This is a genomic window from Tepidicaulis sp. (assembly GCF_965222285.1).
Lineage (GTDB): Bacteria > Pseudomonadota > Alphaproteobacteria > Parvibaculales > Parvibaculaceae > Tepidicaulis.
On the sequence record NZ_OZ244942.1, the window covers coordinates 3,343,337 to 3,396,792 of the forward strand.

Annotated in this window: 58 protein-coding genes, 1 tRNA gene and 3 pseudogenes (2 of these 62 running past the window's edge); 27 read left to right on the forward strand and 35 right to left on the reverse strand. The window is 61.0% G+C overall.

Annotation, left to right across the window (positions count from 1 at the left end; translation table 11 throughout):
- The 5 genes from ACOQOT_RS16000 to ACOQOT_RS16020 all read right to left on the reverse strand — a co-directional run.
- Positions 1-578: the 5' end (the start) of a heavy metal translocating P-type ATPase gene (locus tag ACOQOT_RS16000; protein ID WP_420560158.1), read on the reverse strand. Its footprint begins 1,702 nt before the window's first position; 578 of the gene's 2,280 nt are visible here — the first part of the coding sequence; the start codon lies at positions 576-578; the stop codon falls past the left edge of the window.
- Positions 579-624: 46 nt separating this feature from the next.
- On the reverse strand, positions 625-1,320 hold the full coding sequence (locus ACOQOT_RS16005; protein ID WP_420560159.1) for a hypothetical protein: 696 nt from the start codon (positions 1,318-1,320) through the stop codon (positions 625-627).
- Between the two features lie 2 nt (positions 1,321-1,322).
- The gene (locus tag ACOQOT_RS16010) at positions 1,323-1,979 is read right to left on the reverse strand and encodes a methyltransferase family protein (protein WP_420560160.1); all 657 of its coding nucleotides are present in this window, start codon (positions 1,977-1,979) and stop codon (positions 1,323-1,325) included.
- Positions 1,969-2,217 (reverse strand): DUF2933 domain-containing protein, encoded by a 249-nt coding sequence (locus tag ACOQOT_RS16015; protein ID WP_072602068.1) that lies wholly within the window; start codon positions 2,215-2,217, stop codon positions 1,969-1,971. Before ACOQOT_RS16015 ends, ACOQOT_RS16010 begins: the two co-directional genes overlap by 11 nt.
- Before the next feature lie 197 nt (positions 2,218-2,414).
- Complete coding sequence (locus ACOQOT_RS16020; RefSeq protein WP_420560161.1) at positions 2,415-2,816, reverse strand: hypothetical protein; 402 nt, start codon at positions 2,814-2,816, stop codon at positions 2,415-2,417.
- Between the two features lie 159 nt (positions 2,817-2,975).
- Here ACOQOT_RS16020 and ACOQOT_RS16025 point away from each other — a divergent pair, with 159 nt between their 5' ends.
- The 4 genes and pseudogenes from ACOQOT_RS16025 (at position 2,976) to ACOQOT_RS16040 (ending at position 7,558) form a co-directional block, all read left to right on the forward strand.
- Positions 2,976-3,854, forward strand: coding sequence for a DMT family transporter (locus ACOQOT_RS16025; protein WP_420560162.1), 879 nt, complete (start codon positions 2,976-2,978; stop codon positions 3,852-3,854).
- Between the two features lie 185 nt (positions 3,855-4,039).
- Positions 4,040-5,095: a type II glyceraldehyde-3-phosphate dehydrogenase gene (locus ACOQOT_RS16030; RefSeq protein WP_072602070.1), complete on the forward strand. Its 1,056-nt coding sequence runs from the start codon at positions 4,040-4,042 to the stop codon at positions 5,093-5,095.
- A 73-nt stretch (positions 5,096-5,168) separates the two neighbouring features.
- Positions 5,169-6,446, forward strand: coding sequence for a hypothetical protein (locus ACOQOT_RS16035; RefSeq protein WP_420560163.1), 1,278 nt, complete (start codon positions 5,169-5,171; stop codon positions 6,444-6,446).
- Positions 6,447-6,490: 44 nt separating this feature from the next.
- Positions 6,491-7,558, forward strand: a pseudogene (locus tag ACOQOT_RS16040) (zinc-binding dehydrogenase).
- A 218-nt stretch (positions 7,559-7,776) separates the two neighbouring features.
- On the opposite strand, the gene ACOQOT_RS16045 reads toward ACOQOT_RS16040, so the two are convergent.
- On the reverse strand, positions 7,777-8,163 hold the full coding sequence (locus ACOQOT_RS16045; protein WP_420560164.1) for a DUF302 domain-containing protein: 387 nt from the start codon (positions 8,161-8,163) through the stop codon (positions 7,777-7,779).
- Positions 8,164-8,360: 197 nt separating this feature from the next.
- Between ACOQOT_RS16045 and ACOQOT_RS16050 the strand changes: the two genes are divergently transcribed.
- The 4 genes and pseudogenes from ACOQOT_RS16050 to ACOQOT_RS16065 all read left to right on the forward strand — a co-directional run bounded on the left by ACOQOT_RS16050 (position 8,361) and on the right by ACOQOT_RS16065 (position 10,945).
- The gene (locus tag ACOQOT_RS16050) at positions 8,361-8,504 is read left to right on the forward strand and encodes a hypothetical protein (protein ID WP_420560165.1); all 144 of its coding nucleotides are present in this window, start codon (positions 8,361-8,363) and stop codon (positions 8,502-8,504) included.
- A 90-nt stretch (positions 8,505-8,594) separates the two neighbouring features.
- A pseudogene (locus ACOQOT_RS16055) lies at positions 8,595-8,765 on the forward strand (sigma factor-like helix-turn-helix DNA-binding protein); the annotation flags it as partial.
- 395 nt (positions 8,766-9,160) lie between these two features.
- Entirely contained in the window at positions 9,161-9,394 is a 234-nt protein-coding gene (locus tag ACOQOT_RS16060; protein WP_420560166.1) for a hypothetical protein, read from the forward strand.
- Between the two features lie 267 nt (positions 9,395-9,661).
- A complete protein-coding gene (locus ACOQOT_RS16065) occupies positions 9,662-10,945 on the forward strand; it encodes a hypothetical protein (RefSeq protein ID WP_420560167.1) in 1,284 nt (427 codons plus the stop codon).
- A gap of 18 nt (positions 10,946-10,963) precedes the next feature.
- Here ACOQOT_RS16065 and ACOQOT_RS16070 read toward each other — a convergent pair whose 3' ends face one another.
- From ACOQOT_RS16070 to ACOQOT_RS16130, 13 genes are all read right to left on the reverse strand, one after another.
- The gene (locus ACOQOT_RS16070; protein ID WP_420560168.1) at positions 10,964-12,259 is read right to left on the reverse strand and encodes a PQQ-dependent sugar dehydrogenase; all 1,296 of its coding nucleotides are present in this window, start codon (positions 12,257-12,259) and stop codon (positions 10,964-10,966) included.
- Entirely contained in the window at positions 12,237-13,007 is a 771-nt protein-coding gene (locus tag ACOQOT_RS16075) for an SDR family oxidoreductase (protein WP_420560169.1), read from the reverse strand. The genes ACOQOT_RS16070 and ACOQOT_RS16075 overlap by 23 nt, the downstream gene beginning before the upstream one ends.
- A gap of 89 nt (positions 13,008-13,096) precedes the next feature.
- On the reverse strand, positions 13,097-13,906 hold the full coding sequence (locus ACOQOT_RS16080; protein ID WP_420560170.1) for an enoyl-CoA hydratase/isomerase family protein: 810 nt from the start codon (positions 13,904-13,906) through the stop codon (positions 13,097-13,099).
- Between the two features lie 124 nt (positions 13,907-14,030).
- Entirely contained in the window at positions 14,031-14,807 is a 777-nt protein-coding gene (locus ACOQOT_RS16085) for an SDR family NAD(P)-dependent oxidoreductase (protein WP_420560171.1), read from the reverse strand.
- Between the two features lie 32 nt (positions 14,808-14,839).
- Positions 14,840-15,472: a TetR/AcrR family transcriptional regulator gene (locus ACOQOT_RS16090; protein ID WP_420560172.1), complete on the reverse strand. Its 633-nt coding sequence runs from the start codon at positions 15,470-15,472 to the stop codon at positions 14,840-14,842.
- Positions 15,473-15,629: 157 nt separating this feature from the next.
- Complete coding sequence (locus ACOQOT_RS16095) at positions 15,630-15,884, reverse strand: hypothetical protein (RefSeq protein WP_420560173.1); 255 nt, start codon at positions 15,882-15,884, stop codon at positions 15,630-15,632.
- 97 nt (positions 15,885-15,981) lie between these two features.
- Positions 15,982-17,157: an acyl-CoA dehydrogenase family protein gene (locus tag ACOQOT_RS16100; RefSeq protein ID WP_420560174.1), complete on the reverse strand. Its 1,176-nt coding sequence runs from the start codon at positions 17,155-17,157 to the stop codon at positions 15,982-15,984.
- 28 nt (positions 17,158-17,185) lie between these two features.
- Positions 17,186-18,385: an acyl-CoA dehydrogenase family protein gene (locus ACOQOT_RS16105; RefSeq protein WP_420560175.1), complete on the reverse strand. Its 1,200-nt coding sequence runs from the start codon at positions 18,383-18,385 to the stop codon at positions 17,186-17,188.
- Between the two features lie 2 nt (positions 18,386-18,387).
- Positions 18,388-19,194, reverse strand: a complete 807-nt coding sequence (locus tag ACOQOT_RS16110) for an enoyl-CoA hydratase/isomerase family protein (RefSeq protein WP_420560176.1) — start codon at positions 19,192-19,194, stop codon at positions 18,388-18,390.
- Between the two features lie 225 nt (positions 19,195-19,419).
- Positions 19,420-20,511 carry a WD40/YVTN/BNR-like repeat-containing protein gene (locus tag ACOQOT_RS16115; RefSeq protein ID WP_420560177.1) on the reverse strand — a complete coding sequence of 364 codons (1,092 nt, stop codon included), beginning with the start codon at positions 20,509-20,511 and terminating at the stop codon, positions 19,420-19,422.
- 215 nt (positions 20,512-20,726) lie between these two features.
- Complete coding sequence (locus tag ACOQOT_RS16120) at positions 20,727-22,112, reverse strand: DUF1329 domain-containing protein (RefSeq protein WP_420560178.1); 1,386 nt, start codon at positions 22,110-22,112, stop codon at positions 20,727-20,729.
- Between the two features lie 103 nt (positions 22,113-22,215).
- On the reverse strand, positions 22,216-24,825 hold the full coding sequence (locus ACOQOT_RS16125; RefSeq protein ID WP_420560179.1) for a DUF1302 family protein: 2,610 nt from the start codon (positions 24,823-24,825) through the stop codon (positions 22,216-22,218).
- 373 nt (positions 24,826-25,198) lie between these two features.
- Positions 25,199-25,801 carry a TetR/AcrR family transcriptional regulator gene (locus ACOQOT_RS16130; RefSeq protein WP_420560180.1) on the reverse strand — a complete coding sequence of 201 codons (603 nt, stop codon included), beginning with the start codon at positions 25,799-25,801 and terminating at the stop codon, positions 25,199-25,201.
- A gap of 166 nt (positions 25,802-25,967) precedes the next feature.
- On the opposite strand from ACOQOT_RS16130, the gene ACOQOT_RS16135 reads away from it, so the two are divergent.
- A complete protein-coding gene (locus tag ACOQOT_RS16135) occupies positions 25,968-27,257 on the forward strand; it encodes a parallel beta-helix domain-containing protein (RefSeq protein WP_420560181.1) in 1,290 nt (429 codons plus the stop codon).
- A gap of 41 nt (positions 27,258-27,298) precedes the next feature.
- Positions 27,299-28,357, forward strand: coding sequence for an SO2930 family diheme c-type cytochrome (locus ACOQOT_RS16140; protein ID WP_420560182.1), 1,059 nt, complete (start codon positions 27,299-27,301; stop codon positions 28,355-28,357).
- Between the two features lie 42 nt (positions 28,358-28,399).
- On the opposite strand, the gene ACOQOT_RS16145 is transcribed toward ACOQOT_RS16140, so the two are convergent.
- From ACOQOT_RS16145 to ACOQOT_RS16160, 4 genes are all read right to left on the reverse strand, one after another.
- A complete protein-coding gene (locus ACOQOT_RS16145; protein WP_420560183.1) occupies positions 28,400-29,281 on the reverse strand; it encodes a hypothetical protein in 882 nt (293 codons plus the stop codon).
- A 154-nt stretch (positions 29,282-29,435) separates the two neighbouring features.
- The gene (locus tag ACOQOT_RS16150) at positions 29,436-29,963 is read right to left on the reverse strand and encodes a copper chaperone PCu(A)C (RefSeq protein ID WP_420560184.1); all 528 of its coding nucleotides are present in this window, start codon (positions 29,961-29,963) and stop codon (positions 29,436-29,438) included.
- Between the two features lie 9 nt (positions 29,964-29,972).
- A complete protein-coding gene (locus ACOQOT_RS16155; protein WP_420560185.1) occupies positions 29,973-31,115 on the reverse strand; it encodes a hypothetical protein in 1,143 nt (380 codons plus the stop codon).
- 107 nt (positions 31,116-31,222) lie between these two features.
- Entirely contained in the window at positions 31,223-31,660 is a 438-nt protein-coding gene (locus ACOQOT_RS16160) for a hypothetical protein (protein WP_420560186.1), read from the reverse strand.
- 166 nt (positions 31,661-31,826) lie between these two features.
- Between ACOQOT_RS16160 and ACOQOT_RS16165 the strand changes: the two genes are divergently transcribed.
- The 3 genes from ACOQOT_RS16165 to ACOQOT_RS16175 all read left to right on the forward strand — a co-directional run bounded on the left by ACOQOT_RS16165 (position 31,827) and on the right by ACOQOT_RS16175 (position 34,306).
- Complete coding sequence (locus ACOQOT_RS16165) at positions 31,827-32,576, forward strand: SDR family NAD(P)-dependent oxidoreductase (RefSeq protein ID WP_420560187.1); 750 nt, start codon at positions 31,827-31,829, stop codon at positions 32,574-32,576.
- Positions 32,577-32,595: 19 nt separating this feature from the next.
- Entirely contained in the window at positions 32,596-32,826 is a 231-nt protein-coding gene (locus ACOQOT_RS16170; protein WP_420560188.1) for a hypothetical protein, read from the forward strand.
- A gap of 91 nt (positions 32,827-32,917) precedes the next feature.
- Complete coding sequence (locus ACOQOT_RS16175) at positions 32,918-34,306, forward strand: flavin-containing monooxygenase (RefSeq protein WP_420560189.1); 1,389 nt, start codon at positions 32,918-32,920, stop codon at positions 34,304-34,306.
- Positions 34,307-34,315: 9 nt separating this feature from the next.
- On the opposite strand, the gene ACOQOT_RS16180 is transcribed toward ACOQOT_RS16175, so the two are convergent.
- Both ACOQOT_RS16180 and yghU read right to left on the reverse strand, forming a co-directional pair.
- On the reverse strand, positions 34,316-34,678 hold the full coding sequence (locus ACOQOT_RS16180) for an MmcQ/YjbR family DNA-binding protein (protein ID WP_420560190.1): 363 nt from the start codon (positions 34,676-34,678) through the stop codon (positions 34,316-34,318).
- Positions 34,675-35,541 (reverse strand): glutathione-dependent disulfide-bond oxidoreductase, encoded by an 867-nt coding sequence (yghU, locus tag ACOQOT_RS16185; RefSeq protein WP_420560191.1) that lies wholly within the window; start codon positions 35,539-35,541, stop codon positions 34,675-34,677. The genes ACOQOT_RS16180 and yghU overlap by 4 nt, the downstream gene beginning before the upstream one ends.
- Positions 35,542-35,854: 313 nt before the next feature.
- Here yghU and ACOQOT_RS16190 point away from each other — a divergent pair, with 313 nt between their 5' ends.
- The 3 genes from ACOQOT_RS16190 to ACOQOT_RS16200 are packed head-to-tail and all read left to right on the forward strand — an operon-like array spanning position 35,855 to position 37,459.
- Positions 35,855-36,487: a TetR/AcrR family transcriptional regulator gene (locus ACOQOT_RS16190; protein WP_420560192.1), complete on the forward strand. Its 633-nt coding sequence runs from the start codon at positions 35,855-35,857 to the stop codon at positions 36,485-36,487.
- Between the two features lie 44 nt (positions 36,488-36,531).
- Positions 36,532-36,819, forward strand: a complete 288-nt coding sequence (locus ACOQOT_RS16195) for a YciI family protein (RefSeq protein ID WP_420560193.1) — start codon at positions 36,532-36,534, stop codon at positions 36,817-36,819.
- Positions 36,820-36,841: 22 nt separating this feature from the next.
- A complete protein-coding gene (locus ACOQOT_RS16200; RefSeq protein ID WP_420560194.1) occupies positions 36,842-37,459 on the forward strand; it encodes a DNA-3-methyladenine glycosylase I in 618 nt (205 codons plus the stop codon).
- 8 nt (positions 37,460-37,467) lie between these two features.
- On the opposite strand, the gene ACOQOT_RS16205 is transcribed toward ACOQOT_RS16200, so the two are convergent.
- Positions 37,468-37,543 (reverse strand) — tRNA-Thr (locus ACOQOT_RS16205).
- Positions 37,544-37,819: 276 nt separating this feature from the next.
- Between ACOQOT_RS16205 and ACOQOT_RS16210 the strand changes: the two genes are divergently transcribed.
- The 3 genes from ACOQOT_RS16210 to ACOQOT_RS16220 all read left to right on the forward strand — a co-directional run bounded on the left by ACOQOT_RS16210 (position 37,820) and on the right by ACOQOT_RS16220 (position 40,314).
- Positions 37,820-38,185, forward strand: a complete 366-nt coding sequence (locus tag ACOQOT_RS16210) for a helix-turn-helix transcriptional regulator (protein WP_420560195.1) — start codon at positions 37,820-37,822, stop codon at positions 38,183-38,185.
- 81 nt (positions 38,186-38,266) lie between these two features.
- The gene (locus ACOQOT_RS16215; RefSeq protein WP_420560196.1) at positions 38,267-38,860 is read left to right on the forward strand and encodes an ATP-dependent Clp protease proteolytic subunit; all 594 of its coding nucleotides are present in this window, start codon (positions 38,267-38,269) and stop codon (positions 38,858-38,860) included.
- Between the two features lie 11 nt (positions 38,861-38,871).
- A complete protein-coding gene (locus ACOQOT_RS16220; RefSeq protein ID WP_420560197.1) occupies positions 38,872-40,314 on the forward strand; it encodes a cryptochrome/photolyase family protein in 1,443 nt (480 codons plus the stop codon).
- On the opposite strand, the pseudogene ACOQOT_RS16225 reads toward ACOQOT_RS16220, so the two are convergent.
- The 6 genes and pseudogenes from ACOQOT_RS16225 to hemC form a co-directional block, all read right to left on the reverse strand.
- A pseudogene (locus tag ACOQOT_RS16225) lies at positions 40,301-40,369 on the reverse strand (DUF2256 domain-containing protein); the annotation flags it as partial. The gene ACOQOT_RS16220 and the pseudogene ACOQOT_RS16225 overlap by 14 nt on opposite strands.
- Positions 40,370-40,430: 61 nt before the next feature.
- Positions 40,431-41,381: an alpha/beta fold hydrolase gene (locus ACOQOT_RS16230; protein WP_420560198.1), complete on the reverse strand. Its 951-nt coding sequence runs from the start codon at positions 41,379-41,381 to the stop codon at positions 40,431-40,433.
- An 8-nt stretch (positions 41,382-41,389) separates the two neighbouring features.
- Positions 41,390-42,967 carry a heme biosynthesis protein HemY gene (locus ACOQOT_RS16235; protein ID WP_420560199.1) on the reverse strand — a complete coding sequence of 526 codons (1,578 nt, stop codon included), beginning with the start codon at positions 42,965-42,967 and terminating at the stop codon, positions 41,390-41,392.
- A gap of 16 nt (positions 42,968-42,983) precedes the next feature.
- Positions 42,984-44,306 (reverse strand): mitofilin family membrane protein, encoded by a 1,323-nt coding sequence (locus ACOQOT_RS16240; protein ID WP_420560200.1) that lies wholly within the window; start codon positions 44,304-44,306, stop codon positions 42,984-42,986.
- An 88-nt stretch (positions 44,307-44,394) separates the two neighbouring features.
- Positions 44,395-45,105 (reverse strand): uroporphyrinogen-III synthase, encoded by a 711-nt coding sequence (locus tag ACOQOT_RS16245; RefSeq protein ID WP_420560201.1) that lies wholly within the window; start codon positions 45,103-45,105, stop codon positions 44,395-44,397.
- A 29-nt stretch (positions 45,106-45,134) separates the two neighbouring features.
- Entirely contained in the window at positions 45,135-46,064 is a 930-nt protein-coding gene (gene hemC / locus ACOQOT_RS16250; protein WP_420560202.1) for a hydroxymethylbilane synthase, read from the reverse strand.
- Positions 46,065-46,225: 161 nt separating this feature from the next.
- On the opposite strand from hemC, the gene tsaD reads away from it, so the two are divergent.
- From tsaD to ACOQOT_RS16265, 3 genes are all read left to right on the forward strand, one after another.
- Entirely contained in the window at positions 46,226-47,263 is a 1,038-nt protein-coding gene (tsaD, locus tag ACOQOT_RS16255) for a tRNA (adenosine(37)-N6)-threonylcarbamoyltransferase complex transferase subunit TsaD (protein ID WP_420561961.1), read from the forward strand.
- A gap of 410 nt (positions 47,264-47,673) precedes the next feature.
- Entirely contained in the window at positions 47,674-47,904 is a 231-nt protein-coding gene (locus ACOQOT_RS16260) for a hypothetical protein (RefSeq protein WP_420560203.1), read from the forward strand.
- 138 nt (positions 47,905-48,042) lie between these two features.
- Positions 48,043-48,249, forward strand: coding sequence for a cold-shock protein (locus ACOQOT_RS16265; RefSeq protein WP_420560204.1), 207 nt, complete (start codon positions 48,043-48,045; stop codon positions 48,247-48,249).
- 94 nt (positions 48,250-48,343) lie between these two features.
- On the opposite strand, the gene ACOQOT_RS16270 is transcribed toward ACOQOT_RS16265, so the two are convergent.
- On the reverse strand, positions 48,344-48,979 hold the full coding sequence (locus ACOQOT_RS16270; RefSeq protein WP_420560205.1) for a TetR/AcrR family transcriptional regulator: 636 nt from the start codon (positions 48,977-48,979) through the stop codon (positions 48,344-48,346).
- Between the two features lie 107 nt (positions 48,980-49,086).
- Here ACOQOT_RS16270 and ACOQOT_RS16275 point away from each other — a divergent pair, with 107 nt between their 5' ends.
- The 4 genes from ACOQOT_RS16275 to ACOQOT_RS16290 all read left to right on the forward strand — a co-directional run bounded on the left by ACOQOT_RS16275 (position 49,087) and on the right by ACOQOT_RS16290 (position 51,334).
- The gene (locus ACOQOT_RS16275; RefSeq protein WP_420560206.1) at positions 49,087-50,091 is read left to right on the forward strand and encodes an NAD(P)H-dependent glycerol-3-phosphate dehydrogenase; all 1,005 of its coding nucleotides are present in this window, start codon (positions 49,087-49,089) and stop codon (positions 50,089-50,091) included.
- Positions 50,092-50,105: 14 nt separating this feature from the next.
- Entirely contained in the window at positions 50,106-50,387 is a 282-nt protein-coding gene (locus ACOQOT_RS16280; protein WP_420560207.1) for a YciI family protein, read from the forward strand.
- Between the two features lie 31 nt (positions 50,388-50,418).
- The gene (locus tag ACOQOT_RS16285) at positions 50,419-50,859 is read left to right on the forward strand and encodes an EVE domain-containing protein (protein ID WP_420560208.1); all 441 of its coding nucleotides are present in this window, start codon (positions 50,419-50,421) and stop codon (positions 50,857-50,859) included.
- Between the two features lie 139 nt (positions 50,860-50,998).
- Positions 50,999-51,334, forward strand: coding sequence for a Rieske (2Fe-2S) protein (locus ACOQOT_RS16290; protein WP_420560209.1), 336 nt, complete (start codon positions 50,999-51,001; stop codon positions 51,332-51,334).
- Here ACOQOT_RS16290 and ACOQOT_RS16295 read toward each other — a convergent pair.
- Together ACOQOT_RS16295 and ACOQOT_RS16300 are read right to left on the reverse strand one after the other, a co-directional pair.
- Positions 51,331-51,870: a hypothetical protein gene (locus ACOQOT_RS16295; RefSeq protein WP_420560210.1), complete on the reverse strand. Its 540-nt coding sequence runs from the start codon at positions 51,868-51,870 to the stop codon at positions 51,331-51,333. The genes ACOQOT_RS16290 and ACOQOT_RS16295 overlap by 4 nt on opposite strands.
- 7 nt (positions 51,871-51,877) lie before the next feature.
- Positions 51,878-52,624 (reverse strand): creatininase family protein, encoded by a 747-nt coding sequence (locus ACOQOT_RS16300; protein WP_420560211.1) that lies wholly within the window; start codon positions 52,622-52,624, stop codon positions 51,878-51,880.
- A gap of 255 nt (positions 52,625-52,879) precedes the next feature.
- Between ACOQOT_RS16300 and ACOQOT_RS16305 the strand changes: the two genes are divergently transcribed.
- Positions 52,880-53,456, forward strand: the 5' end (the start) of a protein-coding gene (locus ACOQOT_RS16305) for a CaiB/BaiF CoA transferase family protein (protein WP_420560212.1). The gene runs 686 nt beyond the window's last position; 577 of the gene's 1,263 nt are visible here — the first part of the coding sequence; it begins with the start codon at positions 52,880-52,882; the stop codon falls past the right edge of the window.

Genomic DNA, 53,456 nt, shown 5'->3' on the forward strand with positions numbered 1-53,456 from the left:
GAGATCGCGAGCGAGATGAGGGTCATCATCCCCGGCAGCCGGGACCGCAGTTCCCGCCAGGCCCCCTGCAGGAACACGAGACCGCCGTAGAGGAAGACGACCGTGGAGAGCACGGGGCCGATCCACTCCGATCCCGGAAACGCGGGGGCCCGGTAGCCGAGAAGGTCCTGGATGTGGGCCGACCAGATGACCACCGGAACCGTCAGGGCAAGCGAAAGCCAGAAGCGGTCCCGAAACATCGCGGGCGAGTGGCCCGCATGCTTGTCATGGTCCTGGTGTCCTGAATGGCCCGATGCCGGTCCTGGACTCTCTGGTGATGCTCCGGCCGTCGCGTGGCTTTCGTGCCCCCTGTCGGTCGAAGCGGCAGGCGGCGCATCGACGCCGGGACCAGGCCGCCGAACCAGGGATTTGATGTCGGCGACCTTTATGCGGGTCTCGTCGTATTCGACCGTGGCGTTTTGCGACGCGTAATCCACGGAGACGCTTTCGACGCCCGGCACCTCGCCGATCCGCCGCCCCACTTCGTCCGGGCCCAAGGCTGTCAGCAAGTCGCCGACGTCGATTGCGATTGTTTTCATCGTGTTCTCCTTAGGCGGGCGCCAGTACCGGTGTCAGGTGTCCGCGTTATTCGGCTATCTGCCGGAACAGACCGGGATAGCGGTTGAAGGCGAGCTTCTGCACCAGCGAGCCGTCCACGGTGACGATCTCTGCAGTGATGCTCCCGTCAGGTGCAGTGCCGATCTCGCCGAGCCTCAGACGGGGATTGCCAAGATTGGTCAACTGCTGCTCGAGCAAGGCGCGGACGCGATCCTCCGTCATCTCCTCCGGTGTGCCGTTCGGCGTTCCGAGGAGGATGCCCTGACCACCCATCATGCCGGGCATGCCCATTCCTGCCTGGCCGTTCATCATCATTCGCATCATCGGGCACGCCATCATGCCTGCCAAGGGCATCTGACCGGCCATGCCTGGAATCGCGCCACCCTCGGCCATGCCCTGGCCTGCCATTTCGCCCATCATCATGCCGGTCATTGCACCCTGACTCATCATGCGCTGCATCATCTGCATCATCTCCGGCGTCATCATGCCCATGCCGGGCATGCTTCCGGGTGCGGCTGCTGAGGGCGCGTCACCGGGCGCCGGGCTCGCTGGCGGAGCGTCCTGGGTTTCTTCCGGGTGGTGTTCGTCCTGTGGCTGTGCGCTGGTTTGGGCTGCGACCGATGCTGCGGTCCCGATAAGTAGCAAACCCGCGAACAGGGCCGCCTGAAGTTTCGTGTTCTCACGTTTCGTACTCCTTGGTTGATGAGAAGGAAAAATCGCCACAGTCACCCCCTGCTCGAACGAAGCAGATTGGAGGGGCGCGGCAGGAAAGCAGGAACCGCACTGGCATAGCGGCGGTATTGGTCACCGAAGGCCGCTTCCACTTCGCGCTCTTCCGTCCTTGCGAGCCGCCAATACATGACCAGCAACACTGGCAGCATAAGGCCCGTCACGAGAGTGGGCCACTGCAGGAAAAAACCGATCATGATCAGCGCGAAACCGACATACTGCGGATGCCGCATGCGGGCATAAGGGCCGGTCGTCGCGAGAATTCCCACCTTCTGCGCCTCGTGCAGCACCCGCCAGGCTGCGGCGATCAACATGAAGCCGCCGCCAATGAAGACGTAGCTCAGCAGATGGAACGGGCTGAAATGCGGATTCATCGACCAGCCGAACAGGGCTGGCCAAAGGTGGCCTGCATCGTGCGAGAGCGGATCGAAAGCCGGAACGGTGCTGCCGACCCAGCCTGCCAGCAGGTAGAGTGTCAGCGGGAAACCGTACATCTCGGCGAACAGGGCAACGATGAAGGCCGAAAAGGCCCCGAGCGAGCGCCAGTCGCGCGTCGTGTTCGGCTTGAAGAAGCTGAATGCGAACAGGATGAAGATGCCCGCGTTCAAGGCGGCCAGAAACCACAGGCCATAGGCGGGAACATCACCGTTCATCGCTGCCACCGCCGTGGCCACCGTGGCCTCGATGCATGAAGAAATGCATGCCGCCGCAGACCAGCAGGAACAGAAGCGGCCAGGCTCCCAGAAGGTGAACCCTGTGCTCGAAAACAAGAAAGGCGCCGGCAACGGCGAGAAACACGCAGACCGCGAGACCGGCCGGAGTTTTCAGAAACGGCTGGCGCCGATCTTCGTCTGCCTTTGGCTCGGCGGATGAGTGATCGTGATGGGTCATGACCCTGCGCCCTCGTAACGGGGGCACTTTGAAAACAGCAGCGAAGAAGCCGCGCCGATCATGCCTGCGGCGGCAGTCGATGCCAGAAACTGGCGATATGATGGATGGTTCATGACGAAACTCTCTCGGGAACGTTGCAGGGCCGGACCGGCGGGACCGGTCGGAGCAGCCCGACACGCCGGGAGAGGCGCGCGGGCTCAGCCGTTCGCGGAGAGACTCGGAGGTCGCAAACCGGGCGACGGCGCGCGGCCGGGATGAACTTCGTCGGTAAGGCGTGCTACAACTTCAACGACCATCGCCATGCTCGTGCCTCCCGCCGAGACCGGCGGGACGAAATAGGAACAGACGCTGCCAGTGCAACAGGTTGGACCGTGGGCTTCTTGGGCATCGCCACAATCCGGTTCCGCAGTCACGGCCTGATCAATGGACGCAACATCAAGCGAAAGCGATGTTGCCGACGCGGCATGGTCGCCCATCGAAACATGGGCAAGACCTGGCGTTGAAAAGGCAAGTACCAGCAGCAGCGCCAGCCAATGCTTCAGGCCCCGTGTCAAACGATACGGATCCTTTCTGCACTGCCAAGTAATTGCCTGCGACATGGTATTTCTTGCCTCGTCCACCGGACTTTCTGCGACCCTCCATGTAGGATGGCGTCGCAACGTCCGCTCTGATCTGGATCAATTTGGCAATGATAGCAAGGATTACTCTCGAATGAAACTGCAAGCTCCATTCATCGGGCGAAACTTGGCGCATGAGCAATGACGATCGGCGCCGCCCTCCGCCTTCTGGTGGTCATGGTGCTTTGGGCCGCATGCTTTCCCCTCATCACCATTGGCCTGGACCTTGCGCCGCATCTTGCCTTTGCGGCCCTGCGCGCTGCGTTGGCAGGCGTTTGCCTGATTGCACTCGGAGCCCTCTGCCATCGTCCGGTGCCTGTCGGCGCGCGGCCCTGGTTTCTGATCGTCGTGGTCGGGCTGGGGGCGACAAGCATGGGTTTCTTCGGCATGTTCCATGCGGCCGAGTTCGTTTCGCCGGGACTCGCGACCGTCATCGCGAACGTGCAGCCGATCGTCGCCGCGGTTCTCGCGTATGTTTTCCTGGAGGAACGTCTCAAGGCGACTGGAAGGACCGGGCTGGCGGTCGGCTTGGCCGGCATCGCGGTGGTCGCGTGGCCGGGCCTCGCCGGAGACGACGCCCGAGGCTACTCCCAAGGCATCGCCTATGTCTTGCTTGCCGCCACCGGTGTTTCCATCGGCAATGTCGCCATCAAGCGCCTCACCGGCCAGGCCGACCCGATCATGGCGATGGGTTTCCAGTTGCTCATCGGTGCGGCGCCCTTGGCTCTGCTGTCCATGCTGACGGAAGACATCTCGGTGCTGACGTGGTCGAAGGAATTCGTCCTCGTCCTCGTTTCCCTTGCGGTCCTCGGATCATCGCTCGCGTTCTGGCTCTGGTTCGTGGCGCTGGAGCGAGTCGAGCTCAGTCGGGCGAATGCCTTCACGTTTCTGGTGCCAATCTTCGGGCTCATTATCGGCGCGGCCTTTTTCGGTGAGCGGCTGGAGGCAGTCCAGATTTTCGGTGTCGTCCTGGTGCTGAGCGGCATCTTCCTGGTGCAGCGGAGCGCCGCTTCATCCTGACGGCGCCAACGGAAACGAGGATGGCATTGGACAGGCCATGATAAGGTGGACACCGTTCAAAGAAATTCGCCAAGCCGGGTGGTTCGGGGGCAGTAACTGAGCCGCATTTGTGGAATACTTGGCAGTATTTCGACAGCAGCCAGCGGCACATCACGGACGTGCGCTACCAACGCGAGGAGAAGCCGATGACCCCAGCGAAAAAGATCCGCGTCGCCGTCAACGGCTACGGCGTGATCGGAAAGCGTGTCGCCGACGCCGTTGCCGTGCAGGACGATATGGAGCTGGCCGGGGTTGCGGATATCAGCGCCGACTGGCGGCCACGCATGGCGACGCAGAAGGGTTACCGCCTTTTCGCAGCCACCGGTGACCATGCAGAGGCGATGCGGAACGCCGGTCTCGATGTCGCCGGGAACCTCGATGATCTGCTTGAGGCGAGTGATCTGGTGGTCGACTGCACGCCGAAGCGGATCGCGGCGGTGAACGTCGACATCTATCGACAAAGGGGCATCAAGTTCATCGTCCAGGGTGGCGAGAAGCACGATGTGACCGGACACTCCTTCGTTGCGGAATCCACCTATGCGAGTGCGCTGAACCGGGACAGCACGCGCGTCGTCTCCTGCAACACCACCTCGATCGTGAGAACCCTTACGGCATTGAAGCAGGCAGGCCTGCTGCGTCGCGCGCGCGGGACGCTGCTGCGCCGGGCGACGGACCCTTGGGAAAGTCACCTCGGCGGGATCATGAACACGCTCGTCCCCGAGCCCGAGATTCCCAGCCATCAGGGGCCGGATGCGCAGAGCGTCGACCCCGACCTCGATGTCGTCACGATGGCGGTCAAGGTGCCGGAGACCCTGGCTCATCTGCACTACTGGTCGGTGCAGTTGACCCGGCCGGCTTCCAGGGAAGAGGTGCTCGACGCCTTTGCCGCATCGTCTCGGATTGCCCTGATCCGCATGGATGCCGGGTTGACGGCCCTCAACGCGGTCAAGGAACTCATGGCCGACCTCGGCCGGCCACATGACAACCTCTACGAAGTCGCGCTTTGGTCGGACATGCTGAAGGTCCAGGGGGACGAACTGTTCTACGCCTACATGGTGGACAACCAGGCCATCGTCATTCCAGAGACGATCGACGCGATCCGGGCACTGTGCGGAGTGATCGCGAGCGCCGAAGACTCCATCGCAAGGACGGATGCGGCACTCGGGATCGGCCTGCTGACCGAAACACTGAGGCAACGATGATTCCAAGACTTTTCGATGCCCGCATCGGGCCTGACGCGCGTCCGGCCTCGGGACAGCCAGGGCTTTGGGGGCGATGAGCGATCCAGGCCCCACGTCCACGGGCCCAGTTCAGACCCTCTCGGAGCGGCTGAACCAGAATTGCTTCTGCATCACCCTCGACCGTCGGTCGCTCTGCGAGGCGCTTGAGCGCGAGGCTGGCGACCCGGAGTTCTGCGAGACCTTCATCCTACCCAAGGCGCATTTGTTCTCGAATGTGCCAGTGTTCCTCGCGGCCAGCCAGGTGGCCGAGATGCAGGAGGTGGTCGCAGCGATCGAGGCGACCGCGCGGCTCGCCGCATACAAGGCCGCCGTCCTCTCTTGGGCGCCGGAAATCTCGCAAGAGGATCATGGCCCTGTTGGCGCGTTGATGGGTTACGATTTCCATCTAGGCGAAGACGGGCCCCGGCTCATCGAGATCAATACCAACGCCGGCGGGGCATTCCTCAACGCCCTTCTTGCAAGGGCGCAGCGCGCTTGCTGTGCCGAAATGGACATGCCCTTGAAGCCGCACGCCTTCGAGGATGTGGCATTTCGCATGTTCCAGGACGAATGGAAGCGCCAGCGGGGAAGCGGTTCCGCAGGCCGAATTGCCATCGTCGACGACAGGCCGGAGGAACAGTATCTCTATCCCGAGTTCGTCCTTGTGCGGCAGGCGATGGCCGCACGCGGCGTCGATGCCGTTATCGCGGACGCCAGCCATCTTCGCCATGAAGCCGGTCGGCTCAGCGTCGAGGGGAAGCCGATCGACCTCGTCTACAACAGGGTCACCGACTTCGCGTTCGATCAGCCGGAACACAGGGCGCTAAGAGATGCCTACCGGGAGGGCGCGGTGGTCGTGACGCCAAATCCGCACAACCACGCCCTTCTCGCCGACAAGCGCGCCCTTTCGCTGCTCTCGGATCCGGCAACGCTGCGGGCCTGGGGGTTGGCCCCAACACTTCTTGCGTGGCTCGAAGCCGTCCCGCGCACCGTCCTTGTCACTCCCGAAAATGCCGATGAATTGTGGAGATCGCGCAAGAGCCTGTTCTTCAAGCCGACAGGCGGACATGGCGGCAAGGCGGTGTACCGCGGCGACAAGGTGACGAAAGGCGTCTGGTCGGACATCGCGCATGGCGGCTACGTCGCCCAGACCCTGGTCAAGCCGAGCGAGCGCATGATCCGGATCGACGACGCAATCGAGGCGCGCAAGATGGACGTGCGGCTCTATACATATGACGCGCAGGTGCTTCTGGTGGCCGTCCGCCTCTATCAGGGCCAGACTACCAATTTCAGGACGCCGGGGGGCGGCTTTGCCCCGGTCTTTGTGATCTGATTGCCAAGGCATGACCGGCGGCCCCAAACAAGTGGAGGCTAACGATGACCCGGAAGATGAAGATGACCATTTTCGTGGAGCCCGGCCGCATCGCGCTGGATGAAAAGCCGATCCCCGATGTCGGCCCGCTCGAAACGCTCGTGCGCGTCACCACCACCACCACGATCTGTGGCACGGACGTGCACATCATGAAGGGGGAGTATCCGGTCGCGAAGGGGCTGACGATCAGTCATGAAGCGGTCGGCGTGATCGAGAAGCTCGGCTCTGCGGTCGTCGGATGCACGGAGGGGCAGCGCGTCATTGCTGGAACGATCACTCCGAGCGGCTGGAGCAGCGCCTGCCTCTGCGGCTACTGCTCGCAGGATGGTGCCGGCACGAAACACGGCTGGAAGCCGATGGGGGGTTGGAAATTCGGCAACACCATTGACGGCTGCCAAGCGGAGTACGTTCTCGTACCAGACGCGATGGCCAACCTTGCGCCCGTGCCGGACGGGCTCACCGACGAGCAGGTGCTGATGTGCCCGGACATCATGTCGACTGGCTTCAGTGGCGCGGAGCGCGGCAGGGTCCGCATCGGCGACGCGGTCGCGGTCTTTGCCCAGGGCCCGATCGGTCTTTGCGCGACAGTCGGCGCACGGGAGCGGCGCGACGACATCATCGCCGTGGACCGGGTGGCTGAGCGGCTATCTCGCGGAGGCTCGGGGCGAACCACGTCATCGACTTCTCGAAGGTCGATCCCGTGGACGAGAGCATGCGCATCACCGATGGCCGGGGCGTCGATGTGACCATTGAGGCGCTGGGCACTCAGGCGACGTTTGAAGCCGCGCTTCGTGTCCTGCGGCCAGAGGGATCTTTGTCGAGTCTTGGCGTCTATTCAAGCGACCTCGAGATACCGCTCGGTGCGTTCGCTGCCGGACTCGGTGACCACACCATCGTGACACTGCCCGGGCGGCAAGGAGCGCATGCGGCGACTGATGGAAGTCATCCGGTCCGAGCGTGTTGACCTGACACCGCTGGTGACGCACCGCTACAAGCTGGACGACATCGAGGCGGCCTGCGACCTCTTTTCTCACCAGCGTGACGGCGTCCTGAAGGTCGCAATCACGCCGTAGTCGCACATAAAGCCAGACGTCGAACGCGTTCCGCGGTGACGCGAGCAACGGATTACCGGTCGGGTGACTTGGCCGCATTCCCCGAGACGGGTAGAGTCCTGCCACACACTCAAGCATCGTGACGTACCGAACTCGTGGCTTCGACGCACAGCATGGCGTGCGCCACCAGCATCCCGAGGACCGCAAGACCCGCGTGAAACCCTGCGCGCAAATTCATCTCAGATCGCCGCGACGGCCTTCGCCAGAAGGTCGCGAACCTCACCCGCGACCGCGGTCAGTTCAGGGTTCTCGATCGCTTGCATAGACGCCACCGGGTCGATCGCGCTGACCTCGACGCCGCCCTCGACCTCGCGCAGGATGACGTTGCAGGGCAGCATCGCACCCACCCGAGGCTCGATCCCGATGGCCCGATGCGCCATTTTCGGGTTGCAGGCGCCGAGGATGCGATAGGGCGGCATCTCGACGTCAAGCTTCGTCTTCATCGTCGCCTTGACGTCGATCTCGGTCAGCACGCCGAAGCCGCGGTCTGCAAGCGCTTTTCGGGTCCGCGCGTCGAGGTCGTCGATATTCGTGTCGGAGATCATGCGATTGATCGTGTAGCTCATGTAAGCGTTCTCCTGGTTATGTGAATGGCGACACCGGGTAGGCCGCCGCAGGGCGGGCGAGCCGGATTCGGCGTTCGCGGCGAGCATCCGGGGCGACCCGCTCCAGCCACCTTCTGCAACATAGCACCTGAAAGCAGGATCGCGGGATTGATGTAGATCAGGGCGCGGAGGTTACTCACCCTCCATATGAGTACGTAATGGCAATTATCGCCAACCAAAAGGATGAGACGGATGAAAACCAGAAGCTTTGCGGTGGCCACAAGCCTCATCGCAGCAACAATCGCAACAGCGCATCCCGCGATTGCGCAGGTCGGAGACTGTTGATTGCCGCTGAGATCTGACCCGGTATTGGGGGATTTTTCCACTGAGATTTGACCCATGTTTGAACGCTATCCTGCTCGTTTTGGGCAGGAGATTGAGGAGTGTTGGACATGGCGTTTTTGAGCGTTATCCGGCGCTGGCATTTCCGGGATGGTTTTTCGATCCGGGAGATAGCACGGCGCACGGGTCTGTCCCGGAATACCATTCGCAAATATCTTCGGTCCGATACGGTTGAGCCGAAGTTCAAAGTGCCCGAGCGGCCGAGCAAGATCGATCCTTTTACGTAGAAGGCACGCAGCGTCATCGACACGCGGCCTTCTTCCCTCAGTTCTTCATAAACCCGCTTAACTGTTTGGCCAGAATCGAGACGTTTCCCGATTTCATCACGAAGCGCATTTGCCTCGACCTTGGCCTGCCCCCATTGCATAGACACCCTTGACAACTCCTACAGATTGGTAACTCTCTGTATCTGTTGTCAAAGTTCGGCCGACTCTTTTTGAACAGGGTAGTGTCGGCTCCACCATTTCCCCGTCCCGCTACGTGCCGGACGGAACCCCTGCAGAAAGTGCCGGAAATCACGTTTTCTCGAGCCGTCCGCCTTATAGAGAAATGATCATTTTTCTTTAAGATTTGCCGGGGACTCTGAAGCCCGTTTCATCAACGACGGACGGACTTCATGAAAACTGCAGCCATTATCATCAGCATTTTCCTGCCGGGCGCCGGCTCCCTGCTCATGGGGAAAATCGTTGCGGGCTTAATCCAGCTTGCCCTCGCCTTCACCGCTCTCCTTCTAAACTTGACCGGTATCGGCATTCTTATCGGCGGGCCCATAGGCTTCGTTGCCTGGGTTTGGGGTCTGGTGACGGTGGCCCGTGCCGAGCCGAAAGCCCCTGCCGGCAGCGCCGCTTAAGACATGCCGGCTACAAAATGACGCAACGTCCCCGGTTCCCCGCCACCGTAACCCTCGAAAAGAAGGAGAAAACGGCGCGGGAACCGGGGACCGTCCATCAGCGTTCGTAAAAAAAGGGAGCGAAAAAAGTAAACGGGGCCTTTTTCAATTCAGAGAATCTTTACCCCGGACCCGCATAGTAAAGCCTGCGTTAAGATTAAGGGCACCGCACTTTTCCAGCAGGAGAGGCGCGGCGCCATACCCTATGTTTCCGAGGCGTTCACACGGATGACCGACAAGCCCCTCGCGGATGCGCTGAAAGACCGTCTATCAGCCGCCGCGAAGAAAGTGACAGGCAGCAAACCCGAAGGGCCGGCGCTCAGCGCCGATAGCCGGCTTGCGCGCCTTGTCAGCCAGATCGCGCCCGGCCAAAGAGGCCCGCGCTCCTGGCAGGCCGGCAATATTCAGGTGCTCGGCCTTGAATCCCTGCGCCGCCAACTCGGCCCGACCTGGGATAAATTCGCCTCCACGATCCATCTGGCGATCGAGAACATTCTCTCCCAGCAGCTCGGCGCCAAAGACGTCTATGCCCGCCTCGGCGACGAGCGCTACATCGTGATTTTCGAATCCAACGACCCGCACCACGCCGCCAAGGTCATGGCCGAAGTGACGGACCATCTGACCACCAATCTCCTGGGGGAAGGCGGCACGGAAATGCTGCAGGTCGAGACGGTGCTCGGCCAGGTCAATGCCAGCGCCGATGGCGACATTCAGTTTTCCGAACACAAGGAAGAGAAAGACCCTGATGCCGGGCTCATTCTGCCCGATATCGGCCCGTCCAATTACGAAAGCGTCTATGCGCCGATCTGGAATGCGCGCCATCAGGTGCTCAGCGGCTATGCCTATATCCCTTATGAAAAACGGCAGAATGGGCGCGAGCGTTTCGAGCATGATGTGCTGCCTTTCGACCGCACGAGTGCCGACACGCTGGCGCTCGATCTCGAGCATCTCACCCAAGCCATCGAGACGATGAGCGAGCTTTACGCGAACAAGTTCGCGCTGCAGCTGATCACGCAGGTGCATTATGACAGCCTGGAAACGGCCGCAGCCCGTGAAAAGATCATGGCCGTCTGCCGCAAGATTCCCAGTCACTTGCGCAAATTCATGATGCTGCAGCTGGTCGGCCTGCCCGAGCACACGCCGATGACGACCTTTATGCAGCGCGTTTCGCCGCTCAAACCCTTCTTCGCGTTTCTTGTCGTTCGCGCGCCGTCTTTCTCATCGAATATCCGGTATTTCAGGGATCTCAGTGTTTCGGCGGTTTCCTACCGGGTGCCGGAAAACGCCGATCAGGAGAAGATTCTCTCGCGCGTCGAACAATTAGTGAAAGAGGCGGAAGGCGCGCGCATTCTTCTGTCGATCGAATATGTGCCGACCATCGAGTTTGCCAAAAAGCTGAAAGAGCTCGGTGTTTGGTTCATCACCGGTAAGGCGATCGGGGAAGTGCAGGATTTCCCGCGCAATATGCGCCGCTGCACACTGGACGAATTGGCCGCCGACCGGTTCATATAAGTCAGTTGTCAGGCGCGCTCAACGCGCCTCATACGTCACCCGCCAGATCGCCCCGCCCGCATCATCTGCAATAAGCAGTGCCCCGTCCTTTGTCTCGGTAAGCCCGACGGGCCGGCCGATCACTTCTGCCTGCTGCTCGCCCTGCCGCCAGAACCCCGCCGCGAATGTCAGATAATGGCCTTCCGGCTTGCCGTCCTTGAACGGCGCGAAAACCACTTTGTATCCCGTGGGCCGCTCCCGGTTCCAAGAGCCGCGCAAAGAAATGAAGGCGCCCTGACGGTAACGCTCCGGGAACTGCGCACCCTGATAAAAGAGCAATCCCGTCGGCGCGGAATGCGCGGCAATGAGAAGATCTGGCGCGCGGGTGCGTTTGACAAGATCAGGGCGGATCTGCCCGAATTCAGGATCAGGATTGGGCCCGAGATAGGCATAGGGCCAGCCGTAAAAGGCCCGCGCGCGCACTTCCGTCAGATAATCGGGCACCAGCTCGTCGCCATACCCGTCGCGCTCATTGACGGCGGCAAAGAGTTTATCCGTCTGCGGATGAAAAGCGATGGCGGAAGCATTGCGCAAACCGGCGGCAAACGTTTCCTGCCGGTTGAAAGCGCCGGGGTCGAAACGCTGGATCGTGGCGCGCGGAGCTTCTTCCTCTTCGATATTGCCTTCGCTGCCCACCGCGACATAAAGCGCCCCGTCCGGGCCGAAAGCAATATCCCGCGTCCAATGCCCGCCGCCCTGGCCGAGCGCGCCGGCACGGGTAACGGGCCGGCGGGCCTGATTTTCCTCAAGTCCCTTGGCATAACCAAGCTGCCAGACGGCTCTTAGGTCTGCGACGAAAAGCTGCCCGTCACGGAAGGCAAGCCCCGAGGGCCGCTCGAACGCATCGGCATAAACACTGCGCGTCTCCGCCTTGCCGTCCCCGTCCTTGTCCTCAAGGCGCAGCACTTCACCGAGATGCGGTTCGGTAACGAAGACCGCCCCGTCCGGCGCCAATGCCATGAAACGGGGATGATTGAGCCCCTCGGCATAAAGCGCAGCCTTGAAACCTTCGGGCACCCGCAGCATCGCGCCCGCCGGGCGGTCGATGACGACGGGACGGTTGGAGGCGGAAGGCGTTGCGTAAGGTTCGGGCAAATCCTCGAAACGGATTTCATGGCGCGTGCCCACCGGCTCCCCCGGCCCCTGCATGAGCGGCAGGCTATCATCCTGTGCCTGCACGGGCGCTGCCAGGGAAAGGAGAAGCGCGCCCGCCGCCAAACCTGCGGTCAGTACCGCACGCGCGCCTCTGCCGTCACATGGCGCTGATGCCGCCATCGATCTTGATCTCCGCGCCGGTAATGAATTTCGACTCGTCGCTTGCGAGGAAAAGAACTGCATAGGCCACATCATCCGGTTCGCCCACCACCCCAAGCGGAACTTGCTTTGCGAGTTTGCGTTTCAATTCGTCCTTGCTCATCGCCCCCGCCATGCCGTCGAGAATGGGCGTGTCGATAAAGGTAGGATGAACGGAGTTGGAGCGAATTTTGTACCCGCGCTTGGCACAGTGTAGGGCGACGGATTTGGAAAGCAACCAGACCGCTGCCTTGGCCGCATTATACGCGGCCATATTGTGCCCGGCGATCAGCCCGGCAATCGAGGAGACGTTGATGATGGAGCCCGGTGCATGGGGCACCATGTGGCGGATCGCGTATTTGCAGCCGAGAAAGACGGAATCGCTATCGACTTCCTGCACTTTTTTCCAAGTGGCGAAATCTGTGTCTTCCACCGTCGTGCCGCCGCCGATCCCGGCATTGTTAACGAGCACATTGAGCCCGCCCATGGCCGAAACCGCTTCATCGAGCGCGCTTTGCCACTGGCTCTCGCTCGTCACATCGAGCGCCGCGGCAAAGCCTTTGCCGGGATAGGCAGCGTTGATTTCCTCGGCGACTTTCTTGGCGCCCGCCTCGTTGATGTCGGCAACGGTCACCTTCGCGCCTTCTTTCGCCATCAAAAGCGCGCTCGCCCGGCCGAGACCCTGCGCGCCGCCCGTCACGAACGCCATTTTGCCTTCAACCCGTCCCATGAATGTCTCCTGTCTTATCGTTATTGAATGTGAGTGATGAATATGAGGAAGCGAGGCGCGCCTGCTCCGGCGCAGGCCTGCCGGATAGATCAGTTTCCTTTGAAGCTTGCCGGACGCTTTTCCAGAAAGGCCTTGATCGCCTCGCGCTGATCTTCGCTGCCAGCGGCAAGGGCGAACTGATCGCGGTCCATGAACGTCACGGCCTGATTGAGCGCTTTTGCGGCCATATCGATGGACTGTTTGGACATGCGCACCCCAAGCGGCGGCAGCGCGCCGATGCGCCGGGCCAGATCGAGCGCTGCCTCGCAGGCTTTCCCGTCCGCGCTTACCTCATCGACAAGGCCCCATGCCTCGGCTTTACCGGCGGAAAGCTTCTCGCCCAGGATCGTGAAGAGCTTGGCCTTGGAAGGGCCCATCAGATTGACGAGGCGCGGATTGGAGTGCCAGCTCATATTCATGCCGAGCGGCACCTCGGGCAGGCGCAAATGCGCGCTCTTGCCGGCAATGCGGTGATCGCAGGCCGCCGCCAGCGCCACGCCGCCGCCAATGCAGAATTGTTCGATGGCCGCGACCGTGACCTGTTCGAGCGATTCCCAGGCCGCGCACATATCGGGGCCGACTTTCAGTGCCTGGCGCTGCTCGATGAGGCTTAGGTCGCGCCGCGCCGCCGCTTCCGGATCTTTCAGGTCCGCCCCGGCGGAAAAGGCGCCTCCGCCCCCCGTCAGCACGATGGCCGAGCTTGCCGTGTCTTCGCTCAGATGCCGGGCAAGCGCAGTCAGCTCGCGCATCGCGGCGATGGAAAGCGCGTTCATCCCGTCGCCGCGGGAAAACTCGACCAGCACCACCCGCCCTTCCCGGGCAATCGTGGTGAAATCTCCGAAACGTTCGGCTTCTTGCATGGCTCCTCCCTCTGGCGGTTGTCCCGCCTTATCCGGCAAGAGACCCTAGCGGAGAGAGGAAGCGGGCACCAGTCAAAGAGGCCGCAACGTTATTCTGTGCCGCTGGCTTTGCGGCAGACCAGCCTTACGCCTGCAGGAAATTGACGAGGCCGAGCTTGATCCGGGCGGGCGTAAACGCCATGGAGGCCGCCTGGAGGCGGTTCATGAGCCCCGTCACCACGACGGGCTGTTTGCGCTTGAAGGCCTTATAGGCGATCCGCGCCACGCGTTTGGAGGACATGAGCGGGCTCAAGGTCACAAGCCTCGCCCCGGTCAGCCGAGCGGCATCCTGAAAGCCCGTCGCGGTCGGCCCGGGGCAGACCGCTGTCACACTGACGCCCTTGTCTTTCAGCTCATATTGCAGCGCCCGTGAGAAAGAGAGCACATAGGCTTTACTGGCATAATAGACCGCCATGCGCGGGCCCGGCAGGAAGGCCGCCGTCGAGGCGATATTCATCACCCCGCCCTTTCCCCGCTCGATCATGCCGGGCACCAGCGCCCGGGTGAGCGCGGTCAGCGCATAGATGTTGAGATCGATCATGCCAAGCTGATAATCCGCCTCGAGCTCGGCAAAGGCGCCCTTTGCCCCATAGCCCGCATTATTGACCAGCACTTCCGCGTGCAGGTCCTTTTCGGCAAGTGCCGCAGTGACGCGGGCAGCCGCATCGCGCGCGGCCAGATCGAGGGGGAGCACATTGACGCTCACCTTGTGCTTCTTGCGCAAGCTCTCGGCAATCGCTTCGAGCTTTTCCGCCGAGCGGGCAACAAGCACAAGGTCCTTGCCGTCCTTGGCAAAATGCCCGGCAAGGTCTTCGCCAATGCCGCCGGACGCGCCAGTAATCAGGGTAACGGGTGAGGTCATGGGATAGCTCCTGGGATCGCCCGTGCGGGCATTTAAGTGTCGGAAACCGATAGGGCCCGCCAGAGCGCGGCGCGCATTTCATCGAGATGCGCAGGCTCCAGCGGCCGGCCTTCGGCAAACTTCAAAAGACCGGCAAGCGGTCCCCAAAAAAGGGCGGCAAAGACCGCAGGATCGAGCGGCCTCAGCACCCCTTGCCCCGTCCCCCAGACGACGAAGTCTTCAATGGCGCGTTTATATGGTTCTTCATAAGCAAGGCTGGCCGCATCGAGATAAGGCGCATGGAAATGCAGGTCGATGAAGCGGGCCTCGCGCGGAAAGCCCTGCAGCCAGTCCACGGCGCGGGCCCAGTAAAGCTCGAAGGCCTGCTTGACGCCCGTCCCCTCCGGCAAGGGCGCGAGCACAAGCGCATTGAACTCCCCTTTCCAGTGCTGGAAGAGCGCGTTTACCAGCGCTTCTTTGTTGGCGAAATACCGGTAGAGCGTGCCTACCCCCACCCCTGCCATGCGGGCAATGTCGGGCACGGCGGTCGCCTCATAGCCCTGCTCCTCGAAAAGATCGAGCGCGGCGGCAAGGAGCCGCGCCTCGGCCTCTGCCGCTTTCGGCCGGCCTTTACCCGCGCGCGGCGCGGGCGAGATGGCAGAAGAAGATGAGGCAGCTTGCGGCACGGGTTTTCTCGATATTTTCGGAATGAATGTTCATTCCGAAAGTAAACAACCAGCCCCTCCTTGTCAAGCGCCGGCCTCCTATTCCCTTCCCCTATGCCGGCGCCAAAAGAAAAGGCGGCCCAAAGACCGCCTCATCCTCCAGCCTCAAGAGCCGGTCTTATTTTTCGACACAAACGCTGTTTTCGCATTTGTAGTCGCCGCAATCATCGTTGGACATGCAGGGCGCGCCGATCCATTCGGAAAGCTGAATGCCCTTATCTTCGCTATCCGGCGCCGGCGTGCTCGGCGCGGAAATGGCAAGATTGGGGGCCAGCGCGGCCAGCACCATGGAAGGCGTACCCTCGGAGGCGGCAAAAGCGGGCCCTGCGGCCATGAGCGCGGCAAAGGCCGCGGCGGAAACGAGTTTCTTCATCACATCAATCCTTTCCTGAAAGGGGAAAGCCCCGGACGGGAAAAGGATCGGGCAGTAAGCGCCTTGAGGTAAACTAGCACAGATGTAGGGGGTGCCCTTAAAGCATGGCCGTGTCCGTATCGAGCCCCATGAAAAGGCGCCCGGTCAGCTCCAGCGTCGGCCCGGCCACCATCATGTGCTGGGTGGCGACATGCACATCGCGGAAAATCCGCTGCAGGGGCGAGTTGCGGTAGACGGAACTGCCGCCCGCCAGCGTGTACATAAGATCGATGGCCTTGGCCGAGGATTTCACCGCATGGGTGGTGGCAAGGCGCAGATCGCGCCGGTGGGGAATGGAGATCACCCCTTCGGCCTGCGCCGCCTCCCAGGCCGCGCCGGTTGCTTCTTCCAGGAAGGCGCGGGCAGAGCGCAAAAGCGCTTCGGCCTCAGCCACATCCACATGTGCCATGGGCTTCATGGCAAGCGGCTTGAAACTGCCTTGCGGGGTTTTTTCCACGGCAAGGCCCACAAGCTCGTCGATCGCCGTGCGCGCCATGCCGAGCGTCACCGCCGCAATGCCCATGCCGAGAAAACCGAAAGTCGGGAACGCGTAAAGCGGGCGCTCCAAAGGCTTGTCGTGAATGAGATCGACGGAATGAGCTTCGGGCACGATAACGTCCTGCGCCGCGTAATCGGTCGAGCCCGTGCCTTGCAGGCCCGAGACATACCAGGTGTCGAGGATGTCCACCTCGCCCGCCTTCATGATCATCATGCGGTTATTGGGCTTGCCGTTGCTCAGCACTTCCGGCTTGCCGCTATCGTCCATGACGAAGGCCCCGCCCATGATCCAGTCGGCATTGCGCGAACCCGAGCCCCATTGCCATTGGCCATTGACCTTGAAGCCCTCTTTCACCCGCACGGCCTTGCCCTTGGGCGCAAAAACGCCGGAGGTGATGGCTTTAGGATCGCCGAAAATCTGCTGCGCGGCCTCTTTCGGCAAAAAGGCGCTGACCATGCCGGAGGTCGCGCCGATAAAAAGACACCAGGCCGCCGACCCATCGGCGCGGGCCAGCCGCTCCACTGTTTCGATGAAGGTCCAGGGCGGCGTTTCAAGCCCGCCATAGGCTTCAGGGATGCACATGCGGTAAAGGCCGTTTGCGGCAAACTGCTCTGCAATGTCTTGCGGCAATTGCCGGGCCGCTTCGATCTCGTCGGCCCGCGCGGCGATGTCGCCTGCCAAAGCATCGGCAAGGGCCAGCGGATCGGTTTCCTCAGAACGGTCGAGCATGCTCATGGCGGTCTCCCCTAATCGCGCCGCGCCTTCACGCGCCAAGTTTCAGCCGGTTGGCGATATTGTTTTTCTGCATGTTGGACGAGCCGCCCACGATGGGCAGGCTCTTGGCATCGCGCAGATAGCGCTCGAGATCCATATCGTCCGATAGCCCATACGCGCCGACGACGCGGATGGCCTGCTCCGTCACCTCCGCCGCGCCCTCGCAGCAGAAAAGTTTCGCCATCGAGGTTTCCACGGAGCAGGGCCGGTTGTTATTCGCCAGCCAGGCAGCATGATAAAGCATGTGGCGCATCGCCTGCACCTTCGTGCGTGCTTCCGCGAGCGTATGACGGATCGCCTGATGATGGGCGATGGGCTTGCCGAATTGCACGCGCTCTTCCGCATAGGTCCAGGCATCGGCGAGGGCCGCTTCGCCAAGGCCGAGCGCGCAGGCGGAAAGCTCGAGCTTTTCCACTTCGAGCGCGCGGCCTGCAAGCTGGCCCCAACCTTTATTCCATTTTTCCGGCCCGCCCAGAATATTGGCGGCAGGCACGCGCACATTCTCCAAGATCACATCCTTGGTTTCCACACCGCGAATGCCGAGATGGCCGAGCGGGGTAATGGTTAGGCCGGCTGTATCCGTGGGCACCAGCACGATGGAAAGGTTCTTGTATTTTTCCTCGCGCGGACCGGTGCGGGCGAGGCAGAAAATATAATCGGCAATATGCGCGCCCGTGCACCAGCGCTTGGCGCCGTTCAGCACCACCTCATCGCCCTCGCGCACCGCCGTCGTTTCCACCGTCGCCAGATCGCCGCCCACATTGGGCTCGGAAAGGCCGTAGGCGAACATCAGCTTACCGGCGGCAACTTTCGGCAGCAGGGTCTGCTTTTGCTCCTCACTCGCCGATTCGCCGAGATTCATGCCCGCATAACAAACGGCCATGATGTAAGGACAGGCCAGCGCCACGGAGCGTTTGGCGATTTCCTCGATCACCGCCATGGTGGCGTAGATATCCACCCCAGCGCCGCCATAGCGCTCTTCCGTCGTAAGACCCATCATGCCGAGCGCGGCAAACTTGTCGAACACCTCGCGCGGAAAGATATTCCCCCGGTCCCATTCGCGCGCTTTGGCACGCGGCATATGCTCTGTAACGAAGCGGCGCGTTTGATCGCGCAGCATGCGCACGTGTTCCGGCTCGTCGAAATTCATCGCATCGCTCATCATGCCGCTCCCGCTTTCCATATCCATGCTCAATGCCCCGTGAATTTCGGCGCGCGTTTTTCGAGGAAAGCGCGCACGGCTTCACGGTGATCATCCGTCGCAAAGGTATTCATCTCATAAGCGATGGATGTATCGAGGATGGAATGGGCAAGCTGCTTGAGCCCGATATTGACGGAGACTTTCGTATATTTGATCGCCTGAATGGCGCCCTTCGCAAGGCGCTTGGCAAAGGACAGCGCCGCTTCATCGAGCGCCTCATCCGCCACGACGTGATTGATCAGGCCGATCCGCTCCGCCTCGGCGGCGGGCACCGGATCGCCCGTCATCAGATATTCCTTTGCTTTGGCATAACCGCAAAGCTGCGGCCAGATGATCGCGCCGCCGTCACCAGCCACGATGCCGACACGCACATGAGGATCGGCGAATTTCGCGTTCTCGCTCGCATAGATCACATCGCACATCAGCGCGATGGTGGCCCCGAGGCCAACCGCCGGACCGCGCACCGAGGCGATGAGCGGCTTTTCAAGATCGAGCAGCGAAAAGATGATGCGTTTGGCTTCCATGGGATCGGGGCCGCGCCCGCCCGTCTCATAGGTGTGTTTCATCCAGTTGAGATCGCCGCCCGCGCAAAAGGCCGGGCCTTCTCCGGTCAGCAACACCACATCCGAGCGCGGATCATCCGCCGCATCGAGAAAGATCGTGGACAGCTCGCGGTGCAAAAGCTCATCCACCGCATTCATGAGCTTCGGATTGGATAGCGACAGCACCAGGATGCGTCCCTCGTGATGCGCTTTGATGCGTTCATAGCGGCTGAAATCCGGCGCCTCGTGAGCCATGCCCTCTCCTCCCTTGGGCCGGTCTGTTGCCGGCCTGATTTTTAGTTAGTGTCACGAACTAGTTTCATCTTGTAAAGGCGCATTTGCGGACAAGCCCCGCGCAAACCTGACAAGAGACCCGAACGAAGAGGCTGGAGCGGGCGGCGGGAGATGGCAACAAAAAGCCCAAAGAAAAACCCCGGCCACGCGGGCCGGGGTTTTTTGAAACAGCAACTGCGGCAAGCCTTAGCTCGACACGTCATCCTTGGCGATGGCGTCTTCGGCATTATCCGGCATGATCTTCACGCCCGGCACGCCGAAGATGACGATCTTGCCGTCCGGCCCGTCGGCCACCGCATTGTAGCCTTCGCGGTCACGGCGGGAGGTCGTCAGGAACGAATTGCCGCCATCGGAAGAATAGGCAACCGCGCCGTTCAGGCCGACGAGAATGATATCGCCGCTATCGAGCTGCACGCCGCCGCCGAAGGACTTCTTCGTGTCGGTCGGCACTTTCGCCCAGGTCTCGCCCGCATCGACCGTGTGATAGACGTTGCCGCGCATGCCATAGACAAGCACGGAGCCGTCAGCAAGGCCGAGCCCGCTCCAGAACGAACCTTCATAGGGCGTCTTGATGGCCTGGAAGCTCGCGCCCTTGTCGGTGGAACGGAACACGTTGCCGAATTCGGCGGCAATGTAGATCGTGCCGTCTTTTGCCTGGAAAATATCGTTCAGGTGATAGTCGTAATCCCCGCCATCGACGACGTCACGCTGTTCCCAGGTCTCGCCGCCATCATTGGTTTCCAGCACCAGCGAGAAAGCACCGACCGCAAGGCCGTGCTGGGGCGTATCGAAGTAAAGCCCGAAGATCGGCGTTTCCGCGTCGAAATCGTGATAGACGCGCTCCCAGGTCACACCGCCATCTTCCGTTTTCACGATGGTCGTATCGTGACCGGCGGCAAAGCCGACTTTATCGGTGGGAAAGGCCACGGTCGTCAGCGTCACCTGCGTCGGCACGGTTTCGGCCTGCGTCCAGGTTTCCCCGCGGTCATCGGAATAGATGATATGGCCGAATTCGCCGACCGCCACGAGGCGGCCATTGGCGCGCACTACGTCCAGAAGAAGGTTGTCATCGGCCAGATCGGAGGGCGTGGCATATTCGATCGCATTGGGATCGAAGCCTTCGACATCCTCCAGCACCGTGTAGTCTTTTGCAGCGCTGGCCGGAGACACTGCGATAAGGCCGCTCAGAACCAGAGCGCCAATGCCGCTTGTCATCACGCGCGCCATACGGCTGGAAAAATGGCGGCCGGAAAAATGATGGATCGTACCAGTCAACATCTATGTCACTCAGTTTGCGGAGACAGCCTGACTATTATTATTCGCACTCTCGCCCGGCCCCGCCGGTCGGCTTTGCGTCAGATCAGCCTCGGTCCACTCCCCAGGAGGCGGGATGCGCCCCCAAATGATTGCTCTTAAAAAGAGATTGTTCTTAAACACGTCGGGCCGGCCGCAGGGTTTCCCGGCGACCGGCCCGAGGCATCATACTGCTTTTATCAGCGAACGCCAAGCTGGCGGATAGCGGCCGGCGTGTACCGGTTCACATCCAGCTCATCGGCCCCATAGTTAATGGGCTGGCCTTCATTCTGCATGGCAAGGGCGAGGTAACGGCCGGCCTGCAGGTCATAGACGATTTCCGCGCCTTTGTTGCAGAGCGGCTCACCGTAATCCTGACGGCCATGCAGTTCCTGAACGCGCCACAGCTCGCCGCGGCCGTCATAAAGTTCCGCACCCGTAATGGTCCAGCTGTCCTCGTCCAGATGGGTCACGCGGCGCGAGTAAACGTGGCGCGTGCCGCCCTTCAGATTGGCCTCGATGCTCCAAACCCGGTGCAGTTCATAGCGGACATGGTCCTGATTGAGATGCAGGGGCTTGAGGTAATCGGCATAGGACGCAAGCGAGGCGTCATAAGCATTGGCTGCAACGAATTTCGCGGACTTGCCGAGAACCGTCCAGTCATAGCGGTCCGGAGCGCCATTATAGCCGTCGAAGCTGTCCGAAGTGGACAGACCGTCGGAGTTGGTGCCCGGGTTGTCGTAAGCAATGTTCGGCGCGCGGCGCACACGGCGGGTACCGGGCGAATACTGCCAGGCTTTGCGGTCTTCAAGGGCACGGTTCAGCGTTTCGTGCACCAGGATCACGCTGCCGGCGGAGCGGGCCGGGGCCACGGTATTGGCGATGTAATAGAGCGAGATATTGTTCAGCTCTTCCGCGCGTTTTTTGCTCGGATCCGACCATTGTAGAATGGCTTCGTCCTGCACCGTCTGGAGCTCGTATTCACCCGAACGGGTGACCGGCGCTGCCGTGAACTCACGCGTCAGTTTGAAGGCGCGGTAGCGCAGCGTGTGGTTCCAGATTACTTCCAGCGCATTGTTGGGGATCGGGAACGGGAAGCCCATGATCCCTTCAGACACACCATTACCGCCCGGCGTCAGTTCGGCGACCTGCGCATTGCGCTTCGTCGCTTCATAGACGAATTCCGGATACGCGCAGGACCGGCGGGTCTGATAGACCTTCATCTTATAGGTCGGGTAGGTCTCAAGCAGCGCCTTATAGCCATCGGTGAGCTGGCCCTCGAACTGGCCCATATTCCCCTGGCTAATTTCCACTTTGACGGCATCGCCCTTGAACGGGTTCGGCAGCAGCTTATCGGCGGAATATTCGCCTTTCACGCTGTCCGGCACGCCGGTCAGACCGCCGGTCCAGGCCGGGATATCCCCGCCATTACCCGCCTTTTCAGCGCCAACCGGCGTCAGATCGCCGCCCAGGCGGCCCACTTGCGCGTCCGGCACCTTGGCCAGCGCGCCGCCCATCGATAGGGCACTCACAAAAAAAGTACCGGCCAAAAGCGCCGGCACCGAAACACTCGTCTTACGCGTCACGGTTTGTTCCCTCCACATGTGCCTGTGAAACCAGGCCCCTCTTTGCATAGCAAAGGGCCCGGCAGTTTCCCGCCGGGCCCCGCTAAGTCACATCCTACTATGATTAGAACGAGTAGGACAAGTTGACTGAGACAAAGTCACGGTCTCCGTCACGAGAATATTTCTCGTTGCCGAAGAAGTTCGTGTAGGAAATCCCGCCACGCCAGGAGCTCTGGTACGAGCCGTTCAGGGCAAGGCTGACGCGCTTGCGGCCTTCACGGTAGTTCGAGAGCGGTGCCGGGGAATTACCAGCCACGTCATGCTGCCATGCAATGGTCGGGTTCAGCGTGATCGGCGTGCCGAACGCGTTGTTGTACTGCAGCTGACCCAGGAGAACATAACCCCAGGAGAAGCTGGTCGGACGGCAGCCCGACCGCGGATCGAGAGCCAGAAGGCCGCCCAGCGGCAGGTCAGTACCGGCCGTACACACGTTCGACAGACGGCGCGGACCATTGTTTTGGCCAGCACCCTCTTCATCCGGCACATCCGGCACCCACATCGTGCCCACTTCCGTGACCAGGATACCAAGGTCGGAACCCAGGAAGCCGATCAGCGGGTTGGAGTTCGTGTAGGTCGCCGTCGTCCCGATCTGGGCCGTCAGCACTTCCTCACGGGTGAAACCCGTAATCTCCGACCCGTTGCCGCCACCGCAGCGAACGCCTAACCCGTAGGTATTCAAAGCGTCGAACTGCAGTGTGGCATCGCTGGCACTGACCGGCAGCGCACATTGAGACGTGCCCGATGCAATCGTGAGCTGGTCCGTGTCGAGCTGCAGCGGCTGATCCGTGCGGAACGCCACTTCACCCTGCACACCCCAATCACCAACGGTGGTGTTGAAGCTCATCCCATAGAGCTTGATGTCTTCCGGATATTCCAGGAAGAGGCTGTGCTGGGAATGGAGCGTCAAAGTCTCGGCGCCATCTGCAAGAATGCCGTCAAAGTCACCGTTACCATCCATATTAAAATCAGGCGTACCAGCCACGCCTTGGGCAAGAGCCAATGCGCAGTTGATGGCGGTAGCACGGGCAAGAGTGCCGGCCGCCGTTGCACCTGCAATTCCCAAATTCGCGGAGTTAAGAGGGTTGGTAGCAGTGGACCGGGTAGGGTGAGGTGTCAAACTATCGTAAACGCCCTGCGCGAGTGCAAGAAGCGGCGACGTGTTGGACAAGAGACCTGCCGGATCATTCACGAGCGTATTCTGAATTGCCGCATACTGAACGGGATCAACAGCGGAAATAAGTGCATTGAGGCCAACAGCACCGAAATCTTGGGGCGCCCCCGCAGCGGTCTGACGGGCATCAGCTGCCGTACACCCTTGCGCAAGCACACCGCGCGTAAGCAAGGTCGAGTCCTCGCCCACCGTTGACGTACCAACCTGCGGCGAACCGGCCCGCAGACTAACCAGCGGCAAACGGCTATGGTAATTCATGAAGTAGAAGCCGAATTCCGTGGAATTCAATTCTTCCGAATACCAACGCAGCGCCAAACCATACTGCCCGCTATCGCTGGCTTCACGGTCTGCAATACGCTCAACCGTGTTCAAGTCGCCATTTGCTAGACGATTGAATTCCGTCGTACCGATCGGGAAATTGGTCCGGTAATCGACAAACGGGTTGGTGCCCGTGGCGCCGCAAACCCGATTGTTCAAACCAGCTGCAGTATAAGCACCTTCGATCGCCGCATTTACGGCGCTGCTCAAATCACAGTTGCGGCGGAACGTGCCGCTCGTCGGACCGCCGCCGATGAAGGACGTAGCGAACTGGTTGCCGCCGGCAAGGCTGCCTTCCAGAACCACGTCGGAATCGGCGAAGGGCGTACCCGGACGGTCGAGCTGAATTTCTTCCCACTCAAGCTGATAGAAACCTTCCAGCGCGAGGTTATAGGGAAGACCGATAGAGCCGTAAGCAGCCCAGATCGGCAGCAGGCCTTCTTTAATTTCAGCACCCGGACGGCGGAACGCATTCACATCGAGCGGCGCAATCGTGTTGATGCCGTTCAGAATGAATGTGCCTTCACCCCAGTTGATCACCTGGCGCCCGAGGCGCAGGTTCAGGGGAAGATCGCCCACGTTGTAATCGGCCGACACATAAAGGTCGAGCAGGTCGATATCGCGGGCCGCGTCCGTCTTGGCGCCATCCCCGATTTCCGAGCGATCATAGGAGCTGTCGCTATCCAGCACCGCATCGTAGAACGAGTTCACACGGGCAAACAGCGTATAGTTTTGCCAGCTTGCCTGAATATCGTTCGTCATCTTGATGACGCCCGACGTCAGATCCCACTGATCAAAGTTCAAGCGTCCATCATCCGTGTTGATGGAGCCGTCATAATTGTCGCCCCGATCGAACGGATCGAAAGTCCCTGGAGCCATCAAATCGGTGCCGGCCTGGGTATCAAGCGTAACGACCCGACCGCCGCCCGGATTGAGCGCCGTGGTCAAACCATTGAAAGTCAGAACGTCGGCCCGGCTTTCAACGGGACCACCATTGCCTTCCGGCAGGAACAGGTCATTCCTCTCCGACGCGCGAACCGACACGCCGGCCGAAACCGTCGTATCGAAATAGACCTGAACCCCACCGAACTGGTATTCCAGCGCGTTGGCGGAACCGGCCGCTGCCACCATCGCAGCGCCAGCGGCACTGCTTAGGAGCAGAGAACGCAATCTGCTCTTCTTCATTGTGAGCGATCCTCCTCGATCCTCGATGCTTTAACGCACTGACGATGGTCGGAAGAAATGGGAGTTTAGATATGTCCCCTCGTAGACATGACTGCCCTCCCCCGACCAGTCAGCATCCCTCAAGCGCTACCCCACCGGGAAAGCCCTAAGAAGTCAACAAGGATGGGCGGTTTTTAAATAAAGCCGCCGGACTTCGAGTCCCGTTATTGCAGAATTGACACAGTTCCGCGTAAGGATAATTTGTCCTAATTCAAATAGAAACAGGTCAGATCTTGCTTAGTCTTCATTGCGGAACGCTATTTTCTTCGCACCTGCAAAAAGCGCGGAAATGGCGCCATGACGCGGTTTGCGGTGAGCGGGCAACCCGCGAAAATCACGCCGAAAGCGCATCATCGAGATAAAGCTCGGCCACCCGCAGCGCCTCGGCTCGGAGGGCTTTGCGGCGGGCGGCATCATCGGCAAGAAGTCCTGTATCTGTCAGTATAGAGAGCATTGAAAGAAAGGTGATTTTGATCGCCTCCGCCCGCGCTTGAGGTAAGCGCAGGCCTGCCCGCACCAGCGCTTCATCGAAGAGCCGGCCAAGCTGACTTTCCGGCTGCGTGATCTGCGGCCCATAGGGATGGCTGCGAATGAAGTGACTGAAAAGCGGGCGCAGCGCCGCCTCTTCTTCAAGCCCCTGCCAATAGGTCTCCAGCACCTCCCGCAGGATGCGCTGCCAGGACGTGGAGGCCGGGAGTTCCTGAAGCCGGGCAAAGCAAAAATCGGTAATGCGGCCCGTCACCTCACTGTGCAATGCAGCAAGAAGATCGCCTGCATCGTCGAAATATTGATAGACCGAGCCCACCGGCACGCCTGCCCGCTCCGCCACCCGCGTGGTGGTGACCGAATCAAGTCCTTCCTCTTCCAAAAGCGCGCGCGCTGCCGCCAGCATCTGCCGGACCCGCTCCCGGGCGCGCTTTTGTGTCGGCTGACGCATGGCTGAACTCCGATCAGAAACCTGAAGAGAAGGCAGGACGCACCTCAATATGAATATCTTTCATATTTTGATTGACGTCCAGCACCGGACGGCAAAAGATAAGGCAAAATATGAATAAGTTTCAGAAAGCGGCGGCCCATGGCAGCCGGAAGCTGGAGGAATACCTATGTTATCCCTTAAAAGGCCCCTGTTTGCCGGCCTCGCCGCGCTCAGCCTGACCCTTGCCGCTTTCTCTGCAGGTGCCGAGGCCGCCACGCACACACTCGATCTCTCGGGCACAGAGATGAGCGCCCAGGAAAGTCTGCAAACCGCGCTCATTCTGGCCGAGCCGGGCGATACGCTGCTGCTGCCCGAAGGCACCTTCGCGCTCACCGACGGGCTCTCCCTCGATATCGACAATGTCACGCTGAAAGGCGCGGGGCCGGACAAGACCGTTCTTTCCTTCAAAACCCAGGAAGCGGGCAGCGAAGGGCTGATGGTCACATCGAGCGGCGTGATGCTGGAAGATTTCGCCATCGAGGATGCGAAGGGCGATGCGATCAAAGTCATGGGCGCGGACGGCATCACCATGCGGCGCCTGCGCACTGAATGGACGGCGGGGCCGAAAGAAACGAACGGCGCCTACGGCCTTTATCCCGTCTCCTCCAAGAATGTGCTGATCGACAATTGCACGGCCATCGGCGCCTCCGATGCCGGGATCTATGTCGGCCAGTCGCAGCACATCATCGTGAAAAACAGCCGCGCGGCCTTCAACGTAGCGGGTATCGAAATCGAAAATTCCTATTACGCCGATGTCTTCGGCAATACAGCCGAGCACAATACCGGCGGCATTCTGATTTTCGATCTGCCGGGCCTGCCGCAACAGGGCGGCCATTCGATCCGCGTCTTCGATAACCGTGTCGTCAATAACGACACCGGCAATTTCGCGCCTGAAGGCAATATTGTCGGCGAAGTGCCGACAGGTACCGGCATCATGGTGATGGCAAACCGGGACGTGGAGGTTTTCGGTAATGAGATCGCCGGTAATGGCACCACCAATGTGCTCATCGTTGCCTACCCGAACGAGTATGAAGACGAAAACTATTTCCCCTTCCCGCAAGGCATTCATGTGCATGGCAACCGCATCGGGGAAGGCGGCACGGCGCCCGATAACGAGATCGGCGAATTGATCGCGCAGATCACCGGCACACCCATCCCCGATATCATCTGGGACGGGCGCATGCCCTGGGGCGATTATTTCTTCGGCCCGGAGGCCGGCAATGGCATTTACATCGGCGAGAACACGGCAACGGATGAAGGCGGCCAAGTGGATTTCGCCAATGTCGATGCCACGATGTGGTATGCGGCAAACTGGTTCCACAGCACGAAGCGGGAATTGCCGGATCATGCGGGCGGACCTGCAACGCTTACACCCGTCACGCTGGCACCCGTCACACAGTCGCAAGAGACGCAATAAGAGGCATAATAAGAGACTGGGTAAAAGCAGGTAGCGTAAACATGAAACGGGCCGCGCATATTCTCTTGGGCCTCGCCCTTTGGGCGGGAGGGGTGCTGCCCGCAGGCGCCGTCAATATGGAGGCGGTGCTGAGCAAGCGCCCTACCGCCGTACTTTCCGCTTACGGACTATTTGAGGATGGCGGCGCGCAGCGCCCGGCCAAAGGCGTTCTGCCTTACGATCTCATCACGCCGCTTTTTTCCGATTATGCGGAAAAGCGCCGCTTCGTCTTCGTGCCGGAGGGGAAAGCCGCTTCATATGACGGCGAAGATATTTTTTCTTTCCCCGTCGGCAGCGTTCTCGTCAAAACCTTCGCCTATAGGGATGAGAGCGCGTCCGCCGCCCACGGGCTTCGGCTCATCGAGACCCGCCTTCTCATTCATGGCGAAGACGGCTGGCACGCCTATCCTTATGTCTGGAACGAAGCGCAGAGCGAGGCGGTGCTCAAAGTGGCGGGCGCGCGGATGGAAATTCCGGTGCCACGGCCGGACGGGCGCACCCTCACTGCGCGCTATGCCGTGCCCAATGTCAATCAATGCAAGGGCTGTCATGTCTCCGGCAAGACGCTGGAGCCCATCGGCCCCAAGGCGCGCAATCTCAATCATGATTTTGCGTATGAAAGCGGCCCGGCCAATCAGCTGAGCACCTGGCAGGAGGCGGGCATTCTGACGGCCCTTCCCGAAGGCGGGCCCGGCGCCTGGCCGCGCGTGCCGGACTGGTCGGACCCGGAAAGCGGCACGCTTGCCGCGCGCGCCCGCGCCTATCTCGATGTGAACTGCGCCCATTGCCACAAGGAAGACGGGCCCGCGAAAACCTCCGGCCTCTTTCTCACCTGGCAGGAAAAAGACCCCGCCAGATGGGGTGTCCATAAAAGACCCGTCGCCGCCGGGCGCGGCTCAGGCGGGCTTGCCTTCGACATTGCGCCGGGAGACCCGGAGGCCTCGATCCTTCACTACCGCATGAACTCCGCCGACCCCGGCATCATGATGCCCGAGCTCGGCCGCAGCCTCATCCACGAAGAAGGCGTCGCCCTGATCCGCGCCTGGATCGGGCAGCTTTAAACGAATTTGGGAAGTGGACGCAAATCACTCCCGGCACCGAGCTCAATCTTCCCTAGGCTGCAGAATGGTATTGATCGGGGGCAAGCGCTCGGACGAACAAGCAGTGAAGTTTTCCAATGATCCGCCCCTCGTCTTTACTGCAAATGCAAACAACTCATGAACAGCAATTGGCTTCTTTGTCTCACGCTCATAAACCCAGCGCCTGTACCGAACGATGTCTCCACCGATCAGAAACCAGGTCGCTGGCTTAATAACGTCTTGTCTATTTTCATAGATATATGGCGCAGAGAGACGCTCTATCCGCTTCTTAACCACGCACCGGTTCCCCAGAAGCGATTTGTATTCTCTGTATTCGCGGCCGAATTGCGAGAGATCGGAAACAGAAACGTAATCTCCTTGAGCCAGCGAAGCTTCCGCTCTCCAAACCCGCCAAACCCAGTCATCAAATTCCGCGCAGTTAGCTGTTTGGTCATTTCGTGCCTCGAGCGTGTAACGGTACAGGCCCGTCACCATGCCGCGGCTGCCATATTCGGAATATGGAGGATCATCCTTGGCATCATAAAAGCTCTCGACATAATCATATTGATCGCGAACCAGCTCTTTGAAACAAGGAAAACATCCGAACGAAAAGGGTGCTCTCTGATATTTTCCTGCTGCTATATCGGGCAGGGACACTGCATGGGCAAATGGAATGGTTGCGTATCCCTCAACACCAAACACGGGATTCACAAAGCCTTGCAGGTCACTCTCGCAGAGATCCGTTAGATCAGAGGGCATGTACAAGTTCCCTCCGCCGATCAAGGTCAAGAGCGTGGCCTGAAGCCAAACCACTCCGACATCCGGTCTATCGCAGCCTCCGAGCAGCAAAGGCAGCGCAAGAACCAGAAAGAAGCCCCGCCGGCGTTTTACGCGGGAAAAGATCATGCCCCCTCCATGAAACAGTAGTTTCCCCGACTATTTCACGGCGCCCACCGTAAGGAAAGCATGAGGTGGTATCGCCCATACTCCGCACATAAAGAAAAAAGCCGCCGCCCCTGAGGGCAGCGGCTTTTCATTCAGCCGCGAGCTTCCCAAAAAATCAGTGCCCGCTGCCGTGATGTTTCATGCCTTCGCCTTTCTGCGCACCGCCGGAAAGATCGGGCGTCATGACGGAGAAGGTGACGGGCACGTGGCCCGCCTTTTCGAAAATCAGCGCGCCATCTACGGACATGCCGTCTTCGAGCGGACCTTCAAGATCGAAGATCATCAGGTGATGGGCGCGGTGCTTGAAGATCAGCATACCGTTGGCCGGCACATCGGCGCTTTCGATGCGGCGCATCTTCATCACCTCGCCTTCCTTGATATGGGTGTGCAGCTCGACACTGCCTGCCCCTTCAAGTTCGGCGCCGATCAAGCGGTCCGCCTCCCCGTGATTGTGCAGCGTGAAATAGCCCGCGCTCCGGCGCACCGGGCCGATGGTCGGGCGCAGCACCGCCTTTTCGATCATGAAGGGAGAAGCCGGGGCTTCGGCTTGTACTTCGGCCTCCGGCGCTTCCGCCGCATGAGCGCCAGCCATTGGAAAGGCGAAAGCGAGGGCGAGCAGGAAACTTGAAATCATGTAACGCATAAGAGTTCCTTAAAAAGATTTCTGCCAACCGATGGTCAGCGTCCAGTCCCGCTCCATTTGCGGGCCGTTCAGGTCCTGATAGGCCGGCAGGCCGAATTCGATGCCGAGCCGGTGTCCGGCAAGCGCGCCGTCCAGCGTATCGCTTTGGCCGATCAAATTCACGCCCGCAGAAAGCATGATCCGCTTGCCGCCGTAATTGGCAGGATCGGCGGCCTGTGTCGGCCCGGCGATCCGCGCGTCCTGCCCGTCGATCGAGCCTTCCACTTCCCCCAGCGCGCGCAGTGAGGTGGAAATCCAGGGCGCCCATTGATAAGCCGCCCAGCCCGTCAGTCGGCCGATATCGCCGAACGCATAGCCTTCATCATTGCTGCCGAGCCGCAGCGTGGCGCGCGCCTGCCCGCCCCAGGAAAAATCGCCCTGCCGGTCGGTATAGGTAATGCCGGGCTCCAGATCGAACGTGCCCGAGCCAAGCTGCATCCCGTAAGGAAGGCGCATGACGGGGCGCGTGTTCATCGGGGTGAGCACATCGTCTTCCTCCGTAATGGAGCCCGTGGGCAGGCTGAGGCCAAGATTGAGATGCACCTGCCGCGTTTCGCTATGATCGAGGCGTAAAAGCCCCGCCACTTTCGTATCGCCGAAACCGGATGAACGCGTGGTGAAAGTGCCAAGCCGCGCGGTGCCCGCCATGCCCTGAAAGGTGAGTGCCTCCATCTCTTTTTCCAGATACATGCCCATGGCGGTCAGGGTCAGCCAGTCGCTCGGCGCATACATGAAGCCTGCCATATACATGTCCATCGACATTTCCTGCGGCACGACGCGCAATGTCGGCGGCTGCATGGGTTTGCCGAAATGCACATTGGGCACGCTGGTGGCGATCTCTTCCGCGCTTATCGAAGAGGTGCCACTGCGGTTGCCCTCCATCTCCATATGCATTTGCCGGAAGGACATCATCATCTCGCCCGTCTTATGCATATGATCGCCCATCACGCCCATCGGCGCGTGGCCGTCGGCGCGGTAGACATCCACCCCGTGCATCGGGTCCGCCTGCAGCGGCGCGCTGCCAAAGGCAGCAAAGGCCGCGCCGAAGAGCACAGCGAAACGGGCGCCGGGTTTTGCCCCCGGCCTCTTCTTTTCAAAAATCATCTCTCTCATCCCCTCTCCCGCACCGCCTTGAAAAGGAAAGCGGGAGTAAAAATAAAATCAGCCCGGCATGCGCATGCATGCAGGCCGACCGTCAAAGGTCTCGTTCAGCGGAAATGTCAGGCGGAGAGAGGAGGCCCGCGCGGATGGGTAACGGCAGGGGAGACGCCGCCCGTCAGAAGCGCGGTTTCAAGCGGCGGCTCGAAACGCAGTACGGCCCCGAGAAAGGCCCCGCCCGGCAGGCAGCATCCGCTGCAGGCCCCTTGCGAGCCATGGGCGCAAAAGGCGCAGTCGGAAAGCTTGGCCGGTACGTGCCCGCTTTTGCCGTTCTGGCCGCTTTGGGAGGGTGAGCAGAGAATGAGAAGATCGGCGAGGAGGGCCTCGATCTCGGCATTCCCTGTTTGGACATCCTCTGCGCCTGTGCCGGTTTTCGCCAGGGTTGCCGGAGAAGAGGAAAAAAGCGCGGCCTGCGCCGTGGCCGCCCCATGCACAAAGCCCCCTGCCACATGCGCGAAAAGCGCCAGCACGGCCAGTATCCGGGCAATGGAATGGAACATCTTGCTTCCTCTCTATCGGCACGCCGCTTTATCACGCTGGGCCGGTATTCTTCTTAGGCTAAGAGGCGCGCGCGCACATTGACAGAGGTCAAGACGCCGCAGGAGCCTTGGAAAATCTGAAGGGCGCGAAAGCGATCCAACGGGGCCGCACCCGCGTATCAAAATTATGAGGAAAACGCAGCTTGCCAGTTTCGGCACCGGCCTTTCCGTTGCCCTTTATGGCGCAAGCGGGGGCATCGGCACGGCGCTGCGCGAGGCGTTGCTCGCTGATCCCGCGGTCGAGCGCGTCTTTGCCTTTTCCCGGCGCAGCCATTTTCCCGCCCATGAAAAACTGACCGCCATCGCCACGGATATCCGCCGCGAGGAAATGATCGCCGACGGCGCCGCCTTGATGCGCGCGGAAGGCCCGCTCCATCTCGTGCTTGTCGCCTCGGGCATTTTGCACGGCGATGATGTCCACCCGGAGAAAAGCTGGCGGCAGATCGAGGCAGGCGCCATGGAAGAAGTGCTGCGCGTCAACACGCTCGCCCCCGCGCTCATCGCCAAGCACACGCTGCCGCTCCTGGCGCGCGGGCGCAAATCCTGCTTTGCCGCGCTATCGGCCCGCATCGGCTCGATCTCCGACAACAGGCTCGGCGGCTGGCACGCCTACCGCGCCTCGAAAGCCGCGCTCAACATGCTGATCCGCACTTTCGCCATTGAGCTTGCGCGCAAAAACGAAGAAGCCCTCGCCCTTGCGCTGCATCCGGGCACCGTGGACACCGCCCTCTCTGCACCTTTTCAGCGGGGCCTGCCGGAGAGACAAGTGCAAAGCCCCGAAGAAACCGCCCGTCATCTTTTGAAAGTGATCGACGAGAAGGGCCCCGGCGAAAGCGGGCGCTGCTTTGCTTTCGACGGAACCGAAATCGCCCCGTAAAAGTGCATTGTGAAAGCGCATGATGAGTAAAGACCCGCAGATAGACGCCGCCGCCCGCAGCCTCATCGCTCAATATGGCGAAGATGCCGAAACCATCGCCATGCTGCGCGCCGCTGAGTTCGCCGCAGCGGGCGATGTGAAGGCACTCAGCGAATGGGACCGCATCATTGAAGCGATCCGGCTTTTCCTTGCCGCAGGGGAACCGGGCGCTTCGGCGGACGCGCCCGCCCCCACCGGCCCGCGCCATTGACAAGTGCCCCCTCTCCCTCAAACTTGGGACAAAATAACCGATAGGTCACGCCAGTCCCGCCGCAGAAGCGGGGCGGCGGAAGGGGAGAGAGATGAACGCACAGCCTGAGAACACGCGCCTGCCGAAAGTCTGCATCGTGGGGGCCGGCTGCTCCGGCTTTACCACCGCCAAGCGGCTGAAGGATTACGGCATTCCCTTCGACTGCTATGAGATGTCGGACGATATTGGCGGCAACTGGTATTACAAGAACCCGAACGGCGCCTCCGCCTGCTATGAGAGCCTGCATATCGACACCTCGAAATGGCGCCTTGCCTTCGAGGATTTCCCGATCCCGGAAGACTTTCCGGATTTCCCGCACCACGCCCAGCTGCAGCAATATTTCAAGGACTATGTGGCACATTTTGGCCTGCGCCCGCACATCACCTTCAACACGGAAGTGACGGAAGCCAAACGCACCGATGACGGGCTCTGGGCGGTGACGCTCTCGACCGGCGAAACGAAACTTTACGACGCGCTGGTCGTGGCGAACGGTCATCACTGGGACCCGCGCATGCCGGAGTTCCCCGGCGCTTTCGAGGGCGATGAAATGCATGTCCACGCCTATTGCGATCCGTTCGATCCCATCGACATGCGCGGCAAGAACATCGTCGTTGTCGGCATGGGCAACTCGGCCATGGATGTCGCCTGCGAGCTGTCGCAAAAACCCATCGCCAAACGGCTGATGATGGCGGCGCGGCGCGGGGTTTATGTCATCCCGAAATATCACAAGGGCGAGCCGCTCGATAAAGCCTCCGCGCCCGCCTGGATGCCGCTCAAACTGCAAAAGGCGCTGGGACGGCGCGCCGTGAAAAAAATCATCGGCGATCAGACCCGCCTCGGCATGCCGCAGCCCGACCACCGCCCGCTCGATGCACACCCCACCGTCTCAAGCGAGTTCGCGATCCGCCTCGGCTCCGGCGATATCGAGATCAAGCCGAATATCGAAGCCAAACTCGGAAACCAAGTGCGCTTCACCGACGGCTCGGTGGAAGATGTGGACGTCATCATTTATGCGACGGGCTATAATGTGAGCTTCCCGTTCCTGAAAGACGAGACGGTGAAGGTCGAGAACAATCACGTCTCGCTGTTCAAACGCATGATGCGCCCCGGCGTGCCGAACCTCTTCTTCATGGGCCTTGCCCAGGCGCTGCCCACCCTCGTCAATTTCGCCGAACAGCAATCGAAACTCGTCGCGAAATATCTGGCGGGCGAATACGCTTTGCCATCGGAAGAAGAAATGTGGCGCATGACGAAAGCCGACGAGGCGCTTTACACCGGCAATTTCTATAATTCCGCCCGCCACACAATGCAGCTCGACTTCCCGCATTATGTGCGCCAGCTGATGAAGGAAATCGCCAAGGGCGAAGCGCGCGCCAAAAAACAAGGCGGCAAACTCCCCGTCCCTGCGCGCGCGGAAAGCGCGAAACAGAAGGCGGCTTAAGCTCCGCCTTCACGCCACTTCCAGACCCAGCTCCTTGCGCTTCTTCTTGGTGAGGCCGAGGGCGACGAGGCGGTGGGATTCGGTGAGGTAGGCTTTCAGCTCTTTGTCTTTAAGGCCGGGCTTGGCGTAGTTCTGGATCCAGCTCATGCCGCGCGAGGCAAGATAGGGCGCGGGCCTGAGGCCCGGCTGGTCTTTCAGCACTTCATAGGAAAGTTTGGATGTCTTGAAGGTGAAGGCCGGGCTTCCATCGGCCCAGCCGCCAATGGCAAAAACTTTTCCGCCCACCTTCCAGACATGGGCGCCGCCCCACTGCACCACGTAAGTCGTGGCGGGCAGGGCGGCGCAAAAGGCATTGAACTGATCGTAGGTCACGTACCGGTCTTCAACTTGTCGCCCGTCTTCGTTTCGAAGTCACTGGCATCGTGCCGTTCGGGCAGCTGACTTGCCGGCTCTCCCCAGACCCGGTTCACCATCCGTCCGCGCTTGACAGCCGGGCGCTCGGAAAGCTGATCGGTCCAGCGGATGACGTTCTTATATTCATGCACGGAAAGGAACTCGCCGGCTTCATAAAGAAGCCCCTTGGCCAGCGCCCCGTACCAGGGCCAGATCGCCATATCGGCGATGGAATATTCATCCCCCGCCATATATTCGCGCTCGGCCAGATTGCGGTCGAGCACATCGAGCTGGCGTTTGACTTCCATGGCGAAGCGGTCGATCGGATATTCGAGCTTCACCGGCGCATAGGCATAGAAGTGGCCGAAGCCGCCGCCGAGATAAGGCGCGCTGCCCATCTGCCAGAACAGCCAGTTCAAAGCTTCCGTGCGCTTGTGATGTTCCTTCGGCAGAAAGGCATCGAATTTCTCGGCAAGATAAAGCAGGATCGAGCCGCTTTCGAAAACCCGCGTCGGTTCCTTCGTCGAATGATCGACCATCACCGGAATTTTGGAATTGGGATTGGCGGCGACATAGCCGCTGGAGAACTGATTGCCTTCACTGATATTGACGAGCCAGGCATCATATTCCGCGCCCTTATGGCCGAGCTCCAGCAGCTCTTCCAGCATCACCGTGACTTTGACGCCGTTCGGCGTGCCGAGCGAGTAAAGCTGGATCGGGTGTTTGCCGACCTGCAATTCTTTTTCATGGGTGGGCCCGGCGATGGGCCGGTTGATGCTGGCAAAGCGCCCCCCGCTTTCCTTGTCCCAGGTCCAGACTTTCGGCGGTGTATATTCGCTCACGATATTCTTCCCTCTTCACGTTTATGATGTCGGTTGAGCCTAGAATTCTCTCTTTGCCCGCTGCGCGCAAGTGCTGCGTGCGCCGGATATCATCACCGGCATGGTGCAGCGCAGAAGCCTTTAGCGGCTTCACAATCCTGTTATGGCGCGCCTGAAACCAACGTCTGAGCCGCGCTGCCTGCCAGGCACACCGGAAGAGCATACCTAAGAACCGCCAGGGCCCGGCGCAAGACGCCTTGACAGAATAAGACGCGCGTCCTAATTACGCCTAGGACAATCGTCCAAGAAACCGCCAACCTGCGCCTATGCCGCCATGACCAGCACTAATAAAAAACGCGAAACGAAGACGCTAAGCCGAACGGGAGAAAAACCCGGCACCCGCGCCCGCATCATCGAGGCGGCGGACCGGCTCTTTTACGAGCAGGGGTATGAGCACACGTCTTTCGCCGATATTGCCGGCGCGGTGAACCTCTCACGCGGCAATTTCTACTATCACTTCAAAACGAAGGACGAGATTCTGGACGCGGTGATTGCCCACCGCCTTGCGGAGCGGGAAATCTGGCTGGCCGAATGGGAGCGCGAGAACGCCGACCCCGTAGCCCGCATCCGCCGCTTCATCGATATTTTGATCATGAACCGCGACAAGATCCTGCGCTATGGCTGCCCGCTCGGCAGCTTAAGCGCGGAGCTGACGAAACTCGATCACCCCTTGCAAGGGGAAGCGGGAAAGCTTTTCACACTCTTCCGCACCTGGCTTGCCCGGCAGTTTGCCCTTGCCGGGCAAAAGCGCAGCGCCGACCGCCTGGCCATGCATCTGCTCGCCCTTTCCCAAGGCATCGCGACGCTCGCCAATACGTTTCACGACGAAACCTTCATCCGGCGGGAAGTGCGCGCGCTTTACGCCTGGCTGGGTGAGGTCACAGACAAAGGCGGCGCGGCCACGTAACCCCGCCCTCAAAACACACTCACCCCCAGCTGAAAGGACCCCCCATGTTCGTCATCTCGTTGAAATTCGCCGGTGCCCGCGAGCGGGCGGGAGAGTTCATGGAAGCGCACAAAGACTGGATCAAGAAAGGCTTCGATGAGGGCGTCTTTCTGATGGTCGGCAATTTGCAGCCCGGTCTTGGCGGCGCGCTGCTTGCCCATGGCGCCTCACGCGAGGAGGTCGAAAAGCGCGTGGCCGAAGACCCGTTCGTCGCCGAGAAAATCGTCACCGCTGACATTCTGGAAATCACCCCCGGACGCACGGATGAGCGGCTTGCCTTTCTGGCAGGCTGAAACGGGGCGGTAAGGAGCAAGCATGAGCACCACCATTACCGGGCCGGACGGAAAGCCGCGCTGCCGCTGGTGCGCGGCGGCGCCCGACTTTCTTGATTATCACGACCGCGAATGGGGCTTTCCGGTGGGCGATGACCGGCGGCTTTATGAAAAGATCTGCCTGGAAGGGTTTCAGTCGGGCCTGAGCTGGCGGACGATCCTGGCAAAGCGGGAAAACTTCCGCGCCGCCTTCAAGGATTTCGATTTTGAAAAAGTCGCCCGCTTCACGGCGCGCGATGTGGACCGGCTCATGAAAGACGAAGGCATCATCCGCCATCGCGGCAAAATCGAAGCGGCGATCAACAATGCCAAACGCGCGCTTGAGATGGTGGAGAAGGAAGGCTCGCTCGCCGCCTTCTTCTGGTCCTACGAGCCGGAGCCCGGCTCCCTCGGCAAGCCGCAAACGCTCACCACCTCGCCCCAGTCCATCGCCATTTCAAAAGAACTGAAAAAACGCGGCTGGAAATTCGTCGGCCCGACCACGGTCTTCGCCTTCATGCAGGCCATGGGCCTCATCAACGACCATGTCGAAGACTGCGCGATCCACGCCAAGGTGGAAAAAGCCCGCAAGACCTTCAAGCGGCCGAAAAGATTGAAATAAGGGGGAAGTGGTGCCGCTTGGGTGACTCGAACACCCGACCCCATCATTACGAATGATGTGCTCTACCAACTGAGCTAAAGCGGCCCGCGAAGGGCCCGGAAGGGCCCCGCAACTTCGCGCTTTTCTACCGGTCTTGCCCCGGTTTGGCAACACTCTTCATAAATCCTCTTGCAGATAAGCGGGGCAAACCTCACCTTTTCCGGGCCTGCCCGCATCAAGAGCCCGGAGAGTGCCATGCCTGCCCTTAAAGCCCGCCTGATCCTGCCTGCCCGCTCTATCCAGAGAGGCGCTCTTAGGTCTATTGGGCGGCGCGCGCGGACCTTCCGCCGTAGAACACAGCATACCAATATACCCCTCCAAATGGCGGGGCCCCGGGCCCGGGCCGCCGTCTCCGGCGCGCTGCGGCGGATGGTAAGGGGCTATGCCCAGCCTCTTTCCGTGCCCGAGCTTGCCCGGGAAGCCGGCCTTTCCACCGCTTATTTCGCCGCCGTCTTCCGCGAGGAAACGGGGCTTGCCCCCCATGACTGGCTGATTGTCCGGCGCATCGACAAGGCAAAGACACTGCTCAGCCGGGGCGAAAGCCCGGCAGCGGTCGCCGCTGCCACGGGCTTTGCCGATCAGGCCCATCTCACCCGCACCTTCCGCGCGCGCACAGGGGAAACCCCGGCAGCTTTTGCCCGCAAAGCGAAGGCCCGCGGCGCAAAAACCGAAAAACCGGCAAGCTGAGAATCCTTCAAGACCGGCCCGCGCGCCCTGCCTAGCCTTGCTCCCGAACAACCGTCAGGGACAACAGGCAGGAGCGGCCCCATGAACCTTCTCATTCCCACCGTCATCGAACAGACGGCGCGCGGCGAGCGCGCCTACGACATTTATTCGCGCCTCCTCGGCGAGCGCATCATCTTCATGACGGGGGAAGTGACAGATGCGAGCGCCAGTCTCATCTGCGCGCAGCTGCTTTTCCTGGAAGCGGACAATCCGGGAAAAGACATTCACATCTATATCAACTCGCCGGGCGGCGTTTTGACGGCAGGTCTCGCCATCTACGACACGATGCAATATGTCCGCCCGGACATCGCAACGCTTTGCCTCGGCCAAGCCGCTTCCGCCGGCTCGCTCGTCCTGATGGCGGGGGCGAAAGACAAACGCGCCGCCGTTCCCAATGCGCGCATCATGGTGCATCAACCGGCCGGCGGCTATCAGGGCCAGGCGAGTGACATTGAAATTCACGCCCGCGAAACCGTTTTCATGCGCCGCCAGGTGGAAAAGCTTTACGCCCATCATTGCGGGCGCACGGAAGAGGAAATGCACAAAGCCATGGAGCGCGATAAGTATTTCGCGCCCGAAGAAGCAAAAGCCTTCGGCCTGATCGATCAGGTTGTCGCGGCCCGCGCCGCGCCCTAGCTCTTTTCTCCATGCGCGATCTCGTTCTCATTCTGGGGGACCAGCTTTCCCCCAGCCTTTCCAGCCTGCGCCGCACGGATAAGAGCCGGGCGCACCTTCTCATGGCCGAGGTCATGGAAGAGGCCGCCTACGTGCCGCATCACAAAAAGAAACTCGCTTTCACTTTTTCCGCCATGCGCCATCACGGCGCGGCGCTGGAAAAAGCAGGCTGGACGCTCACCTACCGCAAGCTGGAGGAAACGGGAAAGGAGGGCTCTCTTGCCCGCGAGGTTGCCCGCGCCGTCAAAGAATACCGCCCGCAGCGCCTGCTTATCACCGAGCCCGGCGAATACCGGCTCAAAAAGGAAATGGAAAGCTGGGCGGAGCGCTTCTCGCTGCCCGTTGAGATTTGCCCCGACACCCGCTTCATCGCCTCCCATGAGGAGTTCGCCCAATGGGCGGCGGGGTGCAAGGACCTGCGCATGGAATATTTCTACCGCGAGATGCGCCGTAAAACGGGCCTTCTCATGGAAGGGGGCGAGCCTTGCGGCGGGAAATGGAATTTCGATGCGGAGAACCGAAAGTCCCTGCCCAAGGGCCAGCGCTTTGCCGGGCCCCAGCGCACCGCGCCGGACAAGACCACGCGGGACGTGCTGAAGCTCGTCGAAAAACGCTTTGCCGCCAATATGGGATCGCTATCGGATTTCTGGTTCGCCGTTACACGCGAGGAAGCGGAAACAGCCCGCAATCATTTTCTGAAAACGGCGCTGCCTCTCTTCGGTGATTACCAGGATGCGATGGCGCGGGAGGAGCGTTTTCTCGCTCATTCCGTTCTTTCCATCTATATGAATGCGGGCCTCCTCGATCCGCTCGAAACGGCAAAGGCGGCAGAAGCCGAATATAAAGCCGGGCGTGTGCCGCTCAACGCCGCCGAAGGCTTCATCCGTCAGATCATCGGCTGGCGCGAATATGTGCGCGGCATTTACTGGCAGCGCATGCCCGGCTACATCGAAGCCAATGCGCTGGGCGCCGAGCGCCCCCTGCCCGGGTTTTACTGGACCGGCGACACGCAGCTGGCCTGCCTGAAAGCGGCGATCGGCCAGACGATCGAGGAAGCCTATGCTCATCACATTCAGCGCCTGATGCTCACCGGTACCTTCGCGCTTCTCACCGGAGTGCGCCCGCAGGAGCTGCATGAATGGTATCTTGCCGTCTATGCCGACGCTTATGAATGGGTGGAAGCGCCCAACACGCTCGGCATGAGCCAATATGCCGATGGCGGCCTGCTGGGCTCCAAGCCTTATGCGGCAAGCGGGGCCTATATCAACCGCATGTCGGATCATTGCAAAGCTTGCGCCTATAAAGTGAAAGAGAAGACGGGCGCGCCGGCCGCCGCACCCTCCCTGCCCGCTTGCAGCGCTCGGAACAATATTTCACCTCGTTCCAATCCCGCGCCCATTTACGCCGCCAGCTGAACGGGCGCGCGCAGGCGGCGCAAATCTTGGAGGGCAAGTCGCGTTTCTTTCTCATGGCAAAGAAATAGGCCGCGCACAGGGCGCGGCCATAGAAGCGCTTTTAAAAGAAGAGTGCCTTACTGCTTTTCCAGAAACGCACGCACATCCGCCGCGCTTTTCTCCGGCACTTCTTCCATGGCGATGTGACCGGCATTCTCATAGATCACGAGCGTGCTGTCCGAAATCGCCTCACCGAACTTATGGGCATTTTCGACCGGGATCAGATAATCCTTCTCGCCCCAGAGAATAAGCGTCGGCACATCGATCTCGCCGAGCCGGGCGGGCAGCACATCGTCTTTCATCCCGTAAAGGCCAAAGCGCTGCACCATGGCTTCCCGGTTGCCCTTGTAGCGGTTGAGATCGGAATAGCGGTCGATCATTTCTTCCGTCACGAGCGTGTCGTCCACGATGACGTTTTTCAGCCCGTCTTCCACCATCGCCCGCGAGCCCATATAAGGCATGAGATCCTTGACGATGGGCGTCGAGGCCATGCGGAAGGCAAGCGGCACCTCACGGTCCGGCGACGCAGGAAAGCCGCCGGAAGAAACCAGAATGAGATGGGAGACTTTTTCCGGATAGGCAATGGTATAATGCGCGGCAATGCCGCCGCCCATCGAATTACCGCCAAGCGCAAAGCCGGTCAGGCCCAGCTCGCGCATCACCGCATCGAGAAACCCCACCATCGAGGCACGCGAATAGTCATCACTCGGAATGGCCCCGGTCAGCCCATGTCCCGGCATATCGACGGTAATGATGCGGAACGTATCGCCGAGCTCCTTCACCCAGGGCTCCCAGGTATGGAGCGAGGCATTGGAGCCATGCACGAGCACGAGAGTCTTGCCGTTCATATTGCCCTGATCGCGGTAATGGGCAACGGCGCCGTCCGGCAGCTCCAGGAACTGAGACTGCGGCCCGGCATATTTGGCAAGATCCTGCTTATCGAGCGCAGGCCGGAAAAGCAGAATGCCGAGCACCGCCACCGCCAGCACGAGAAGGACGGCAAGCCCGCCCAGAATTTTCTTGATCATCTCTCCCCCTAATCGCCGAGCGGGCGCACCCATTTGACCCCGGCCCCCTCATCATCCTCATCCGCGCCCGGCCCCGGATCATCCGGCGTCGGCGGCAGAACTTCCACCTCATCTTTTTTCTGCTGGGCGGGCTGTACGGCGGTAGCGGCCGGGCGCACCGGCTCTTTTTCAATAGGCGCCGTTTCGGCTTCACTATCCGTTTCCTCGCGCTCTACCGGCAGCGGCGCGGAGGCGGAGGGCGCTGCGGCAACCGGCACGATCATGCTTTGCGGCACTTTCCACTCAAAGGCATCGAAGACGCCCGTGCGCGGACAGACCGGCAGCCAGTCGGGGCTGACATAGCCGTCGCTCACCCAGGCTTCATCGCGGGGGGCATGGAGCGCACGGGACAGCCAGTCCCGCGCCCGGCCTCTATTGCCGAACTGCCCGTCTTCGATCTCCGCCATCAATTCACAAATGCGCACGCTTGGCTCGCCCTCGGCGGAACTTTCGAGGAAATGACCGAGCGCGGCGCGCGCAGCCTCCCAGTCCCGCGCACCGATGGCGCCCTTGGCCAGCGCAATGCGGCTTTCTTTATGTTCGGGGTTTTGCGCGGCAAGCGCCTGAATATGGCGCTGGCGCTCGAAGGCGCTTTCATCCCGGTGCACGGTAAGAAAGGTTTCGAAAAGCTCCGGATGCGGAGAAAAAGTCCAAGCCCGTTCGATAAGACGCGCTGCCTTGCGCGCTTTTCCATCCCCTGCATAAAGCCGCGCGGCAAGAGCAACGCCCGGCGCAAAGGCAAGCTCCATCTCCACAGCCTGGGAAACCGTGTTCAAAGCCTCGGCGCGGCGCGCCTTGCCGTTCTCGGACATATCCTCGCGGGCCTCCGCCACAATCTCACGCGCTTTGGCGGTGAGCAGCACGGCGCGGCGGCGGCGCGCCTTATCGCGCGGCACGAGACCGCCCGAGACCATTTTATCCAGCGTCTTCAGCGCGCCGTCCCAGTCCCCCTCGAAGGTTTCAAGCTGAAACACCGCATCCCCGGCCCAGCCGGTGCGCGGGGCTTCTTCCTGCGCGGCGCGGGCATGAAACAGCGCGGCAACGGGATCGCCTGCCCGCTGCGCTTGAATGAAAAGCCCGCGGTGGCCGATGACGGACGTGTCCTTATCCTCCAGCATGGCGGAGAAGTGCCGCTTGGCATCCTCGCTGTCCCCTTCAAGCTGCGCGGCTTGCGCGGAAAGCAGCATGGTCAAAGGCGGGCGGCCAAGGAGCCGTTCGGCCTGCGCGGCGCGCAGCCGCGCCTCGCGGGCATCGCCAGCGGCCACCGCCACCATGCCTTTGGTAAGCGCGAGATATCCTTTGCGCTCCCGGCGCACGGCAATGAAGGCATAAAGATCGCGCGGCGAGCGGAAAAGCCGGCGCGTCATCTGCCAGAGATAGACAAGCCCGCCCGCCAAAAGCGCGATAATGCCTGCGCCCACCACGAAACTGGTGCGGATTTCATAGCCGCGCCAATGGACGACAAGATCGCCCGGCTCCTGCGCGAGCCATATCGCACCGGCGGAAAGCAGCGCAAGAACGAGAAATATAATCAGCACACGGCGCATTGTCTCACCCGCCCTCTTATCCGTTCTCTGCGGCAATGCTTGCCATGACCGCCGTCTGCAGCGCGCCGATCAGCGCTTCACCCCGAACGCGCGCCTCGGCAGCCTGAAGCCAGGGCGCGGCCGCTTCCCCCGCAGGCCCGCTTAATGCCTGGCCGGCTTCCACCGCGCCTTTCAGATTATCTTCGCCAAGACGCTGTTCCATGCGGGCAAGCACGGCTTCAGTGCTCGTCCCTTCCACATCCCCCTGGAGGCGCACGGTGACGAGCGCGCTTGCATTCGCGGCAAGCTTCTCCCAAAGCCCGTCCGCGCCCTCCGTTTTTTCCGCATGGAGGACACGGCCCGCAAGATCGGGGAACCGCTGCTTGAGCGTTGCAAGCGAGGGCACGCCTTTTTCGGCTGCTTCTGCAAGCGCCTCGATATCGGGGCGCTCGCCCGTCACGGCCTTGATCGCTTCAAGCTCGCTTGCAAAGGGCTGGCCGCTTTCAAAAGCGCGCGCGAGCCCGGCAAGCGCGGTGCCGAGCGCGGCTTTTTCCGCGCCCGAGGGCTCATTGACCTTTTCGGTGAGCACGGAAAGCTTTCCGCTTAGATCGGCCACTTGCGGGCCGAGCGCGCCGATCCCGGTTTCAAGCGCATCGAGGCGGCGGTCATTCGCGCCGACATTCGCGGCAAGATCGGCAGGCGGCAATTGCAGGCGCAGCGCATCGAGCTGGCCCTGCAGATCGGCAATCCCGGCTTTAAGCTCGGCAAGCCGTGCATCGCGCGTAGCGGCCACTTCTTCAAAGCGGCTGTCGATCGCGGCAAGGCGGCTTTCCACCTTGCGCGCCTCCTGCTGGAGCGCTGAAAGATTTTCTTCGATGCCGGTCACCCGTTCCGGCTCGAGCGCGCCGAGATCTTCTTCGAAGCGGCTCATCTGCGTGCCAAGGCGCGAGGTCTCCGAGCGGGTGAAATCCATCGCCGCGGCAAGACGGGATTCGACGCTGGCAAGCCTGTCGCCGTCCCCTTCGAAAGCGCCGGGAAGCGCGCCGGAAAAATGCAGGAAGGCACCAAGCGCCACCGCGCCGATGAGCCCGCCGCCAAGACCTGCAGCAAGCACCGGGCCGAGCGTGCCGGAAGCGCCATTGGAAGACGGAGAAGGCGGTGCTTTAGAAGAGCCCTCGCCGCGCGCTGCTTCATCTTCGCGCACTTCTTCGGCTTCTCCTTCGATGATGCGCGGATCGTCCTCGCGGCGCTTGCTGCCCGCCTTCGCCTTCTGGCCGGGACGCAAAATCTCCGGATCGCCCGATGCGCCGCCCTTTTGCGCTTTATCCTGCGGTCCGCCCTTATCCGTCTCGTCGCTCATCCCAACTCCTTCCAAGACCGGCTCCTGCCTGCCGCACCGGTGGCTACACCATAGCCGTTTTTCCGCGCCAAAACCTCCCGCAATGCGCTTAAGCCAGAAGATCGAGCAGCGCGTCCTCATTGGGCGCACCCGCCACGGCAAAATCGCGGAAGGGAAGCCCCTCCAGCACGTCCCGGATACCCGGCGCCAGACAATAAGCGCGGGCAGAGGCGAGAAAATCCGTCAGCCCTTCTTCTTCGCATAAACGCCGGAAAATCTCTCCCGTGCGGCGGGAATAAAAAAGCACGCCCTCGATGCGGCCCGCGCGCAGCGCTTCTGCTGCCTTTGCCGGAAAAGTGTCTGCTCCCGCCGCCTCATAAAGCACGGCGCGGTCGACTTCAAAGCCGTCCGCCTCCAGCCAGGCTTTCAGATCCCCGGCAATCACCGCCCCTGAAATATGGATGAGCCGCCCGGCACCCGGCGCGCAGCGCGCGCGGGCCAGCGCGGCGAGCGCTTTGGCATCGCCCTCCCCTTCCAGCACGGTTTTGAAACCGGCCTCGGCGGCAAGCGCCGCCGTTGTCGGCCCGACGGCGAGAAGCGGCACGTCCAGCCAGGCGTTTAAGTCGGCGCGGCGGGTAAACGCGCGGATGCCGTTCGCGCTGGTTGCCAGAAGCGCCTGCGCGCCTGCCCGTTTAAGCGGTTTTTCGGGGTGATAGCGGATGGTCAGAAGCGGCGCGCACAGCGCCTCATGGCCGAGGTCCTTAAGCCGGGCCTCAAGCGCCGCGCCGTCTTCCTCGGGTCTTGTGACCAGCAGTCGCACCTGCGCCCTCCCTTGGCGGGGCTGAAAGCCTAATGCGTGATGGCGGCCATGAAATCGGGCCCGGCCTGCTCTTTCAAGGCACGGGCGGCGGCGGCCCCGAGAAGTGCGGCCTCGGCAGCCGCCCCGTCGGATTCGCAGCCCAGCTTCTCCGAGCCGTCCGGCTTCACGATCTCGCCGCGGAAATGAATGACCCCGTCTTCCAGCGTCGCATAGCCTGCGATCGGGGTGCGGCAGGAGCCGTCGAGCTCTTTCAAAAAGGCCCGCTCGGCGGCCATGCAGATCGCCGTTTCCTCGTGATTGAGCGGGGCGAGCATATCGGCCAGTGCCTCATCATCCACCCGCCGCTCGATGCCGATGATCCCTTGGGCGATGGCGGGCAGCATTTCTTCCGGGGAAAGCGGCTGTGTGGCGGTGGCCAGCATGTCGAGCCTTGTGAGCCCGGCCATGGCGAGCAAGGTGCCGTCGGCCACTTCATCGGCAAGCTTGCGCATGCGCGTTTGCACATTGCCGCGGAAGGGCACGATCTCGAGATCCGGCCGGTTGATCAGCATTTGCGCGGCCCGGCGCAGCGAGGAGGTGCCGAAGCGCGCGCCCTCCGGCAGCTCGTCGATGGAACCGTATTTCAGGCTGATAAAGGCATCGCGCGGGTCCTCGCGCTCCAGCACGCAGTCGATGATCAGCCCGTCGGGCAGCACGGTCGGCATGTCCTTCATGGAATGGACGGCGAGATCAATGCGGTTTTCGGCCAGCGCTTCCTCGATTTCCTTGGTGAAGAGCCCCTTGCCGCCGATTTCCATCAATTGGCGGTCCTGAAACTTGTCCGCCGTGGTCTGGATGATTTCCAGCACCACATCCTCTTCGCCGAGCCCGTGATGGGCGCGCAGACGGTTTGCCACCGTTTCCGCCTGAATGAGAGCGAGTTTGGAGCCGCGGGTGCCGATGCGAATAGGACGTTGCATAGATGAAGCCGTGAGTGCTAGAGCGTGAACCAACTGGACCGGCCCCTTATACAGCCTTGGCCCCCAAATAACAGGGAGCATCGGCATCACTTTATAAGGGCGCCTCGAAATGCGCCTTTCTTAAGAGGCTGGATGGCGGCGCGATGACCCTCTCCCGCGATATGATCGTTCTGGGCCTGGAAACAAGCTGCGATGAAACCGCCGCGGCCATTGTGCGCCGGGGTGCCGATGGCACAGGCGAGCTTCTGGCCAATCAGATCCTCAGCCAGATAGACCATGAAGCTTATGGCGGGGTGGTGCCCGAGCTGGCCGCCCGCGCCCATGTCACCCATCTCGACGCCCTGATTGCCGCAGCTCTTAGCGAAGCGAAGCTTGATTTTACCGATCTTGACGGCATTGCCGCGACCGCCGGTCCCGGCCTGATCGGCGGGGTTCTCGTCGGACTTATGACCGCCAAGGGCCTTGCCTTTGCCCACGGCCTGCCGCTGATCGGCGTCAATCACCTGGAAGGCCATGCTCTGACGGCCCGGCTGACGGACGAGGCGCCCTTTCCCTATCTCCTCCTTCTCGTCTCCGGCGGCCATTGCCAGCTTTTGGTGGTCGAAGGGGTCGGACGCTATGAGCGCCTCGGCACAACGATCGACGATGCGGTGGGCGAGGCTTTCGATAAGACCGCCAAAATGATGGGGCTCGGCTATCCGGGCGGCCCTGCCGTGGAAAAAGCCGCGGCAAGCGGCGATGCCACCCGCTTTGCCCTGCCCCGCCCGCTGACCGGGCGGGAAGGCTGTGATTTTTCCTTCTCCGGCCTTAAGACCGCGGTGCGCAAAGCGCTGCTCGATCTGGAGGAAGTCAGCCCGCAGGACAAAGCCGACCTTGCCGCCTCCTTCCAAAAGGCAGTGGGCGATATTCTGGCCCGGCAGACCGGCAAGGCGCTGGAGATGGCGGGCGCCCGCCTCGGCCCCACCCCCCGCCTTGTGGTGGCAGGGGGCGTGGCCGCGAACCGCTATTTGCGCACGCGTCTTGAAGAGCTCTGCCAGGAGCGCGGCGCGCAGCTCATCGTCCCGCCACCAAAACTTTGCACCGATAATGGCGCGATGATCGCCTGGGCCGGGGCCGAGCGCCTTGCCCTCGGACTTTCCGATCCGCTGGATATAGCCGCCCGCGCCCGCTGGCCGCTCACCGAGCTTGCGGCTTCCTAAAGGCCCACCCGCATAAAAAAAGCGCCGGCTAAAAAGCCGGCGCCAAGGTCTGAGCTTGGGGCTCAGGGGGGTGCCAGGCCCTCCGTCAATAAGGGGGGAGGGGAGAGAGGGCCCGGCGGGGGATCGGAGGAAACAGACTGGTATTCTCAGAGCGCACTGCAACAAAGCAGCCGGATTAAGCGACCTGCGCGGCCACCTGGCCGATGAAAAGCAGGGCATAGGCGCCGAGGACAACGCCGACGAAGGTCTGAGGATTGGCCAGCTGATGAAGATTGATGTTCAGCATGGGATGCTCCCTGAAGGTCAATATCGCTATCAAACTCGTTTCAAAACTTGCTCGCGGGGCGGGTTCCAAGCCTTTCCGTCCTGCGATGAAAGGGATATGGGAGCCCTTGAATGAAAAACAATGAATGAAATCGATTTTATTCAGCGTTCATTCCATATTTTTTGTGCGATGCACAAAAACTGGCGGAGAACTGGGCTTTTCACCAACGCTGCCCGGCAAAAAATTTTTCACCGCCAAAGCCGATTCACCGCTTGAAGGGCTAGAACCGGCGCACCGAACCGCCACGGCAAAAGCGCCGCAGGGGCGCTCACCGATTCCGCTTGTGTTTCCACGCGGCGAGGCGCAATGTGAATAAGCCAGTTTCGAGCGCTAGGTCATCTCTGCTTCGTTTCGGCCTTCAAGGCGACCCGAGCTATTTGCCCCGAAAACTTGAGCTGCCGTCATGTGCCCGCCGGGCATGTGACTTCTACAATATTTTTGAAAGCGAAAATCTATGACGACCGGAACAGTTAAATGGTTCAACCCCACCAAGGGTTATGGCTTCATCGAGCCTGACGATGGCTCCAAAGATGCCTTCCTGCACATCTCCGCTCTGGAGCGCGCAGGCATGTCCAGCATCAATGAAGGCCAGCGGGTGGAGTTCGAACTTCAGACCGGTAAAAACGGCAAAAGCTCGGCAGAGAACATCAAACTTGCCTAAGCGATCTCTGGCTCTCTAATCGAGAGCAAGATTACGGACTGGCGGCCTCAAGGCCGCCAGTTTTGTTTTGGGCGCTTGGGTTTTAGAAAAAGACTTAAGCGTCTTGCGTAGCCAGACGGGCTTTTTCTTCCGCCGCCGCTTTTAAAGGGCAGGCAAGCCCATCGGTGATGAGCTTGAAGACGCCCTCCAGTTCGAATTCCAGCCGCTCCAGCGAGAGGCGCGAGAAAAGCTGAGGATAGGAAAAGCGCATCGTCGCTGCCTGGATAAACTCGGCGCAGGCCGCCGTATCATCGCAGCGGAACTCACCCGCCTTCACGCCCATGTCCAGAATCTGCGCGATCACATCGCGCTCCCGCTTCAGCCCTTCATTGTGAAAAGACGGCCGCTCGGCGGTGACAATCTGCGCCATGTCGACGATCTTCGGGTCTTCTTCCAGGGTCTCGAAGGTGGAGCGCAGGTCCTGCAATAAAAAGCGCCAGAGCCGCTCGCGCGCTGAAAGCCCCGGCTCTTCCAGAATGCGCTGCAATTCTTCCGCCGTCTGGATCGAGGCGCGCCGGCAAATCTCCTCGGCAATATCGAGCTTGCCCGGAAAATAGCGGTAGAGATTGCCCGGCGACATATCGCAGTCCCCGGCAAGCTCGGCCATGGTGGTCTTGGCATAGCCGTAATGGAAAAAGCGCTGCTTGGCGGCAGCGATGATTTTTTCGCGCATCTCGTCGGGACAGATCATAGAAACGATTGTAGGCTCCGCCGCAGAAGAAACAATGAAAAATGAACAATCAATGATTCGTTCACTATTTTTTCAGGGCAAACCGCCCTTCTCCGGAGCCTGCACCCATGGCTGATACCCCCCTTTCCCGCATTGCCGTGATCGGCGGCGGCGCCTGGGGCACGGCGCTCGCCTCGGTTGCCGCCCGCGCCGGGCGCAAAGTCACGCTCTGGGCCCGGGAAGAAGAAGTCGTGGCCGCCGTCAATAAGGGCCATGAGAACACCCCCTTCCTGCCCGGCATCACGCTCGATCCGGCGATCCGCGCCACCTCCGATTTTGCCGATCTGGCCGGGGCCGAGGCCATTTTGCATGTCGCCCCGGCCCAGCACCTGCGCGCCGTGACCGCCGGTCTCGCCCCCCATCTGAAATCCGGCACCCCGCTTGTTCTTTGCGCCAAGGGCATCGAAACGGCGAGCGGCAAGCTGATGAGCGAAGTCGCCCGCGAAGAAGCGCCCGAGGCGCAGCTCGCAGTCCTGTCCGGCCCGAGCTTTGCCGCCGATGTCGCCCGCGGCCTGCCCACCGCCGTCACGCTTGCCTGCGCCGATGAAACACTTGGCGCGCAGCTTGTGGAGGCGATCGGCGTACCCACCTTCCGGCCCTATCTCAGCGCCGATGTGATCGGCGCGCAGATCGGCGGGGCGGTGAAGAACGTGCTCGCCATTGCCTGCGGCATTGTCGAGGGTAAGGCCTTCGGCGACAGCGCCCGCGCCGCGCTCACCGCGCGCGGTTTCATGGAAATGAGCCGCTTCGGCGAAGCGCTGGGCGCAAAGCCTGCCACCTTGAAAGGCCTCTCAGGCCTCGGCGATCTCATCCTCACCTGCGGCTCGCGGCAAAGCCGGAACATGTCGCTCGGCTTTGCGCTGGGGGAGGGCAAGACGCTTGAAGATATTCTGGGCGCGCGCTCTTCCGTCTCCGAAGGCGTTTATACCGCCGAGGCCGTCATGCGCCTTGCCGCCGCCAAAGGCATCGATATGCCGATCTGCGAGGCGGTGCACAACATCCTTTCGGGCAAGAGCGGTGTCAATGACGCCATCGCCGCTCTCCTTGCCCGCCCCTTTACGAGTGAAGACTGAGATAAGGAAACATCATGCTTTTCTGTATTATCGGCACGGATAAAAAAGACGCGCTCGACAAACGCCTTGCCAACCGGGACGCCCATCTCAAACATTGGGGCGAGAGCGGTACCGTGAAACTCGGCGGGCCTTTTACGAGCGATGATGGAGAGATCATGAACGGCTCCATGCTCGTCATCGATGTCGAGGACCGCGCCGCCGCCCAGAAGCTCGTCGACGGCGACCCTTACAAGGTGAACGGCGTTTTCGAGAGCGTGGAAGTGCGCGCCTGGAAATGGCTGCTCAAGGATCAATAAGCGCGGGGCTCAAGCGGGCGCGGAGGGGAACATGGCTTACTGGCTTTTTAAATCCGAACCTTCCACCTGGGGCTGGGACGACCAGCTCAAACGCGGCGCGAAGGGCGAGCACTGGGACGGCGTGCGTAACTACCAGGCCAATAACAATATGAAGGCCATGAAGAAGGGCGATCTCGGCTTCTTCTATCACTCGGTGGATGAAAAACGCATTGTCGGCATTGTCGAAGTGATCAAGGAACATTACCCCGATGACAGCGACGCCTCGGGCCGCTTCGGCATGGTGGACATCAAGGCGGTGGAAACCGTGCCCGACCCCGTCTCCCTTGCCGACATCAAGGAAGACCCAGCGCTCGCCGAGATGGCGCTTCTCAAACAGTCCCGCCTTTCCGTTTCCCCCGTGCGCGCAGAGGAATGGAAGCTCATCTGCAAAAAGGGCGGTCTGAAAAAAGTGCCGCTTTCCAAGAATAAGTAGAGAGCACCCCTCACCCTCCCACCGCCAGCGGCGGCGGGCCCCTCCCTCTCCCCTGAAGGGGCGAGGGAAAAATGAAACCCTCTCCCCTGGGGGAGAGGGCTCGGGTGAGGGGGAGGCCTCTCAGCAATCACGGCGCCCCATGCTTTTTCTCTGCCGCCTTAGCGATCTCGACAATCCCGGCACGAAGGAAGTCGAGGTGCATATGCAAGGCCGCGCGCAAAACATCTTTCTGGTGCGCAAAGGTGAAAGCATCTTTGCCTACCTGAACATCTGCCCCCATGCGGGCCAGCCGCTTAACGGCATGAGAAACCGCTTTCTCAATCAGGCCGAAACCCATCTTCTCTGCTCGGCCCATGCGGCAAGTTTCGAGATCGAAACGGGCCTGTGCATTGGCGGGCCTTGCGCAGGCAAACACCTAACACAGCTTCCGCTGCACCAGAGCGGCGATGCCTTCTACCTGGCAGAGACGGATTAAATCATCAGCCGCGTGGCGCGCAGATTGTCCGGCATCAAGACTTCAAGCAAAGTCGGTGAGAATGTTTGGGTGGCATTGTCATAGACCGCCAGCAAATAGGTATCGCCCGGCGAGGTCTGCTCATAAGCATCGACGCGCTTGATCAGCCGGTCGGTAATGTCATCGACGCTCTGCCCGCCGAACTGATGGGTAATGAAAACCCGGTAATCGGCCCGCGCCTGCAGAAGCTTGTCGAAATCGTCCCAGACATCGCCCCAATTACGCGCCCATTCGCACTCGCAGGCAAGCACGATGCGCTTCGTCGTATTGCTGCCGCTGTCATCGGGCGTTTCCTGTGCCCAGGTCACATCATAGACCCACTCGCCGCGCACCTGCTGCGCCTCGATGCCATTGGCATAAACGATGTGATCGCGCTCGGCGCCAAGCTCGGCAAGCTCGCTCTTGATGCAGCGCGTCCAATCGCGGTCATAAGCATCGGGCAGTTTCGCGGGCACTTCGTTCAGAAGAGCGGTGATCTTTTGATAGACGTCCTGCATAAATCCTCTAACTGGTCGTGAAAGTTTTGAAGTCTTCGGCAAGGCTCTTGGCCGAAAGCTGGATCAGCTTTTCGCCGTCTTCGATACGCGCAAGCGAAGGATCGGAACCGATGCGCCCGTCGGGAAATTTCGCCCGGTAATCTTCCGCATCCGTGAAACGGCCCGATGGCGCGATGGCCGGCTCCATCACCGCGTGCTTGACCGCGTCGGGAAAGGCGGCATACGTAACGGCCACTTCCGAGGGCGTTGCATGGCTGCCATGGGCACTGCCATAGGTCTGCTTGCAATAATCGAGCACCGGCTTGAAGTCCCACCAATTGACGAGACGGCATTTGACGGCGCGCCGGTTATCCCCTTCCCGGCCAAGGCTGCGGTCCGCATAAATTTCCGAAAAAGCGGCCTGAATGGTCGCGATATTGCCGCCATGACCGTTGAAGAAATAAATCCGGTCAAAGCCGTGCCGGCTGAGCGAGGCCACCCAATCGTAAATCGCCGCGATCATCGTCGAAGGACGCAGCGTCATGGACCCGGCAAAGCCCATATGATGCTGGGCGATGCCGACATTGAAAGTGGGCGCGATCAGCATTTGCGTTTCTTCCGCCGCTTTGCGCGCAATCACTTCCGGACAGATCGCATCCGTGCCGATCAGCCCGTTCGGCCCATGCTGTTCGGTCGAGCCGATCGGAATAAGAACGCCTTTCGAGCACTCCAGATAGGCTTCGACTTCCGGCCAGCTTGCGTGATGCAGCAGCATATACATGTCCTTCAGGGCGTGAGTGAGGGGCAAGTCTAGCCGCCGGGAGGCAAAATACCAAACCGGCGCCCATAACAAGGTGCAGAAGGGCGACGCAAAACCCCCGCTAAACGCAAGGGAAAGCCGGGCCTCGCTTTCGGTGCCCCGCTCCTCACTTGACCTTTACCGGCTGCGGCGGGAAAACGGCGCGGGGGCGGCCGGGTTCTGTGATATATCTGCGCGCGGCCCACGCGTTGCGGCAAGAGGAGAAGAAACGTGAGCAAGAAGAACGAACTGGAACAAGAAGCCACCGGCCCCTTGAAAGGCGTGCGCATCGTCGATCTGACCAGTGTCGTCTTCGGCGCTTACGCCACGCAGATCCTGGCCGATATGGGCGCGGAAGTGATGAAAGTCGAAGCGCCGTCCGCCACCGGCGGCGGCGGCATGGGCGGCGATATCATGCGCTGGCCGGGTCACCCGCCGGAAGGCGCGCCTGCCGATCTCGGCCCCATCTTCATGACCATCAACCGCAACAAGCGCTCCGTGCTGCTCAATCTCGGCGATGAAAAAGCGCGCGAGGCGTTTTTGAAACTCGTGGCGACGGCCGATGTCGTCGTCTCCAACATTCGTTATGAAGGCATGAAGCGCCTCGGCATCTCCTATGACGATGTGAAAGCGGTAAAACCCGACATTATCTTTGCCCATGCCGCAGGTTACGGCTCGAACGGACCTTATGCGGGCCTGCCCGCCTATGACGATCTCATTCAGGCAGGCTCCGGCATGGCGGACCTTCTGCCGCGCATGGACGGCAACGAAGCCCCCCGCTATATGCCCACCATCATCGGCGATAAGG

What these genes read in the sequence shown, in the direction of transcription:
- ACOQOT_RS16075 (WP_420560169.1), bottom strand. Translation starts at nt 13,007, where the DNA reads ATGGGACGGGTTGAAGGCAAAATGGCGTTCGTGACGGGCGGCGCGCAG.
- ACOQOT_RS16070 (WP_420560168.1), bottom strand. Translation starts at nt 12,259, where the DNA reads ATGGCGGCATCAGCGCCATGTGACGGCAGAGGCGCGCGTGCGGTACTG.
- ACOQOT_RS16230 (WP_420560198.1), bottom strand. Translation starts at nt 41,381, where the DNA reads ATGATCAAGAAAATTCTGGGCGGGCTTGCCGTCCTTCTCGTGCTGGCG.
- ACOQOT_RS16170 (WP_420560188.1), top strand. Translation starts at nt 32,596, where the DNA reads ATGATGAGTAAAGACCCGCAGATAGACGCCGCCGCCCGCAGCCTCATC.
- ACOQOT_RS16175 (WP_420560189.1), top strand. Translation starts at nt 32,918, where the DNA reads ATGAACGCACAGCCTGAGAACACGCGCCTGCCGAAAGTCTGCATCGTG.
- ACOQOT_RS16080 (WP_420560170.1), bottom strand. Translation starts at nt 13,906, where the DNA reads ATGCAAGAAGCCGAACGTTTCGGAGATTTCACCACGATTGCCCGGGAA.
- ACOQOT_RS16215 (WP_420560196.1), top strand. Translation starts at nt 38,267, where the DNA reads ATGAACCTTCTCATTCCCACCGTCATCGAACAGACGGCGCGCGGCGAG.
- ACOQOT_RS16140 (WP_420560182.1), top strand. Translation starts at nt 27,299, where the DNA reads ATGAAACGGGCCGCGCATATTCTCTTGGGCCTCGCCCTTTGGGCGGGA.
- ACOQOT_RS16105 (WP_420560175.1), bottom strand. Translation starts at nt 18,385, where the DNA reads ATGGATATGGAAAGCGGGAGCGGCATGATGAGCGATGCGATGAATTTC.
- ACOQOT_RS16095 (WP_420560173.1), bottom strand. Translation starts at nt 15,884, where the DNA reads ATGAAGAAACTCGTTTCCGCCGCGGCCTTTGCCGCGCTCATGGCCGCA.
- ACOQOT_RS16125 (WP_420560179.1), bottom strand. Translation starts at nt 24,825, where the DNA reads ATGAAGAAGAGCAGATTGCGTTCTCTGCTCCTAAGCAGTGCCGCTGGC.
- ACOQOT_RS16010 (WP_420560160.1), bottom strand. Translation starts at nt 1,979, where the DNA reads ATGAACGGTGATGTTCCCGCCTATGGCCTGTGGTTTCTGGCCGCCTTG.
- ACOQOT_RS16240 (WP_420560200.1), bottom strand. Translation starts at nt 44,306, where the DNA reads ATGAGCGACGAGACGGATAAGGGCGGACCGCAGGATAAAGCGCAAAAG.
- ACOQOT_RS16200 (WP_420560194.1), top strand. Translation starts at nt 36,842, where the DNA reads ATGAGCACCACCATTACCGGGCCGGACGGAAAGCCGCGCTGCCGCTGG.
- ACOQOT_RS16155 (WP_420560185.1), bottom strand. Translation starts at nt 31,115, where the DNA reads ATGAGAGAGATGATTTTTGAAAAGAAGAGGCCGGGGGCAAAACCCGGC.
- ACOQOT_RS16065 (WP_420560167.1), top strand. Translation starts at nt 9,662, where the DNA reads ATGACCGACAAGCCCCTCGCGGATGCGCTGAAAGACCGTCTATCAGCC.
- ACOQOT_RS16110 (WP_420560176.1), bottom strand. Translation starts at nt 19,194, where the DNA reads ATGGCTCACGAGGCGCCGGATTTCAGCCGCTATGAACGCATCAAAGCG.
- ACOQOT_RS16290 (WP_420560209.1), top strand. Translation starts at nt 50,999, where the DNA reads ATGCTTTTTCTCTGCCGCCTTAGCGATCTCGACAATCCCGGCACGAAG.
- ACOQOT_RS16135 (WP_420560181.1), top strand. Translation starts at nt 25,968, where the DNA reads ATGTTATCCCTTAAAAGGCCCCTGTTTGCCGGCCTCGCCGCGCTCAGC.
- ACOQOT_RS16085 (WP_420560171.1), bottom strand. Translation starts at nt 14,807, where the DNA reads ATGACCTCACCCGTTACCCTGATTACTGGCGCGTCCGGCGGCATTGGC.
- ACOQOT_RS16235 (WP_420560199.1), bottom strand. Translation starts at nt 42,967, where the DNA reads ATGCGCCGTGTGCTGATTATATTTCTCGTTCTTGCGCTGCTTTCCGCC.
- ACOQOT_RS16165 (WP_420560187.1), top strand. Translation starts at nt 31,827, where the DNA reads ATGAGGAAAACGCAGCTTGCCAGTTTCGGCACCGGCCTTTCCGTTGCC.
- ACOQOT_RS16260 (WP_420560203.1), top strand. Translation starts at nt 47,674, where the DNA reads ATGAAATCGATTTTATTCAGCGTTCATTCCATATTTTTTGTGCGATGC.
- ACOQOT_RS16160 (WP_420560186.1), bottom strand. Translation starts at nt 31,660, where the DNA reads ATGTTCCATTCCATTGCCCGGATACTGGCCGTGCTGGCGCTTTTCGCG.
- ACOQOT_RS16295 (WP_420560210.1), bottom strand. Translation starts at nt 51,870, where the DNA reads ATGCAGGACGTCTATCAAAAGATCACCGCTCTTCTGAACGAAGTGCCC.
- ACOQOT_RS16210 (WP_420560195.1), top strand. Translation starts at nt 37,820, where the DNA reads ATGGCGGGGCCCCGGGCCCGGGCCGCCGTCTCCGGCGCGCTGCGGCGG.
- ACOQOT_RS16195 (WP_420560193.1), top strand. Translation starts at nt 36,532, where the DNA reads ATGTTCGTCATCTCGTTGAAATTCGCCGGTGCCCGCGAGCGGGCGGGA.
- ACOQOT_RS16150 (WP_420560184.1), bottom strand. Translation starts at nt 29,963, where the DNA reads ATGCGTTACATGATTTCAAGTTTCCTGCTCGCCCTCGCTTTCGCCTTT.
- ACOQOT_RS16050 (WP_420560165.1), top strand. Translation starts at nt 8,361, where the DNA reads ATGGCAATTATCGCCAACCAAAAGGATGAGACGGATGAAAACCAGAAG.
- ACOQOT_RS16060 (WP_420560166.1), top strand. Translation starts at nt 9,161, where the DNA reads ATGAAAACTGCAGCCATTATCATCAGCATTTTCCTGCCGGGCGCCGGC.
- hemC (WP_420560202.1), bottom strand. Translation starts at nt 46,064, where the DNA reads ATGCAACGTCCTATTCGCATCGGCACCCGCGGCTCCAAACTCGCTCTC.
- ACOQOT_RS16115 (WP_420560177.1), bottom strand. Translation starts at nt 20,511, where the DNA reads ATGTTGACTGGTACGATCCATCATTTTTCCGGCCGCCATTTTTCCAGC.
- ACOQOT_RS16265 (WP_420560204.1), top strand. Translation starts at nt 48,043, where the DNA reads ATGACGACCGGAACAGTTAAATGGTTCAACCCCACCAAGGGTTATGGC.
- ACOQOT_RS16270 (WP_420560205.1), bottom strand. Translation starts at nt 48,979, where the DNA reads ATGATCTGTCCCGACGAGATGCGCGAAAAAATCATCGCTGCCGCCAAG.
- ACOQOT_RS16130 (WP_420560180.1), bottom strand. Translation starts at nt 25,801, where the DNA reads ATGCGTCAGCCGACACAAAAGCGCGCCCGGGAGCGGGTCCGGCAGATG.
- ACOQOT_RS16025 (WP_420560162.1), top strand. Translation starts at nt 2,976, where the DNA reads ATGACGATCGGCGCCGCCCTCCGCCTTCTGGTGGTCATGGTGCTTTGG.
- ACOQOT_RS16015 (WP_072602068.1), bottom strand. Translation starts at nt 2,217, where the DNA reads ATGACCCATCACGATCACTCATCCGCCGAGCCAAAGGCAGACGAAGAT.
- tsaD (WP_420561961.1), top strand. Translation starts at nt 46,226, where the DNA reads ATGATCGTTCTGGGCCTGGAAACAAGCTGCGATGAAACCGCCGCGGCC.
- ACOQOT_RS16100 (WP_420560174.1), bottom strand. Translation starts at nt 17,157, where the DNA reads ATGAGCATGCTCGACCGTTCTGAGGAAACCGATCCGCTGGCCCTTGCC.
- ACOQOT_RS16220 (WP_420560197.1), top strand. Translation starts at nt 38,872, where the DNA reads ATGCGCGATCTCGTTCTCATTCTGGGGGACCAGCTTTCCCCCAGCCTT.
- ACOQOT_RS16030 (WP_072602070.1), top strand. Translation starts at nt 4,040, where the DNA reads ATGACCCCAGCGAAAAAGATCCGCGTCGCCGTCAACGGCTACGGCGTG.
- ACOQOT_RS16300 (WP_420560211.1), bottom strand. Translation starts at nt 52,624, where the DNA reads ATGCTGCTGCATCACGCAAGCTGGCCGGAAGTCGAAGCCTATCTGGAG.
- ACOQOT_RS16020 (WP_420560161.1), bottom strand. Translation starts at nt 2,816, where the DNA reads ATGTCGCAGGCAATTACTTGGCAGTGCAGAAAGGATCCGTATCGTTTG.
- ACOQOT_RS16280 (WP_420560207.1), top strand. Translation starts at nt 50,106, where the DNA reads ATGCTTTTCTGTATTATCGGCACGGATAAAAAAGACGCGCTCGACAAA.
- ACOQOT_RS16035 (WP_420560163.1), top strand. Translation starts at nt 5,169, where the DNA reads ATGAGCGATCCAGGCCCCACGTCCACGGGCCCAGTTCAGACCCTCTCG.
- ACOQOT_RS16145 (WP_420560183.1), bottom strand. Translation starts at nt 29,281, where the DNA reads ATGATCTTTTCCCGCGTAAAACGCCGGCGGGGCTTCTTTCTGGTTCTT.
- ACOQOT_RS16190 (WP_420560192.1), top strand. Translation starts at nt 35,855, where the DNA reads ATGACCAGCACTAATAAAAAACGCGAAACGAAGACGCTAAGCCGAACG.
- ACOQOT_RS16285 (WP_420560208.1), top strand. Translation starts at nt 50,419, where the DNA reads ATGGCTTACTGGCTTTTTAAATCCGAACCTTCCACCTGGGGCTGGGAC.
- ACOQOT_RS16045 (WP_420560164.1), bottom strand. Translation starts at nt 8,163, where the DNA reads ATGAGCTACACGATCAATCGCATGATCTCCGACACGAATATCGACGAC.
- ACOQOT_RS16275 (WP_420560206.1), top strand. Translation starts at nt 49,087, where the DNA reads ATGGCTGATACCCCCCTTTCCCGCATTGCCGTGATCGGCGGCGGCGCC.